Origin of the sequence: Photobacterium minamisatsumaniensis, from assembly GCF_050336695.1 — a bacterium.
Classification (GTDB): domain Bacteria; phylum Pseudomonadota; class Gammaproteobacteria; order Enterobacterales; family Vibrionaceae; genus Photobacterium; species Photobacterium minamisatsumaniensis.
Map to the genome: position 1 here is coordinate 57,672 of NZ_JAKJSI010000030.1, position 57,028 is coordinate 114,699.

Annotated in this window: 57 protein-coding genes and 1 riboswitch (1 of these 58 running past the window's edge); of the genes, 28 read left to right on the forward strand and 29 right to left on the reverse strand. The window is 41.2% G+C overall.

What is annotated here, in order from left to right:
• Together L4D78_RS16620 and L4D78_RS16625 are read left to right on the forward strand one after the other, a co-directional pair.
• Positions 1-1,359 carry the 3' portion of a thiamine pyrophosphate-binding protein gene (locus L4D78_RS16620; protein ID WP_428467972.1) on the forward strand. Its footprint begins 477 nt before the window's first position, so 1,359 of the gene's 1,836 nt are visible here — the last part of the coding sequence; its start codon lies off the left edge, out of view; it ends in the stop codon at positions 1,357-1,359.
• A 13-nt stretch (positions 1,360-1,372) separates the two neighbouring features.
• Positions 1,373-1,918 carry a carboxymuconolactone decarboxylase family protein gene (locus L4D78_RS16625; protein ID WP_428467973.1) on the forward strand — a complete coding sequence of 182 codons (546 nt, stop codon included), beginning with the start codon at positions 1,373-1,375 and terminating at the stop codon, positions 1,916-1,918.
• Positions 1,919-2,044: 126 nt separating this feature from the next.
• Here the strand turns inward: L4D78_RS16625 and L4D78_RS16630 are convergent, their stop codons facing one another.
• The 3 genes from L4D78_RS16630 to L4D78_RS16640 form a co-directional block, all read right to left on the reverse strand.
• Positions 2,045-2,296: a hypothetical protein gene (locus L4D78_RS16630; RefSeq protein WP_428467974.1), complete on the reverse strand. Its 252-nt coding sequence runs from the start codon at positions 2,294-2,296 to the stop codon at positions 2,045-2,047.
• Between the two features lie 117 nt (positions 2,297-2,413).
• Positions 2,414-3,850, reverse strand: coding sequence for an ArnT family glycosyltransferase (locus L4D78_RS16635; protein WP_428467975.1), 1,437 nt, complete (start codon positions 3,848-3,850; stop codon positions 2,414-2,416).
• Complete coding sequence (locus tag L4D78_RS16640) at positions 3,847-4,866, reverse strand: glycosyltransferase family 2 protein (protein WP_428467976.1); 1,020 nt, start codon at positions 4,864-4,866, stop codon at positions 3,847-3,849. Before L4D78_RS16640 ends, L4D78_RS16635 begins: the two co-directional genes overlap by 4 nt.
• 157 nt (positions 4,867-5,023) lie before the next feature.
• Between L4D78_RS16640 and L4D78_RS16645 the strand changes: the two genes are divergently transcribed.
• Entirely contained in the window at positions 5,024-5,704 is a 681-nt protein-coding gene (locus L4D78_RS16645; RefSeq protein ID WP_428467977.1) for a response regulator transcription factor, read from the forward strand.
• Positions 5,701-6,999, forward strand: coding sequence for a sensor histidine kinase (locus L4D78_RS16650; protein ID WP_428467978.1), 1,299 nt, complete (start codon positions 5,701-5,703; stop codon positions 6,997-6,999). Before L4D78_RS16645 ends, L4D78_RS16650 begins: the two co-directional genes overlap by 4 nt.
• On the opposite strand, the gene L4D78_RS16655 is transcribed toward L4D78_RS16650, so the two are convergent.
• Positions 6,950-7,408, reverse strand: a complete 459-nt coding sequence (locus tag L4D78_RS16655; RefSeq protein WP_428467979.1) for a GtrA family protein — start codon at positions 7,406-7,408, stop codon at positions 6,950-6,952. The two genes, L4D78_RS16650 and L4D78_RS16655, sit on opposite strands and share 50 nt — an antisense overlap.
• A 148-nt stretch (positions 7,409-7,556) precedes the next feature.
• Between L4D78_RS16655 and L4D78_RS16660 the strand changes: the two genes are divergently transcribed.
• A complete protein-coding gene (locus L4D78_RS16660; RefSeq protein ID WP_428467980.1) occupies positions 7,557-8,468 on the forward strand; it encodes a polyprenyl-phosphate transporter in 912 nt (303 codons plus the stop codon).
• Positions 8,469-8,570: 102 nt separating this feature from the next.
• On the opposite strand, the gene ansB is transcribed toward L4D78_RS16660, so the two are convergent.
• Positions 8,571-9,632: an L-asparaginase 2 gene (gene ansB, locus L4D78_RS16665; protein WP_428467981.1), complete on the reverse strand. Its 1,062-nt coding sequence runs from the start codon at positions 9,630-9,632 to the stop codon at positions 8,571-8,573.
• Positions 9,633-10,126: 494 nt separating this feature from the next.
• Here ansB and L4D78_RS16670 point away from each other — a divergent pair, with 494 nt between their 5' ends.
• The 3 genes from L4D78_RS16670 to L4D78_RS16680 all read left to right on the forward strand — a co-directional run bounded on the left by L4D78_RS16670 (position 10,127) and on the right by L4D78_RS16680 (position 11,440).
• On the forward strand, positions 10,127-10,414 hold the full coding sequence (locus L4D78_RS16670) for a hypothetical protein (protein ID WP_428467982.1): 288 nt from the start codon (positions 10,127-10,129) through the stop codon (positions 10,412-10,414).
• On the forward strand, positions 10,411-11,001 hold the full coding sequence (locus L4D78_RS16675) for an SCO family protein (protein ID WP_428467983.1): 591 nt from the start codon (positions 10,411-10,413) through the stop codon (positions 10,999-11,001). The genes L4D78_RS16670 and L4D78_RS16675 overlap by 4 nt, the downstream gene beginning before the upstream one ends.
• A 175-nt stretch (positions 11,002-11,176) precedes the next feature.
• Positions 11,177-11,440, forward strand: a complete 264-nt coding sequence (locus tag L4D78_RS16680) for an Lpp/OprI family alanine-zipper lipoprotein (protein WP_428467984.1) — start codon at positions 11,177-11,179, stop codon at positions 11,438-11,440.
• A gap of 53 nt (positions 11,441-11,493) precedes the next feature.
• Here L4D78_RS16680 and L4D78_RS16685 read toward each other — a convergent pair whose 3' ends face one another.
• Positions 11,494-12,162: a response regulator transcription factor gene (locus L4D78_RS16685; protein WP_428467985.1), complete on the reverse strand. Its 669-nt coding sequence runs from the start codon at positions 12,160-12,162 to the stop codon at positions 11,494-11,496.
• Between the two features lie 798 nt (positions 12,163-12,960).
• Between L4D78_RS16685 and codB the strand changes: the two genes are divergently transcribed.
• Both codB and L4D78_RS16695 read left to right on the forward strand, forming a co-directional pair.
• Positions 12,961-14,202: a cytosine permease gene (codB, locus tag L4D78_RS16690; protein ID WP_428467986.1), complete on the forward strand. Its 1,242-nt coding sequence runs from the start codon at positions 12,961-12,963 to the stop codon at positions 14,200-14,202.
• A 12-nt stretch (positions 14,203-14,214) separates the two neighbouring features.
• On the forward strand, positions 14,215-15,501 hold the full coding sequence (locus L4D78_RS16695) for a cytosine deaminase (protein WP_428467987.1): 1,287 nt from the start codon (positions 14,215-14,217) through the stop codon (positions 15,499-15,501).
• 64 nt (positions 15,502-15,565) lie between these two features.
• Here L4D78_RS16695 and L4D78_RS16700 read toward each other — a convergent pair whose 3' ends face one another.
• Both L4D78_RS16700 and L4D78_RS16705 read right to left on the reverse strand, forming a co-directional pair.
• Positions 15,566-16,783 carry a S1 family peptidase gene (locus L4D78_RS16700; protein WP_428467988.1) on the reverse strand — a complete coding sequence of 406 codons (1,218 nt, stop codon included), beginning with the start codon at positions 16,781-16,783 and terminating at the stop codon, positions 15,566-15,568.
• Between the two features lie 243 nt (positions 16,784-17,026).
• The gene (locus L4D78_RS16705) at positions 17,027-17,518 is read right to left on the reverse strand and encodes a hypothetical protein (RefSeq protein WP_428467989.1); all 492 of its coding nucleotides are present in this window, start codon (positions 17,516-17,518) and stop codon (positions 17,027-17,029) included.
• A gap of 254 nt (positions 17,519-17,772) precedes the next feature.
• Between L4D78_RS16705 and L4D78_RS16710 the strand changes: the two genes are divergently transcribed.
• The 6 genes from L4D78_RS16710 to tenA all read left to right on the forward strand — a co-directional run bounded on the left by L4D78_RS16710 (position 17,773) and on the right by tenA (position 22,854).
• On the forward strand, positions 17,773-18,345 hold the full coding sequence (locus L4D78_RS16710) for a PhnA domain-containing protein (RefSeq protein WP_428467990.1): 573 nt from the start codon (positions 17,773-17,775) through the stop codon (positions 18,343-18,345).
• A 190-nt stretch (positions 18,346-18,535) separates the two neighbouring features.
• Positions 18,536-18,631: riboswitch (TPP riboswitch) on the forward strand.
• Positions 18,632-18,701: 70 nt separating this feature from the next.
• Positions 18,702-19,535: a bifunctional hydroxymethylpyrimidine kinase/phosphomethylpyrimidine kinase gene (gene thiD / locus L4D78_RS16715; RefSeq protein ID WP_428467991.1), complete on the forward strand. Its 834-nt coding sequence runs from the start codon at positions 18,702-18,704 to the stop codon at positions 19,533-19,535.
• Positions 19,536-19,552: 17 nt separating this feature from the next.
• On the forward strand, positions 19,553-20,329 hold the full coding sequence (locus L4D78_RS16720) for an ABC transporter ATP-binding protein (protein WP_428467992.1): 777 nt from the start codon (positions 19,553-19,555) through the stop codon (positions 20,327-20,329).
• Positions 20,322-21,173, forward strand: coding sequence for an ABC transporter permease (locus L4D78_RS16725; RefSeq protein ID WP_428467993.1), 852 nt, complete (start codon positions 20,322-20,324; stop codon positions 21,171-21,173). Before L4D78_RS16720 ends, L4D78_RS16725 begins: the two co-directional genes overlap by 8 nt.
• Before the next feature lie 55 nt (positions 21,174-21,228).
• Complete coding sequence (locus L4D78_RS16730) at positions 21,229-22,170, forward strand: ABC transporter substrate-binding protein (protein ID WP_428467994.1); 942 nt, start codon at positions 21,229-21,231, stop codon at positions 22,168-22,170.
• A gap of 18 nt (positions 22,171-22,188) precedes the next feature.
• Positions 22,189-22,854, forward strand: coding sequence for a thiaminase II (tenA, locus tag L4D78_RS16735; RefSeq protein ID WP_428467995.1), 666 nt, complete (start codon positions 22,189-22,191; stop codon positions 22,852-22,854).
• A gap of 85 nt (positions 22,855-22,939) precedes the next feature.
• Here the strand turns inward: tenA and L4D78_RS16740 are convergent, their stop codons facing one another.
• The 5 genes from L4D78_RS16740 to L4D78_RS16760 all read right to left on the reverse strand — a co-directional run bounded on the left by L4D78_RS16740 (position 22,940) and on the right by L4D78_RS16760 (position 26,626).
• The gene (locus tag L4D78_RS16740; protein WP_428467996.1) at positions 22,940-23,587 is read right to left on the reverse strand and encodes a YdcF family protein; all 648 of its coding nucleotides are present in this window, start codon (positions 23,585-23,587) and stop codon (positions 22,940-22,942) included.
• Between the two features lie 79 nt (positions 23,588-23,666).
• On the reverse strand, positions 23,667-24,206 hold the full coding sequence (locus tag L4D78_RS16745) for a YaeQ family protein (RefSeq protein ID WP_428467997.1): 540 nt from the start codon (positions 24,204-24,206) through the stop codon (positions 23,667-23,669).
• A gap of 153 nt (positions 24,207-24,359) precedes the next feature.
• The gene (locus L4D78_RS16750) at positions 24,360-24,683 is read right to left on the reverse strand and encodes a GIY-YIG nuclease family protein (RefSeq protein ID WP_428467998.1); all 324 of its coding nucleotides are present in this window, start codon (positions 24,681-24,683) and stop codon (positions 24,360-24,362) included.
• Positions 24,684-24,766: 83 nt separating this feature from the next.
• A complete protein-coding gene (locus tag L4D78_RS16755; protein ID WP_428467999.1) occupies positions 24,767-25,426 on the reverse strand; it encodes a YceH family protein in 660 nt (219 codons plus the stop codon).
• A 261-nt stretch (positions 25,427-25,687) separates the two neighbouring features.
• Positions 25,688-26,626, reverse strand: a complete 939-nt coding sequence (locus L4D78_RS16760) for a GGDEF domain-containing response regulator (protein WP_428468027.1) — start codon at positions 26,624-26,626, stop codon at positions 25,688-25,690.
• Positions 26,627-26,964: 338 nt separating this feature from the next.
• Here L4D78_RS16760 and L4D78_RS16765 point away from each other — a divergent pair, with 338 nt between their 5' ends.
• Positions 26,965-27,417, forward strand: coding sequence for a DUF3069 domain-containing protein (locus L4D78_RS16765; RefSeq protein WP_428468000.1), 453 nt, complete (start codon positions 26,965-26,967; stop codon positions 27,415-27,417).
• A 260-nt stretch (positions 27,418-27,677) separates the two neighbouring features.
• Complete coding sequence (locus L4D78_RS16770) at positions 27,678-28,964, forward strand: winged helix-turn-helix domain-containing protein (protein WP_428468001.1); 1,287 nt, start codon at positions 27,678-27,680, stop codon at positions 28,962-28,964.
• Between the two features lie 93 nt (positions 28,965-29,057).
• Here L4D78_RS16770 and L4D78_RS16775 read toward each other — a convergent pair whose 3' ends face one another.
• The gene (locus tag L4D78_RS16775; protein WP_428468002.1) at positions 29,058-30,782 is read right to left on the reverse strand and encodes an amidohydrolase; all 1,725 of its coding nucleotides are present in this window, start codon (positions 30,780-30,782) and stop codon (positions 29,058-29,060) included.
• A gap of 502 nt (positions 30,783-31,284) precedes the next feature.
• Between L4D78_RS16775 and L4D78_RS16780 the strand changes: the two genes are divergently transcribed.
• Both L4D78_RS16780 and L4D78_RS16785 read left to right on the forward strand, forming a co-directional pair.
• Positions 31,285-33,660 carry a fatty acid cis/trans isomerase gene (locus tag L4D78_RS16780; RefSeq protein WP_428468003.1) on the forward strand — a complete coding sequence of 792 codons (2,376 nt, stop codon included), beginning with the start codon at positions 31,285-31,287 and terminating at the stop codon, positions 33,658-33,660.
• Between the two features lie 139 nt (positions 33,661-33,799).
• Positions 33,800-34,474, forward strand: a complete 675-nt coding sequence (locus L4D78_RS16785; RefSeq protein ID WP_428468004.1) for a cytochrome b/b6 domain-containing protein — start codon at positions 33,800-33,802, stop codon at positions 34,472-34,474.
• Between the two features lie 84 nt (positions 34,475-34,558).
• Here the strand turns inward: L4D78_RS16785 and L4D78_RS16790 are convergent, their stop codons facing one another.
• The gene (locus L4D78_RS16790; RefSeq protein ID WP_428468005.1) at positions 34,559-35,005 is read right to left on the reverse strand and encodes a c-type cytochrome; all 447 of its coding nucleotides are present in this window, start codon (positions 35,003-35,005) and stop codon (positions 34,559-34,561) included.
• 288 nt (positions 35,006-35,293) lie between these two features.
• Here L4D78_RS16790 and L4D78_RS16795 point away from each other — a divergent pair, with 288 nt between their 5' ends.
• The gene (locus L4D78_RS16795; protein WP_428468006.1) at positions 35,294-36,109 is read left to right on the forward strand and encodes a DUF2797 domain-containing protein; all 816 of its coding nucleotides are present in this window, start codon (positions 35,294-35,296) and stop codon (positions 36,107-36,109) included.
• 82 nt (positions 36,110-36,191) lie between these two features.
• Here the strand turns inward: L4D78_RS16795 and L4D78_RS16800 are convergent, their stop codons facing one another.
• The 4 genes from L4D78_RS16800 to L4D78_RS16815 all read right to left on the reverse strand — a co-directional run bounded on the left by L4D78_RS16800 (position 36,192) and on the right by L4D78_RS16815 (position 38,732).
• Positions 36,192-36,821 carry a putative ATP-dependent zinc protease gene (locus L4D78_RS16800; RefSeq protein WP_428468007.1) on the reverse strand — a complete coding sequence of 210 codons (630 nt, stop codon included), beginning with the start codon at positions 36,819-36,821 and terminating at the stop codon, positions 36,192-36,194.
• 108 nt (positions 36,822-36,929) lie between these two features.
• The gene (locus tag L4D78_RS16805) at positions 36,930-37,820 is read right to left on the reverse strand and encodes a phosphotransferase (protein ID WP_428468008.1); all 891 of its coding nucleotides are present in this window, start codon (positions 37,818-37,820) and stop codon (positions 36,930-36,932) included.
• Between the two features lie 241 nt (positions 37,821-38,061).
• On the reverse strand, positions 38,062-38,295 hold the full coding sequence (locus L4D78_RS16810; RefSeq protein ID WP_428468009.1) for a DUF3389 domain-containing protein: 234 nt from the start codon (positions 38,293-38,295) through the stop codon (positions 38,062-38,064).
• Positions 38,292-38,732 carry a hotdog fold thioesterase gene (locus tag L4D78_RS16815; RefSeq protein ID WP_428468010.1) on the reverse strand — a complete coding sequence of 147 codons (441 nt, stop codon included), beginning with the start codon at positions 38,730-38,732 and terminating at the stop codon, positions 38,292-38,294. The genes L4D78_RS16810 and L4D78_RS16815 overlap by 4 nt, the downstream gene beginning before the upstream one ends.
• Positions 38,733-38,814: 82 nt before the next feature.
• On the opposite strand from L4D78_RS16815, the gene L4D78_RS16820 reads away from it, so the two are divergent.
• Entirely contained in the window at positions 38,815-39,606 is a 792-nt protein-coding gene (locus L4D78_RS16820; protein ID WP_428468011.1) for a M48 family metallopeptidase, read from the forward strand.
• Between the two features lie 73 nt (positions 39,607-39,679).
• On the opposite strand, the gene nanQ is transcribed toward L4D78_RS16820, so the two are convergent.
• The 4 genes from nanQ to L4D78_RS16840 all read right to left on the reverse strand — a co-directional run bounded on the left by nanQ (position 39,680) and on the right by L4D78_RS16840 (position 43,350).
• A complete protein-coding gene (gene nanQ, locus L4D78_RS16825) occupies positions 39,680-40,147 on the reverse strand; it encodes an N-acetylneuraminate anomerase (RefSeq protein WP_428468012.1) in 468 nt (155 codons plus the stop codon).
• A gap of 77 nt (positions 40,148-40,224) precedes the next feature.
• Positions 40,225-41,718: a sodium:solute symporter family protein gene (locus L4D78_RS16830; protein ID WP_428468013.1), complete on the reverse strand. Its 1,494-nt coding sequence runs from the start codon at positions 41,716-41,718 to the stop codon at positions 40,225-40,227.
• Positions 41,719-41,761: 43 nt separating this feature from the next.
• A complete protein-coding gene (locus tag L4D78_RS16835) occupies positions 41,762-42,646 on the reverse strand; it encodes an N-acetylmannosamine kinase (RefSeq protein ID WP_428468014.1) in 885 nt (294 codons plus the stop codon).
• Complete coding sequence (locus tag L4D78_RS16840) at positions 42,643-43,350, reverse strand: N-acetylmannosamine-6-phosphate 2-epimerase (protein WP_428468015.1); 708 nt, start codon at positions 43,348-43,350, stop codon at positions 42,643-42,645. Before L4D78_RS16840 ends, L4D78_RS16835 begins: the two co-directional genes overlap by 4 nt.
• Before the next feature lie 368 nt (positions 43,351-43,718).
• Here L4D78_RS16840 and nagA point away from each other — a divergent pair, with 368 nt between their 5' ends.
• On the forward strand, positions 43,719-44,879 hold the full coding sequence (gene nagA / locus L4D78_RS16845) for an N-acetylglucosamine-6-phosphate deacetylase (RefSeq protein WP_428468016.1): 1,161 nt from the start codon (positions 43,719-43,721) through the stop codon (positions 44,877-44,879).
• An 80-nt stretch (positions 44,880-44,959) separates the two neighbouring features.
• On the opposite strand, the gene L4D78_RS16850 is transcribed toward nagA, so the two are convergent.
• A complete protein-coding gene (locus tag L4D78_RS16850) occupies positions 44,960-45,838 on the reverse strand; it encodes a MurR/RpiR family transcriptional regulator (protein WP_428458498.1) in 879 nt (292 codons plus the stop codon).
• Positions 45,839-46,130: 292 nt separating this feature from the next.
• Here L4D78_RS16850 and L4D78_RS16855 point away from each other — a divergent pair, with 292 nt between their 5' ends.
• Positions 46,131-47,027 carry a dihydrodipicolinate synthase family protein gene (locus tag L4D78_RS16855; RefSeq protein WP_428468017.1) on the forward strand — a complete coding sequence of 299 codons (897 nt, stop codon included), beginning with the start codon at positions 46,131-46,133 and terminating at the stop codon, positions 47,025-47,027.
• A 101-nt stretch (positions 47,028-47,128) separates the two neighbouring features.
• On the opposite strand, the gene L4D78_RS16860 is transcribed toward L4D78_RS16855, so the two are convergent.
• The 3 genes from L4D78_RS16860 to L4D78_RS16870 are packed head-to-tail and all read right to left on the reverse strand — an operon-like array spanning position 47,129 to position 51,112.
• A complete protein-coding gene (locus L4D78_RS16860) occupies positions 47,129-48,346 on the reverse strand; it encodes an MFS transporter (protein WP_428468018.1) in 1,218 nt (405 codons plus the stop codon).
• A gap of 2 nt (positions 48,347-48,348) precedes the next feature.
• On the reverse strand, positions 48,349-49,545 hold the full coding sequence (locus L4D78_RS16865) for a D-alanyl-D-alanine carboxypeptidase family protein (RefSeq protein ID WP_428468019.1): 1,197 nt from the start codon (positions 49,543-49,545) through the stop codon (positions 48,349-48,351).
• A 58-nt stretch (positions 49,546-49,603) separates the two neighbouring features.
• Positions 49,604-51,112, reverse strand: a complete 1,509-nt coding sequence (locus L4D78_RS16870) for a Mur ligase family protein (protein ID WP_428468020.1) — start codon at positions 51,110-51,112, stop codon at positions 49,604-49,606.
• Between the two features lie 185 nt (positions 51,113-51,297).
• On the opposite strand from L4D78_RS16870, the gene L4D78_RS16875 reads away from it, so the two are divergent.
• The 4 genes from L4D78_RS16875 to L4D78_RS16890 all read left to right on the forward strand — a co-directional run bounded on the left by L4D78_RS16875 (position 51,298) and on the right by L4D78_RS16890 (position 55,813).
• Positions 51,298-52,230, forward strand: coding sequence for a LysR substrate-binding domain-containing protein (locus L4D78_RS16875; RefSeq protein ID WP_428468021.1), 933 nt, complete (start codon positions 51,298-51,300; stop codon positions 52,228-52,230).
• A 14-nt stretch (positions 52,231-52,244) separates the two neighbouring features.
• On the forward strand, positions 52,245-53,171 hold the full coding sequence (locus tag L4D78_RS16880) for a LysR family transcriptional regulator (RefSeq protein ID WP_428468022.1): 927 nt from the start codon (positions 52,245-52,247) through the stop codon (positions 53,169-53,171).
• 155 nt (positions 53,172-53,326) lie between these two features.
• Positions 53,327-54,427, forward strand: coding sequence for an adenosine deaminase family protein (locus L4D78_RS16885; RefSeq protein WP_428468023.1), 1,101 nt, complete (start codon positions 53,327-53,329; stop codon positions 54,425-54,427).
• A gap of 54 nt (positions 54,428-54,481) precedes the next feature.
• Positions 54,482-55,813 (forward strand): NCS2 family permease, encoded by a 1,332-nt coding sequence (locus tag L4D78_RS16890; RefSeq protein ID WP_428468024.1) that lies wholly within the window; start codon positions 54,482-54,484, stop codon positions 55,811-55,813.
• 117 nt (positions 55,814-55,930) lie between these two features.
• On the opposite strand, the gene L4D78_RS16895 is transcribed toward L4D78_RS16890, so the two are convergent.
• Both L4D78_RS16895 and L4D78_RS16900 read right to left on the reverse strand, forming a co-directional pair.
• The gene (locus L4D78_RS16895) at positions 55,931-56,122 is read right to left on the reverse strand and encodes a YtxH domain-containing protein (protein WP_428468025.1); all 192 of its coding nucleotides are present in this window, start codon (positions 56,120-56,122) and stop codon (positions 55,931-55,933) included.
• Between the two features lie 192 nt (positions 56,123-56,314).
• Positions 56,315-56,776: a TetR/AcrR family transcriptional regulator gene (locus L4D78_RS16900; RefSeq protein ID WP_428458489.1), complete on the reverse strand. Its 462-nt coding sequence runs from the start codon at positions 56,774-56,776 to the stop codon at positions 56,315-56,317.
• Positions 56,777-57,028: the final 252 nt, after the last annotated feature.

Consider the following 57,028-nt stretch of genomic DNA (forward strand, 5'->3'; position numbering starts at 1 on the left):
CCCCATATGCTAGACACGGCATTTCGAAAAATGCTTGGTCGCGATCAACGCCCTGTTAGCCTGAGTTTTCCAAAACAAATTCAAACTGAAGAAATCAACGTTACTCCAGGTTTGCATAAGTGTATTCAATGCGAAAATATCAGCCCAAGAGCCATTGATATTCATGCCGCTCAACAACTCATCGAAGGGCTTCGCCAAACCTGCCAATCAAACAAAGCCAACGTATCAATACTGGTTGGAAGTGGGACTGTTCGATCTGAAGCCAGTGAAGCATTAATTAATTTCGCTGAAAAATACCATATTCCAGTTGCAACAACCTTAAAGGCTAAAGGTGCTTTCCCCGAAACTCACCCACTTTCTCTTGGGGTATTTGGGTATGCTGGTACCAACCATTCAACACTCGCACTACTGAATGGTGATCAAACAAACCCTAGTTGCCCTAATTACGGCGTAGAAGACAACCACCTATTAATCGTGCTTGGTTCAAGTTTGAATCAACGAAATACCATGCGCTGGGACGAACACTTAAAACCAGAAAATGGCATTTACCAAGCTGATGTAAACATTTCTACTTTTTCCAAGAACTACCCAATTGATGTCGCAATAAATAGCGATATTCGAACCTTGCTTGAATGGCTAATGGCTGACGAGCAAGCCGAACAGCTCCTCCCTATTTTAGAAACAAATAACATAAGGCAAAAATGGCTCAATAGCATTTCAGTAAAGCCAAGATACTATGATGAAGAAAATCGCCATAGCCCCGCCATTCCCATGCACCCCGCTCGTGTAATTAGTGAACTACAAAACATTGCACCTCAGCATACAATTATTATCGGGGATTCTGGAGCACATCGGGCATTTGCAGGCCATTACTGGCAAAGTAACGCTCCTCGCGAGTACCTCACTGCGACCGCACTGGCGCCTATGGGTTGGGCTATCCCCGCTGGTATCGGCGCGAAAGTCGCTGAACCTGAAAAAGCATGCGTTATTGTCACAGGTGACGGCTGCATGTTAATGAATGGTATTGAAATTCAATCGGCCGCTCGTAATAACATTCCTCTTATTGTTCTCGTCGTTAATAACAGCGCCTTAGGAAATGTCTATTTACGTGCAAAAACACCAATCGCCAAAGAATTAACCTCATTAAATACGCATAACTGGGCTGATTTTTCCAAGTCACTTGGCGGTGATGGTGTTGTTGTAGAAAACCCAGATGATCTTGCAGCGGCGTTTGATCGCGCTTTTTCAGCTAAGGGACCTTTTGTAATAGACGCACGTTGTGATCCGCATTTCCCGACACCAATTAACCCTTGGCGGGCAGAAAACGAACATCCTAATTGGGCAGAAGATCAATCTTAAACAGGACGATATTATGGCAGCGTTACCACTCATAGAGCGGGAAGATCTCGATCAACAAGGTAAAGACATTTACGATACCTTACTCGGTCCCAGAGATGGCTTATCCGGCATGTATAGAACATTAATGAATCACCCTTTACTTGCACAACATATAGGGCAGCTTGGTACATATGTTCGCTATGAAAGTGAATTGTCTGGCGACATTCGAGAGCTTGGCATTTTAGCTACAGCACGCGCACTCGGTGCACCGTTCGTTTGGGAAAAACACCTAGCACCAGCAGAGCGAGCCGGTTTACCACAAGATGTTATTGAACAAGTGCTTTCGGGAGACATTGCAACGGCAAAGATGAAGCCAGCTTATCTCTATACTTGGCAAATTGCAGAAGATGTGGTCCACCAGCGTAGCCTCTCAACAAAAACACAAGAGGCAATGATTGATGAAATTGGAGTAAAAGGCTTGCTCGATTTAGTGATGGCTTGCGGGATGTATCGCATGATATCGACCGTTGTATTTTCATTTGATGTGCCGCTGCCTGAAGGTGGCACACCACCTTTCTAAAATAAAATGCAGCGCCCTCCAATTAAAACAGGGGGCAATTAAAGCAGGAGCTAATTAAAAGCAGGGTGTGAGCAATCACACCCTGTTTTTAATTATATAAAGGGACTGTTTTTCAGAAGCAGCCAGCTAATGTGCAAGTTCACCACTCGATAATACCGATAAACTATCAGGCGTAAACTTTTGAAAGCTTATTGCTGATTTTTTCGGAGGATAGATAAACTTTGTCACTTTCACGATATATTTAGCAATAATATTGCCTGCCGTATCTTTTTCATCGTACCAAAAGGTATCAATATCGATCTTCTTTCCTATATCCCACTTCATGTCAGTTCGAATAAACTTGTGCTCTTGCGGTATACCTAGTAGCTCCCTATACATGGCGATGCTCCAATTATTAATAAATTTTATGCAGCCATATTCACATAGTTTTCAAATGGTCTTTGTTCGGCGTGTCACAGTTCAAAAATCAACCACAAACGAAGGTCACAAAATTGTTTAGCCGCTATTTTGGCATAAAACCAATTGTCGACGCTTTGATTCAGCTCGAAGCTCACAGCGATTTTTATCCCACAAAAAACCTTTTGGCAGCCTACTTTTCTCTATTACATAAAATGTTGTTTTAGTTTGATTTTTCAACACTTCAGCCAAAGGCATCGCATTAAATTCAGCTTCACCTTCTGAATAGAATTGCGCGGAAAAAGGTCTTTTTTGAATATAAACAAGTTCACTGTTTTCTTTTTCAACTTGCTGTTGCCATTCGGCCAGCAGACCCTTTTCAGCTTCTTTTCCTGTAAGGTTGAATTGCAGTAGCAAGGCAACAATGAAAAGAAGCACAGGTGTAATTAAGCCAATTTTGAATACCTTTTCAGGCAAACGATGCTGGGAATGATAACCTGCAATCAAAAGCCCAAGCGCAGGCAGTCCTGGCATTACATAACTAGGTAGGATATTCCCCGCCATGGTAAACAAGATCATAGGTGAAAGCATCCAGCACCATAGATATCCCATGTAACCACCACTTGTCTGAATTCCCTCTTCCCCCTTTTTGAAGAAACGGCCAACCTGATACATAAGTACAGGTGCCCACGGCAAAGCAGCTAAGAACCAAAAAATCCAGATCATGCCACGCACTTCGTCGTGCGCACTTCCATATAAATCACCTTCCCACCCGCTTACAACAAAGCGTTTAATGTGTTCACCGATGATAAAGTAATTTAAGAAGCCTGGAGTCTTCCATTCAGCAAGTAAGTACCACGGTAGGCTAATAGCAATAAATAGCGCAATTCCACCTTTCCATGGCAAACAGGTTAATGTACGTTTCCAACGCTGCTCTTGTGATAACCAAGCGACTAAACTAATTCCGACTAAAACCAAGGTTAAAGGGCCTTTTGCAAGCATACCTATCGATAAACCAACAAAGAATAAGTAGCCCCAAATAGCAGATTTTTTCTGCCAACTTAGCCAGAAACTAACCATGCTAAGGGTTACGCCAAGTGTCAGCGCTGTATCTGTCATTACTGCACCGGATATGACAATGAATGCTGTCGTCGACGCAACAATAGCCGTTGCCAACCAAGCTTCTTGCTTGGTTCGCTCTTTGGCTGCTAAAACCCAAGTCAGCGCTAAAACGATGCAGCCAACAAGCAAATGTGGCAGACGGGCTGCAAATTCATTCACGCCCAAAAGCTCAAAACCAGCAGCACTAAGCCATGTAAATAACGGCGGCTTGCCCCAAAAAGGGACATTGTAATCAAACATCGGAGTGATCCAATCCCCCGTTTCAAACATAAGCCTTGCCATTTCACCATACCGAGCTTCTGTCGTATCCATCAATGGATATAGCCCTAGGGTAATCAGTCGTACGATAATCGAACCGAAAACCAGAATCATGGCGTATTGCGTCAGCGTTAACGCTTGTTTATTCTTATTCACGCTTGTACTTCCTCATTCATTTTTTGTTCTGCTTTTAGGTTATCTTCCATTACGACAAAAAGTGGGCGTTGCTTTGCCTCTATAAATAGCCGACCTACGTATTCCCCCATCAGTCCGATAGATAACAGTTGCATTCCCCCTAATAGAAGCATCACCAAAATAGTTGAAGGGTAACCAGCAACCGGATCGCCCCATATTAATGTTTTCATGAAAACTACGACGGCAAGCACTAAAGCAGACAATGAGGTAAGTAACCCAGCGCCTGTTGCTAGCCTTAATGGGCGAGTACTAAACGATGTAATACCTTCAAACGCAAGGTGACATAGTTTGGTGTAATTCCATTTTGTTTCACCTGCAATACGAGGGTCGCGATCAAAAAGTAATGTTGTTCGGCGAAAGCCTGGCCACGCCAATAAACCTTTCATAAACCGCGTACGCTCAGGCAATTTAATTATTTCATTTACAACACGGCGATCTATTAACCTAAAGTCACCCACATTTTCAGGAATAGGCATTTCACTTAGTTGATTTATCACCTTGTAAAAAAGCGATGCAGTAATACGTTTAAACCAACTTTCTCCGTGACGTTGCTTTCTTTTCATATCAACAACATCAAAGCCAGCTTTCCATTGTATGACCATTTCAGGAATCAGCTCGGGTGGGTCTTGCAGATCAGCATCTAGTAAGATGACAGCATCACCTGTTGCGACTTGCAACCCTGCGCTCATTGCTGCTTCTTTACCAAAATTTCGACTTAATCGAAGGCTTCTAATCTGGTGAAATGAACTAGAAAATTGCTGTACCATTGACCAAGAGTTATCACTGCTTCCGTCATCGACATAAACAATTTCACAAGGCTGTGCCAATTTATCCAAAGCACGACATAAACGCTCATGACAAATCTCTAATACCGCTTTTTCGTTATACATCGGGACGATAACAGAAATTAGTGGCGTATCTCGATATCCGCTAGATTGTCGATCTCTATGTTGGGACAATAAAGTAATAGATGACATGCTAAACCTCGAACATAATTAAAGTGCTTGAGATCTATGCTATTCCTGCTGGTGTCATAAAAAGGTCATTGACATTTTTTTCACGTTAAACTGTGTCATTATAGTGAGGTCACTTGAGTATTAGCTTTTACTACACCTCTCTCTGGTAGGTACCATCATGAAACTGTTATTGGTTGAAGATCATCAAGATATTGCTGGCGTTATTTTCGACTTTTTTGAATTAAAAGGGTACACCCTCGACTATGCCAGTAATGGACAGCACGGGCTGGAGCTAGGCAGTAATAATCATTATGATTTGATCATTCTTGATATTATGCTGCCAAAACTTGATGGCTACATTGTTTGCAAAAAGTTACGCGAACAAGGTGTCGATACACCCATACTAATGCTAACTGCACGCGATACTCGAGAAGACACACTTAAGGGCTTCGACCAAGGTGCAGACGATTACCTTGTAAAGCCTTTTGACCTTGAAATACTTGAAGCAAGAATAAAGGCGCTTACTCGTCGTCACTGTGGTGTTACAGCTGTAGATAGCCTCCAGTTTGAAGAGTTAAACCTCGACCTAAGTCAGCATATTGTTGAACGAAATGGTTGTAGTTTTTCTCTTAATCCAACCCTTTTTACAATATTAAAACTGCTCATGCTTCGAGCCCCTAAAGTGGTAACAAAAGAAGAACTTATTTCCGCATTGTGGGGAGAAGATGAACCGGAAGGCAATGTACTACGCAGCCATATATATCAGCTTAGATACCAAATTGATAAGCCGTTTAAACATGGCTATATTAAAACCGTTCCGAAGGTCGGCTACCAATTAATCGGTGAGGAGGAACAGTGAAAAAAAGGCTTCTAAAAGTAAAGAGTGCAAAACAGCTAACCTTTACCTATTTTGCTATTGTCGCTTTTTCAATCATCACTATTCACGTGTCATTGCTTGAATCGACCCTTGAAGATTTCGAACAGATTAATGCCAATAATCGGTTAACCCATACTAAAGGCATAGCCCCATCACTCTTTGAAAATAATGATTTAACGGATATGGCTATCCCGCCCTTCAGTCACGCCTACCTTGGCATTGAAAATATTCCTGACACTATTTCGATACCCAATTCGTTACAAAACGATGAAGCAGTGGAATTCTATAACACCGAAAAAGACTCAACAGATTACTTTATTATGAAAAGTAATCTGGAGATAAGAGGAAAAAGCGAAGACGTCTATTTCGTTTATTTTGATGATCTCTACGAGCTAAGTGAAGAGCAGGTTTTCGATAATGAAGTAAAACAGCTCGTAATATCTCTCATCCTAATATTAATTAGCTTCGTAGTTGTATTACGCATTTCAGACCGTCTTACTCACCCTCTAGCACAACTGGCAAATGATCTCGATAATCGTTCACCGACAGATCTATCCCCTATTGCACTACCGAGCGGCATTGTGTCAAAAGAACTCGTACAGTTAGTGGATAGCTTCAACTTATATGCCGAACGTATTCAAGAATTACTCGACCGTGAGCGTTCATTTAACCGTTATGCAAGCCATGAACTTCGCACACCGCTAATGGTTATTAAAGGGGCAATATCATTACTCGGGCAATCAAATGAACCTGCATTTGTAGAGAAACAACGCCAACGCCTACTGCAATCAAGCAATGAGATGAACGATTTCGTCACAACGTTACTTTCACTAACGCGTGAAGAAAACACCCACAATCTAACCCCGCGACAAATAGAGCTCAGTGAATTAGAAACCATTGTCGCTGCACACTCCTCGTTACTAAAAGGAAAAGATGTAGTGTGGAATGTGGTAATTAATGAAGCTACTTTTATCAAAGCCCCTGAAAACACATTTAAAATTCTAATTGGTAATCTGATAAAAAATGCCTTTGCCTGTACGGAGCAAGGACAAGTGATCATTCAAGTATCGAATAAAGCCATCGAAGTCATTGATACTGGGATTGGTCTTGGCTCTAAGCCTCGTGGCGTTGAAGGTTTTGGCTTAGGTTTGCTAATCGCCAGTGATATATGCAGAAAATATCACTGGAGCCTAAGCCATCATACAAATGAATTTGGTGGCTGCACTGCTATGATTTCACTGCACCCAGCTGAAAAACCCAGCGTTCAGACAACGTAAAATTCACTAACATACCGCATAACACCCCTGGCACCATCGCCACATAGGGCCACAATACTTCCCATTGTGGCCCTATGCTCAAATAAGCGCTAATCCATTTCGGGTTTATTGTCGATATTAATAGATAATAAATTCCATAATTTGGTACAAACCCAATAACAGAAGAAAACAAGAAGCGTGACCACTGTTCAAACGGTTGACAAGGTGAGGCATGTTTAAAGGTAAAGCTGCGATTTAGCCACCAATTCGATGAAGCAGCTACCCAAAATGCAATCCCCCTTGCGGCTTCAAATGTCATTACTGCAGACAAATAAAATACTGCTGTCGCATCAATCAGAAAACCACAACCACCAACTAGTGCAAATTTTAAAAAGTGTTGATACTTCAATCTTATAACTCGTAATTTCATACCAAATACCATTTTAGATGTTAACAGGTAGAAAAAATGTCAAGTCAATAACGAGCATCTGTAGATAAATATCAGAAAGTACTTTTTTTTCACATCAAGCGAGTATAATGAGCGCGTTTATATTTTTAATTACTGACAATGGAAAAGCATGAGCAAAGTTTTTACTTTCCTGAAAGGGATGGCAATGGGAGCAGCCGATGTCGTTCCTGGTGTTTCGGGCGGCACTATCGCCTTTATAACGGGTATTTACGATACATTACTTGAAAGCATTCGCAGGGTGAATCCAAGTCTAATTGGCATTTGGCGTAAAGATGGTTATAAAGCTGCATTTAATCATATTAATGGTACATTTCTAGTCCTGCTGTTTGCCGGTATTCTTACTAGCATTTTTACCTTCGCCAGAGTGATAACATGGATGCTTCACACCCATCCTATTCCGTTATGGTCATTCTTCTTTGGTTTGATTGTTATATCCGTTATTCATATGTTTAAACAAGTTGAAAACTGGAAGATAACACGAGGAATAGCCATTATCGCTGGAGCGGCTTTTGCCTATGGTATTACGGTTTTACACCCTCTAACCCTTGATCCAACTTATCTCAACATCATGCTTGCTGGCTCAATTGCTATTTGTGCCATGATCTTACCGGGTATTTCAGGCAGCTTCATTTTGCTACTACTGGGCATGTATGGCCCTATTTTGTCTGCGGCAAAATCATTCGATATCATCACGCTAGGCCTTTTTGCTACAGGTTGCTTAGTGGGTTTACTGACATTCTCTCATGTACTTTCATGGGTACTAAGAAATTACCGTGACATTGCATTAACCTTTCTTACGGGGCTAATGATCGGTACTTTAAGTAAAATATGGCCATGGAAAGAGACACTAACATGGCGTATAAATTCAAGTGGTGAACAGATACCGCTAATCGAACAAAACCTATCACCGATAAACTTTGAACAAGTTACAGGTCAGCCTGCACTTCTTGGCTATGCCGTTATTGCAATGTGTTTTGGTATAGTGATCGTTTGGGGACTAGAAAAAGTCGCCGATAAGTAACTGATCATTAAAAAACCGCCTACTTTTTTTAAAAATTAGGCGGTTTTTTTATTACTATGACAAAGTACAACTTTCGTTGGAATGCCGTAGTATGTGCATCAATTAGTTATATTGAAACAACTTCTGTACTTCTTTATAGTCTTGCGTTTGTGTCAGTGAAAGCATCAATAAAATACGCGCTTTTTGTGGATTCAAGCTACCTGATGCAACAAAACCGTACTTATCATCATCAACTTCGGCATCCAAAGTTGTTGAACCTGTTGGAGTACGTGCACTTCGGACAACCATCACACCATCTTCACTTGCTTTAGCAAGTTCATCGAAAACTGTATGGAACATGTTACCATTGCCAACTCCCGCACTCACAATGCCATCATATTCAGCATTTACAAACGCTTTAACCGGAAGTTCAGATGCATTTGAGTAATTATAAACAATGCCGACTTTTGGTAGTTGTTCTAACTCTGATACATCAAATGTTGACTCAACGGCCTGCTTACGTGTGGCGCTTTTCTGGAAATTTACATCACTATTATGGATATAACCAACAGGGCCTACATTTGGTGCTTGGAATGTATTTACCGCTGTTGTACTTGTTTTTGTTACATCTCTCGCACCAAAGACAGTGTCATTCATAGCAACAAGGACTCCACGGCCTGCTGAATCTTCATCGGCAGCTGTCACTACGGCGTTATAAAGGTTCATAGGTCCATCAGCACTCATCGCCGTTGATGGACGCATCGCGCCAACAAGTACGACAGGCTTATCGCTATTAACTGTTAAATCAAGAAAATATGCGGTTTCTTCCATAGTATCAGTACCATGTGTTATAACCACACCATCAACATCGTCTTTGGCAAGCAATTCATTAACGCGCTTCGATAACGTTAACCAAACGTCATCATTCATATCTTGCGAGCCGATACTTACAACTTGCTCACCACTTATGTCAGCAACCTTTGTCATTTCAGGTACGGCATAAATCAAGGAATCTACACCAACCTTACCTGATGTATAGCTAGAGTCTGTCGCCGACTGACCAGAGCCAGCAATGGTACCGCCTGTTGCAAGAATTTTTATATTTGGTAAGTCAGCAGCCATGCTTAAACCGCTAAAAGAAACCCCTGCTACGAACAAACCAATAGTTATAAGATTATTCTTCATTATTATTACCTGATAGTTATTTATATTATATTTCAATGACCGAGCAGAAGTATCGCTATTAGCAGGTAACACTTTCGAGGTATAGATCACTATTCTGTCATTACAAAGTGTGACCTATTAGCCATAAACCTGAAACTCAATAAATAATTTAACTGGAAACAATCATAAGCAGCCAAATCACTACCATTTAATTACAATATTAACAATGTGCTACATGGCGCCAATGTGATTAACTCGTAGCTTAATCACAAAAATAGGAGCAAAAACCCGAGGCATAACTAAGAGAATGATAAAGTTAGTAAAAAGCTCAAAGGTAGACCCAAGTTTTGTCAGTCATATCAAAAAATAAGGCCATCGGATATTCAACCCTTTCTGCCGTAGTCATCAGTGCATTTCTACTTTATGAGAATAAAGTAGAGTCTTCACTACTTTCTAAGGGGGACTTTTGTGAACTTAGCACCCTTGCCTGTGAACAGAAGGGAGCTTCTGTAATCTTGAGCGAAGATGTTATCCGACCAATGCGTACCGCCGAGATAACGGTAAATTGGCCTGAGCTCCCAGAAAATACTAATGAATTATTATTATCTTTAGAAGGGGAGGAAATGATGATGGGCGTGTATAAACTAGTATTGACGCAAAGCTCTCAAGCCCATCAATATAAAGGTGAGTTGATGCTGCCTTTTTGTACCAGCAACGAGATGACATGGCAAGGTACGATAAGTAGTAATACCTTAGATGATCAGTCGACACCGATAAATATTTCAATAAGGATGATAAAGTGAAATATCAATGGATAATTCTTGCAATGGCACTGGCCGCTGGCCTTATTACCAGTCTCGTTGTTGAAAAGCGTAACGATACAGTATCAGCCCCCCAATACCCACTGAACATTCTTGAAAGTGGTAAAGAGGCTGTTGACCTATATTCACAAGAAGATTCAAGAATCAGAGTCATCTATTTTGGTTATACACACTGCCCGGATGTCTGCCCTACTTCACTGGCCGTATTATCTGCAGCGCTTCAGCAACTCGAAAATAATCAACTTGAGCAACTATGGCCTATTTTTATTACGCTTGACCCTGAACGTGATACGCCTGAAAAAAGTGAACAATACGCAAAATATTTTCATAAAAGCATTGTCGGTATGACAGGTACCTCAGATCAAACAAAAGCATTAGCCGAAAAATATGGTGTGCTCTATATGAGAACAGAACTCGAAGACTCTGCGCTAGAATATGCCGTCGACCATAGTTCTTATTTCTACTTCCTTACTCCTGATGGTACTTTGGTTGATAAAGTTCAGCACACACTTAACCCAAATATTTTAGTTGAAGCTATTAACCAAATACTAAAAGTGGAGAACTCATAAGGTTGTAGCGCTTATAAATAGGCTGTTATTACCATTTTTCTCATTTTTGAGAGGAGATTTTTTAAAGAAAACTGGTGTTCAAGCAGCAATTTGCACAACTTATGCCATACTAATTCTGCCGATTGAAAATTTTAACACTCGGTCTGTAGTGGCAAACAAAGGAGAATAAAGAAAAATGAACCGTTCATTATCAATCCTTACCGGTATTATTCTGAGTGCAACGTTAATTGGTTGTTCAAGCTCAGACGAAGTTGATCAAATGCAGCAACTCACTAACAAAGTCGATATGCTCTCTGATCAGGTAGGTGCTTTACAAAGTCAGCAAGATCAAATGGCTGGCGCAGTTAATGATTCACGCGCCGCATCTGATGCAGCATACCAAGAAGCGATGCGTGCCAACCAGCGTATTGACAACATCGCTAGCTCTTATAGTAAGTAACTATTTAAAGTTAGCAAAGCTACAATAAAAGTGACGCGAATAGCGTCACTTTTTTATATCGACCCAACAGCTTCTAAAAAACTATATCCTCGACCTCTTACTGTTTTGATATGTTGCTTTGATAAACCTGACTGCACCATTTTCCGTCGAATATTACTAATATGCATATCTAAATTACGATCAAATGGGCTTAGGTCTTTTTTTAAAACTTTTTTTTGTAATTCCGCTTTCGATACAACAATACCGTTATGGGTAATTAAATAATCAAGTAACTCTGACTCTGTACCTGTTAAGGGTAACCGTTGTAGTTGCTCGGTAACAACTGAAGTAGCTCGGTGTGTGCCTAACCGCTGACGTTCTAAACCGACCCTTCTAAGTATCGAGGTGATACGAGCTAATAGTTCAGGAACTCGAAAAGGTTTTGCTACATAATGATCAGCGCCTGCTTGTAACCCATCTAACATTGAAGATTCATCGGCTAATGCCGTTAACATTAGAATTGGTGTCGCGAATCGTTGGCAAATACGTCTAGCGACTTGCATTCCATCCAAGTTAGGCAACATAACATCAAGTAATACAAGATCGGTGGCATTTTCTTGTATATATTTTAGACCCGACTCACCACAGTGTGCACAATGAACCTCATACCCCTCTTCAACTAGCACTTCTTCTAGTAGCTCACAGAGCATTACATCATCATCAATAACCAATATTTTAGACACTCGCCGATCCATAAATAATAACCATTCTCAATCTAAATGGATTATCAATTCTTCTTAACATTTGTTCAAGTAAAATATCGCTAGTAACAATAAACTGAGTCCGAATTGTGCATTAATTTCTTGTATTTAGACAAAATTGAACTAGGTCAACCACAGTGAATTTACACCCTTTTTCATCGCTCAAACTATTGACTTTACTGTAGCCAGCATGAATATTAGCCCGCCATCATTTCCCACAGAGTTACTCACAGCTTTTGTGGATAACCAAGTTATCCACAAGGAAGGTAGACACCCTTACTGTGCAAAAAAACATCAACCCAAAATAAAACCCACCAACCACCATTAAAAGTGACAAGTAAAGGCTTTAAATATAGGAACTCGAACAATAAAACCACCCAAACAGGAAAAAATGCAACTTTAATCTCATGAAAAGTATTCATCCCCCCATATTCAAGTCAGGAAACCCTGACAAAAAAAGACAACCGTTTGCTTTTTATATGCAAAGCAGTAAATAAAACATCGACATATATAAAAGACGGGCTTACGTAAAAGTAGTTAAAAAGCTTGTAATTATAGCACAATCCCAACTTATGAAATCGATTTTATACGAATAATCCCATCAAAATACAAAAAATATAATACTTTTAAATCAATAYCTTAAAATAAAATAAAAAGAAAAAAACCTCACAAGCCAAACAATCAATTGACACCAACAATAAATCCAATAGAATACGCGCCGTTTGCCCATATAACGGCAGCGTAACTTACTATTATAATGATGTAGCTTGAGGTGTATAAATGGCTGGTGATAATAACTACAGTCTTGGCGCAGTGCCGCAATCGGCACGTAAAGGCGTGTTGTCCCTAACCATGGTGATGTTAGGGTTAACCTTTTTTTCTGCCAGTATGTGGACAGGTGGAACATTAGGAACAGGACTCTCCTATGATGATTTCATACTCGCAGTTCTTATTGGTAATCTCATTCTCGGCATTTATACTTCCCTTCTTGGTTACATCGGCTCTTCTACTGGCCTCTCTACTCACCTTCTTGCTCGTTTCTCTTTTGGTTCTAAAGGCTCTTGGCTTCCCTCTACGCTTCTTGGTGGTACACAAGTCGGTTGGTTCGGCGTGGGTGTTGCCATGTTTGCAATTCCAGTTCACAAAGCGACAGGCATTGATACCAACATTCTAATTATTGTTTCTGGCTTGCTGATGACGGCTACCGTTTATTTTGGTATTTCAGCTCTCATGGTACTTTCAGCAATTGCTGTTCCAGCAATTGCGCTTCTCGGTGGTTATTCGGTAACTGAAGCTGTCAGCAGCGTTGGCGGTATTGATGGCCTTAAAGCCATCACTCCAGAAAACCCAATTGAATTTTCAACAGCACTAGCGCTTGTTGTCGGCTCTTTTGTTTCAGCAGGCACACTAACTGCCGACTTCGTCCGGTTTGGTAAAAAGCCAATGGGCGCAGTGGCAGTCACAATGATCGCATTCTTCATTGGTAATTCACTCATGTTTATTTTCGGTGCAGCTGGCGCAGCCGCAACAGGTCAATCCGATATTTCTGAAGTTATGATTGCACAAGGGTTACTTATCCCTGCCATTATCGTTTTGGGTTTGAACATTTGGACAACCAACGATAATGCGCTTTATGCATCAGGTTTGGGTTTCTCAAACGTGACGGGCCTTTCGAGCAAATACCTTTCTATGGTAAATGGCCTCATTGGTACACTTTGCGCACTTTGGCTATACAACAACTTTGTTGGTTGGTTAACCTTCCTTTCGGCAGCAATTCCACCAATTGGCGGCATCATCATTGCAGATTTCTTTAAAAACCGTCATCGTTATAAAGATTTTGCAAACGCAGAATTCAAATCGGTTAATTGGGCAGCCATCATTGGTGTAGCCATCGGTGTTGCGGCAGGTCACTTCTTACCAGGTGTGGTTCCTCTTAATGCAGTCATGGGTGGTGCAATCAGCTACCTTATTCTTAATCCATTATTAAACGGCGCAGCCAAGACATCGCCTTCAAACGCATAAGGATTTTTCACGATGCATACCTCAAACATGCTCATCCAAAATGTTACTCTTCGCGGCAAGGACGGCCTGCATCAAATCCTCATTGAGGATGGACTGTTTAAAACAGTTTCAACCATGGATGAAACGATCAATCACACTGCGACTATAATTGATGGCGAAGGTGGTATGGCTATCGCACCATTTTGCGAACCTCATATCCACCTTGATACAACGCAAACAGCAGGCGAGCCAAGCTGGAATATTTCCGGAACCCTATTTGAGGGTATTGAGCGCTGGGCTGAACGAAAATCACTGCTGTCGGTTGAAGATGTAAAATCTCGTGCTAAACAAACACTGAAATGGCAAATTGCCAATGGTGTACAACACGTTCGTACGCACGTTGATGTTTCAGACCCTACCCTTATTGCTTTAAAAGCAATGCTTGAAGTAAAAGAAGAAATGAAACAATGGGTAGATATCCAAATTGTTGCATTTCCACAAGAAGGTATTCTTTCTTACCCTAACGGTAAAGAGCTACTTGAAGAAGCTGTTCAACTAGGTGCTGATGTTATTGGTGCGATTCCACACTTTGAGTTTACAAGAGAGTACGGCGTAGAATCGCTGCACTACGTTTTCGAATTAGCGCGTAAGTATGATCGCCTTATCGATGTGCACTGTGACGAAATTGATGATGAACAATCGCGCTTTGTTGAAACCCTTGCTGCGCTTGCTCATAAATTTGATATGGGTGACAAGGTAACGGCGAGTCACACGACTGCAATGCACTCTTACAACGGTGCTTATGCTTCACGTCTTTTCCGTTTGCTGAAAATGTCTGGTATTAGCTTTGTTGCTAACCCGCTGGTAAACATCCACCTGCAGGGCCGTTTTGATGATTACCCTAAACGCCGTGGTGTAACTCGCGTTAAAGAGATGTTGGCATCTGATATTAATGTTTGTTTTGGCCATGATGATGTGTTTGACCCTTGGTACCCATTAGGTACGGCGAACATGATGCAAGTTCTTCATATGGGGTTACATGTTTGCCAAGTTATGGGTTATGACCAAATCAATGATTCGCTTGATCTGATCAGCACTAATTCAGCACATACACTGAACATTCAGAGCCGTTATGGCATTGAAGCTGGTAAGCCTGGTAACTTGATTATTTTGCCTGCCGAGAATGGATTTGATGCAGTACGACGCCAAGTACCCGTACGTTACTCTGTACGTCAAGGCAACATCATTGCCCAAACACAGCCAGCAGTAACGCAAATCGAACTTGATAACGGTAAAGAAGACGTCACTTTTCGTCGTTAGTTGTTAAGTTAATAAGAAGGGAGACCTAAGTTTCCCTCTAACAGTGAGCCTGCTTATTTTTAATTTATAATAAGCAGGCTTTTTTATGCCTTCTACGAACGAAAGCCATAAGTAGTAACGGTAAACAGACTACCCATGCCACAACTCCTCCGCCTGACTGAAGACTACAGTTGGTTGGGCTAATACCACTTACGCCATCAATGCAATCTTCAGAGTTAACAGCATCCTCTTTTGCGTCTCCGTACAAACCGTTATCAATAAAGTCAGGGTTTGTGACAGGATGCTTGGGAGTCGAACTCACCGTTGATTCTATCCAATCGAAATATGTACCAACTCGAGTATAAAACCCTGGGCGAGATATCGAGCCACATACCGGGGAGCCGACAGGACCACCACTAACGATGCCGATTTGCCGCCAAACACCACTGGCATCTTGTGCCCGCAACGGGCCTCCACTATCACCTTTACAAGAATCAGGGCCGAACCCTTGAGGGCTACCGTCTGCATCAAATAAGATTTCAGGTGGCAAAGCACAGATTTTAGTTCGGTTTAGTGGGCTATCTAAAATATAGTGTTGTTGATTACCTGACTCCAATCGCTCAAAACACTCTGTCATTGGAAGGAATGACAACTCGGCTTCCATCAAGGCTTCTGCAATACCTGAACCGTCAGAGCTGGTTGATCCCCAGCCTGATACTTTTGTATTCTTTGGCCGACTATTTTCAGACCACTCACGATTAAGGCGTGTTTCAATTGAAGAAGCAATTTCAGCGGTTGAAAGTGCGATGGGTGTAATGCTTGATTGTGGAAAACTACGACCCACTCGTAAAAGTGCCAAATCACTATCCAACGCCGTCGCAATAACATCTTGGGTTACGGAGCCATCAGCCGCAGTTGTAATTTTTACTACAGGGTTTGGGGTATAATCGGGGTGAACAACAACATGCGAAATGGCATAGAGTGCCGCAGGATCTTCAATAGTGCTGCTTGTTGTACCCACCATGACGCTCAGCATACTAGGCGGTAACACCGAAAAACTATCCCCATCAAGTTGATGAACTACGCAGTGTGCTGCTGTCAGCACCCAGTTTTTATTAATAACACTACCGCCACATAGATGTGCAGTATCATTGGGTGTAAAACGCAGGGAAGCCATCCAGCTTTGGGCATCTTCGGGGTCAACAGGTGTGCCTCCAACGACATAGCCCGTAACATCAGCAGCATTGGCAATAGGTGTTGATATAGCAGCCACCAGCGCTAAAGATAATAATGGTATCCTCATGGTAACTAATTCCGTTTAGTCAAATTCGTTAAACGGCTACTCTACCAATACATCAAATTTCAAATTAAAGATTACATCTAACTTGCGAGTTAGATGTCGATATGGGGTGAAAGAACTTATTATTGCAATAAAGCCTGAGAGGCAGGGGAAATATTTGAGTAGAAACATAAAAAAAAGAAAAGCCATATAACGTGGCYTTTCTTCGACTCTAGTAGAAAGCTGTAACTATAAATTTAAACTCAACTATAAACCTATCGTCGAACAACTTACATCTTCATCAATATTAAAATCAGAGTATGCATCGCCAAGTAATTCAGCTGCAAGTTTCGGGTAAAAACCATTTTTATAAGCATCGTCAACATCCCCCATACTTATCGTATAGAGTTTCAGGCCGATATTTTCTATTTCATCTGGAACACAGACACTGTCTCCACCATCACTGAAACACACATCACCAGAGGTATCTATAACACCACAGCTGGTATCATCGAAACTAACACCCAAAGCATTTAATTTACTGTCGAGAGCTGTTTCAGTGCCTCCCGGAAAGTCATCGGGCAAAGTTATACCATAGTCATTTTCAAGATCTTCAACACTTCTGTATCCATCGACACTTTCAACTTCAGCGCTGACTACAGCAAATACTTCTACCTTACCTGTCAGTGTATTTGTTACATCATCTTCATCGCATCCCATAAGAGCTAGCGCTGTCAGTAAAATAATTCCTTTTTTCATAACCGTCCCTATTAATAACCATTACTTTGGAGTCAAACACTTACAGTTTAGCCACAAAACAACGCAACACCCACACCAAAAAGTCACATTTTTAACATTGGTTAATTCACCCGTTCGTTTTTTACCCTTTATTTTGCAATTTCCTGTGATCTTAACCGTGATTCCTTCCCTTCTATTTATTTGCTGTCATAATAATAAACAGAACAGTTACCTGTATGGTATACACCCACCATTACACATCTACGGACACCCTTATGAGTATTGAAAATATTGTTAAACAGCGTTCTGGCGAGAAATGTGAACTTTGTGCATCTGCTGACAACCTAAGCGTTTATGAAGTACCAGCCTCTCCCGATACAACCGCTGGTAGTTGTGTAATGGTATGTGGTACTTGCCGTACAGAGATTGAAGATGCAGAAACACTTGATCAGAACCACTGGCGTTGCCTTAACGACAGTATGTGGAGCCAAGAACCTGCAGTTCAAATTATGGCTTACCGTATGCTAAAGCGCCTTTCGGCTGAAACATGGGCTCAAGATCTTCTCGATATGATGTACATGGAAGAAGATATGGTTGAGTGGGCTGAAAAAGGGATAGCTCTTGCTGAACTTGAAGCGATTAAAACGCTAGATGTTAACGGTACAGCCCTACAATCTGGTGATAACGTTACTATCATCAAAGATCTTCCAGTTAAAGGCTCAAGCCTCGTTGTTAAGCAAGGCACAGCGGTTCGCGGTATCCGTTTAACTGAAAATCCACTGCATGTAACAGGTAAAGCAGCAGGTACTAACATGGTTATTATTGCTGCTTACTGTAAAAAAATGTAATTAGCCTTAGCCATCTAACATTAATCTTTCCGATATTTGAAATTTGGCTAACGTAGGAACGGGCGGCATTTATGCTGCCCGTTTTTTATTCTACCTGTAGCTAAATACGCTACATGGCAGACAATAATGTTAATCTTATTTGCTCATTGTTTCTAAACGTGGTTACAATAACGCGTTATATCAATTAATGTTTCGTTAGTCGGGGAGCTTAGGCTGAGACCACTTTGTGGGACCCGTTGAACCTGATCCATTTAGCAATGGCGTAGGGAACTAGCACACGTGTCTCATCACTACTCTGTATTCAGAGTCCAATATTGACACCTGCTACCCTCCGCTTTATTCATTTAGGGGTAGTTATGGGCAACGCCAAACCATCAAAAACACCAATCACATTAACTATTGCTGGCTCTGACAGCGGTGGTGGTGCTGGTATTCAAGCTGACATTAAAGCGATTTCAGCAACAGGCGGTTATGCCTGCTCTGTTATTACTGCTTTAACTGCACAAAACACCCAAGGCGTCACCGGTATCTTAGGTATTGACCCTGCGTTTGTAGAGCAGCAGCTTGATACCGTATTTTCTGATTTAGACGTTAAATCAGTCAAAATCGGCATGTTAAGCGACGCAAATATTATACGTACGGTTGCCAATAAACTTCGTCAATATCAGCCAAAGCACCTTGTTATCGACCCTGTAATGGTCGCGACGAGTGGTGACCTTCTGCTCGAGCAAGAAGCAATAAAAACCCTCAAAACAGAGTTACTTCCACTTGCCGACGTTATAACGCCGAACCTGCCTGAAGCCGCTGCTTTACTTGGCACTGCGCTTCCAGAGAGTGAGCAAGACATGTCTGCAATGATTGACGGCCTGCGTAGTATCGGGGCTAAATCAACATTGCTAAAAGGCGGTCACCTTGAACAAGATGAAAATAGTACTGACCTACTCATCTTAAGCAACGATGTAATTAGGATGTCTACACCACGTATTAATACGCGTAATACACATGGCACAGGCTGTACTCTTTCAGCGGCTACCGCATCATTCCTAGCCCAAGAATACTCACTTGTTGATTCAGTTAAACACGCGAAATCATACATTACACAAGCTATTACACACGCTGACGAGCTAGAAATCGGTTCAGGCCACGGCCCTGTTCACCATTTCTTTGCTGGTCATTTCAAGCCTGAATAAATAAAACAGTGATGACGATGCCTGAACCTGTAATCAATACAACAGGACTCGCTAGCAATATCGGAGTTGCCTTAAAAAAGGCAACCCTCCGTTATAACGATGCTGCCGAGCCATTATTTTCTGCACTCAGCTTAGAGCTGCCTGCTGGTAAATGGACTTGCCTACTTGGAAAAAGTGGGTGTGGTAAAACAACCTTACTTCGTCACCTTGCTGGGTTGCTTGAAGATAAAGTGGAATGGCAAGGTGAACTCACGACATCTAATAACACTCCCCTATTAGGTAATGTGGCTTACATGGCGCAACAAGATTTACTTTTGCCATGGCTCAACGTCATTGATAATGTTTGCTTAAGTACCCGCTTTGGCGATAAACACCCTGCAGATATGTCTCGCGCAACAGCATTGCTTGAAGCTGTAGGGCTAAAAGATTACGCAAAAGCGACCCCAGATCAACTCTCTGGCGGTATGCGTCAGCGTGTAGCACTTGCACGTACACTTATGCAAGATAAGCCACTGGTGTTAATGGATGAACCATTTTCAGCCCTTGATGCTGTAACACGCTATAAGCTGCAAACACTCTCTGCTGAGTTATTACAAGACAGAACTGTTTTATTAATCACTCATGATCCACAAGAAGCACTTCGCCTTGGCCATCACATTCATATTATGTCTGGAAGTCCTGCCTCACTCGTACCATTAGGTGTTCCAAGCACGTTACCTCCACGCCAGTTTACCGCTGAACTCGCTAGCCACCAGCAGACGATTATCAACCAATTGGAGCGTGATTATGGGTAATCAATCAACACAGAATATCCAAGCTGATTCAACGGTAGCATCTCCATTGTTAACGCAGCAGCAACACACGGCAAATACAGGCTTAAAGGAAGTAAACCATTGGTATCAGCACCTCTTACGCATAACGGTGAGCGTATGTGTGATTTTTGGTTTATGGCATGCCATCGTTATTCTTTTTGAATTACCCCCTTTTATATTACCCGGTCCTGTTGCCGTATTAACGAAACTGGTTGAGCGATTTGATATCCTTTGGCAACACACATTAGTAACCGGTACTGAAGTAATCTTAGGTTTATTCTTAGGGCTATTTTTAGGGCTGTTCTTTGCGTTACAGATGTTGCTTTTTGCCCCGCTTCGCCGCTGGTTGCTACCCATATTGATCACCAGCCAAGCAATACCTGTCTTTGCTATTGCTCCAATACTCATGCTATGGCTAGGTTATGGCATGGCGTCCAAAATTGTCATGGCAGCAATGATCATTTTCTTCCCCGTCACAACGTGTTGCTACGACGGTTTACGTAATACTCCTACTGGCTACCTCGATTTGGCCAAAACCATGGGAGCCACACGCTGGCAATTATTATGGCGTATACGCTTACCAGCCGCTTTACCTGCTTTGGCTTCCGGTATTCGCGTTGCTGTCGTCGTCGCCCCTATCGGTGCGGTTGTTGGTGAATGGGTTGGCTCGAGTGAAGGCTTGGGTTATCTGATGTTACAAGCTAACGCGCGCATGTTTGTTGACGAAATGTTTGCCGCATTATTCATTTTGGCTTTCTTTTCTATCAGTTTGTATTTTGCTGCTGATTTAATACTAAGGAAGGCCATACCGTGGCAAGACAAATAACATGACAAAAATAGTAAATAAAAACACAACATTGCTTAATCAAAAGGAATAATGAATGAAGACCCCAATAATTCGCGTTATTACCGCACTCGGTTTGACCGTTGCCTCATTTAACGTAGCAGCTGAAAAAGTAACGCTAATGCTCGACTGGTTTGTGAATCCAAACCATGGCCCAATCATTATTGCCCAACAAAACGGGTTATTTGCCGATCAAGGGTTAGAGATTGAAATTCAAGAGCCAGCTGACCCAAGCGTGCCAGACAAACTGGTGGCTGCAGGCAAAATCGATCTGGCGGTTTCTTACCAAAGCACGCTCATTTCGAGTACCGCAGCAAAGTTACCTGTTGTTCGTTCAGCAACACTTATTGCAGGGCCTTTAAACGCACTAACAGTACTGAATAAGTCTGGCATCAAGAGCCTAAAAGATTTAGAAGGTAAGAATATTGGCGTCGCCATTGGCGGAAGTGAAGATGCAACCATCGGTACAATGCTTCGTTCTGAAGGCGTATCAATGGACAGCGTGAAAATCATTAATGTTGGTTGGGCATTATCATCATCACTAGCATCCGGTAAAGTCGATGCTATCTGGGGAGGGTTACGTAACTTTGAGCTTAATCAGCTTGCTATCGAAGGCTACGAATCAACGGCGTTCTACCCTGAAGAACACGGTGTGCCACCATATGATGAGCTAATCTTCGTTGCGAATAAAAACAAGCACGATATTGAAATGATTAAAAAATTCAATAGCGCAATTGAAAAAGCAACGGTTTATATCATCAACCATCCTGAAAAAGCTTGGAATGAGTTTGTTGCTTACTCACCCGATACATTGAATAACGAACTTAATCGCCGAGCATGGGCTGATACTTTAACGCGTTTTGCCCTACGCCCTGCTGCCGTTGATCTTCAGCGATACGACGACTACGCCGTATTCATGAAAGAACATGACATTATCCGTAGCTTGCCATCAGCAAAAGACTACGTTCTAACTTTCTAATTATTCATAAGGCTTACCATGAACTATCAAGACTTAATTGCGCATTGCCAACAAGATTGGACAGAATACACCGAACATGATTTTGTTAATCAACTGGCAAAAGGCGAACTGAATAAGCACGCTTATTTCCACTATCTTAAGCAAGATTTTCTTTTCCTTAAACACTATGCACGTGCTTATGCTCTGGCTATTTTCAAATCAACAACACTTGAAGAAATGCGTGAACCACTACCCGGTTTGAACGCCCTGCTTGAATCAGAGATGAACCACCATATTGAATATTGTCAAACGTGGGGAATATCTGCTGAAGAAATGGAAGCGGAACCAGAAGACTTTGGTACCGTAAGTTACACACGTTACGTACTTGATACCGGCATGGCGGGTGATCGCGCTGATTTGTTTGCCGCACTGGCACCTTGTGCTATTGGGTACGCAGTAATTGGTCAACGTCTAGGTACATGGTCTGAAACTAAACTTGAAGGTAACCCTTACAATAGTTGGGTTGAGCTATACAGCGGTGAAGATTTTCAAACTGGCGTTGAAGAAACCATTCGTCGACTAGACGCCATGCTGGAAGAGATCCCACTTGAAAGTAAACGTGGTAAGCGTTTATGTGAAATCTTTAGAACAGCAACACGCATGGAAGTCGCTTTCTGGCAACAAGGGATGGACGCGGCACAGTAATCATACCTAAAACCTACCAATCGGTTTTTTAATGGCTTGCACTTCGGTGCAAGCCTTTTTTTATCCGGTAGTTAAAGCGAGTAGACTAGCGACTTATCAGGTGCTCTTTAAAGCCATGGTGAACTAGCTGATCGAAGGCTTGCCATACATCTTCAGGAATATCCTGTTCAATTGAAAAACCCTGCTCTGGATAGACATGAATTCGCTCAAGGTCACCAAGCATGACGTTAATAACATCGCTGTATGTCAGTGACTCGTTGGGGTAATTATCAAAACTGATTTGAGGCGAAGTCACCCTAATCTCCTTACCCGGCCACTGACGCATAAACGTTGCGTATGTACGTCTTTCCATAAACGGCTTTTGGACAAGAATCAATGACTGTGGGTCAAGCCCCTTTTCTTCAAGTAAGGCTCGGGTAAATTGTACATTTTCACCCGTATTGGTTGATTGAGGTTCTATTAAAATGCTTGATTCTGGTACCCCCATATCAACAGCAACCGTAGCAAACGCTTCAGCTTCAGAGCATGCAAAAAGATCTTCTGTTAATGCTCCCACACCGCCAGAAAAAACAATAAAAGGAGCATACCCTTCTAAATACAATTGCGCAGCACGCTCTGCAACGCGTATATCGTTACTGCAAAGCACAAAGAGACAATCACTCTTTTCCAAATTATGGTTTAAATGATGATAGTCCCAAACTTTTGTTGCCAAACTATGTATCTTTAAATGCATGTAATGCTCCTAATTAATGATTAAGTATCCTTACTTAACATGACAAAGAGAGGTGACCACTTAATGACGATCACTCGTACTAACGCAGCCACCAATCTGGCGTGATCGTACAACTACTCTCACCAGCGCTTAGCCAGCCTTGCTCACCTTCAATCGTTAACTGAAGCTGCATAGTACGCTCAACCAGCGCTTCTAGCTCAGAAAGCGTTTGGTCGTTAAAAAATACCACTGAAATATTGCCAAACTGTGAAAGCTTGGCTTGATTCTGCTTCCACCATACTGGTGCTGCATTATCACCATAAACAACAAGAACAGCTTTCTTTGACTTGTGCGCTGCTTTTTTAATGCGTTTCTCGTCAGGCAAGCCAAGATCAATCCAAAGTTCAATTTCGTCGCTTAAACTTTTGATCCACAAATCAGGCTCATCAACATCACAAAGGCCTTTCGTAAATTGAAGGTCTTCGTCTGCATAAAATCCCCATGCAATCAAACGTAGCATTAACCGCTGTAGAGTCTCTGACGGGTGACATGCTAGGGTATGTGACTTATCAATATAAACATGGCGATCTAAGTCCGCGACGTTAAATTGAGCCTTATAGATAGTGGCTTTAAGTGCCATAGTTTTAATTCCTGAAACGTTATCCCAACAGGGGATGCTTTAATGACTCGCAGTGTAATCTGAACCTAATCATTCTTCAATTTCTATTTATTTTTCAAAGTAATAAATTACACCTAAACACAAGCGTCAATCAAAGCGGTATTTATCGTTGCATCAACACTCTAATAGCGTAAAGACAGGGAGCTCACCGATTACAATCTGTTCTTTTTGCTTTTTGGATAGTCGTTTTATTCGGTACTCTAACTGCATTGCTACACGTTTCGAACCGACCTCTGATGACCAAGCAATGGTTAATGGACCCTTTCCTCTTAAGTACTTGGCACCTTTCATTGTCCCTTGGTGTTCTTTAAAACGCCTCTCTACATCCGTTGTAACGCCACAATAAAGATGATTTGATGCTGTTCTAATTAAATAGACCGACCAAACAGGCTCGACTTTCACCCCTTCGGTCGGATTTACATTTTGTTCTTGATCCATTTCTACCCATTCAAAAAAGCCCAGCTTTGCTGGGCTTAATTATAAAATATTGTTAGTGCAACACAGCCTTATAATATATTGAATTACGAAGTCAACGAGTCAAGCATTGCTTTTAATTCAGCCATCTCTTGTTGTAATTCTGCAACTTGGCTTTCAAGCTGTTCAATGCGTTCTGATGTTGGTGAGCTTGGTACGGCAGCAGGCGCTGACTTTAAGGCCTCAAGATCTATTTCACCACTAAATAGATGCATGTACCGACAATCACGTTTACCCGATTCTTTTGGCAACTTAACAATATAGGCACCTTTAGGGTGATCAACTAAACCATCTAGTACAGACTCGACTTCTTTAACATCGCTAAAGCTACATAAGCGATTTGTTCGAGTACGAATTTCACCCGCACTTTGTGGACCACGCAGTAGCATTACGCAAAGTGCTGCTTTTTCTTGCGCTGTGAATTGAAAAGTACTGAATTCAGTGTTGCAAAAGCGGTGCTGATATTTAGCAACACGGCTACCAAAGCCAGCAGTGACTTCTTGTATATAATGTTTCGACTTTAACGCTTCAATGGTGTCTTGTACTGTTGAATCATCAAGCGACATAACCGGATCACGGTTGCTTTTTTGATTACAGGCGGTTGTTAATGCATTTAATGTTAATGGGTATTGATCAGGTGTGGTTACCTCTTTCTCTAATAGACAACCAATCACTCTAGCTTCTGATTGTGAAAAGCAAATATCCATGATCTTCCCTCACCCTTTATTCTAATACGTCGTAAAGGTAATGCATCAGTTAAAACTTCTAACGCAATTTACCTTACTAAAAATACAATGGCTAAAACGCCTAATGGGAGATTAGCATGCCTTGCTATAACAACAAGCACCAAAAAAATCATTTGGCTGTAAAACAACCAAATGATTCATCTGAAGATATTTTTTGCTGGTAAGTTCAAATTATTGAATCGCAGAAACGATTTAAATTTAACCTTTCTCGTGATATTAACGCTAGGTAAACTCAGCAGCAACAAAGCGATTTCGTCCCTGCTCTTTAGCCTTGTACAGCACCTTATCAACTATTTCATACATGTTTTCATGCGTTTCAAGACCAGTCGGCATCCATGACACCATCCCTTGACTCACCGTCACAATATCTGACGTTGTTGACTTTGAATGCGGAATTTCAAGTTTTTGAATGCAAGCCTTTAACCTTTCACACTCTCTTACTGCTTTAGTTTTATCGCAATTACTGATCAAGACAACGAACTCTTCGCCACCATACCTTGCTGCCAGCTCTCCAGCTCGACTAAAGTTCTTCTTCAACTCAGCAGACACCGCCTGTAAACAGCGATCCCCCTCAAGGTGTCCATAATGGTCATTAAATGGCTTAAAATGGTCAACATCTATCATTATCATTGTAAGCGAAAAGCTATTACGGCCATGCCAGGATATGAATTCTTCCAGCTTCTGATCGAGATACCTTCTATTTGCAAGTTTCGTTAAGCCATCTTCATTAACCTGTTGTGACAGCAAATCATTCGCTTCTTCTAACTTTTCGCTGGCTTGTTTTAACTGGTGACGCATATCAGCAATGCGTTGCATCGCTTTTAACTTCGAGGCTAAAACAATTTTATTAACGGGTTTAACAAGGTAATCGTCTCCCCCCATATCAATAGCCTTTGCTATCATCTCGGGTTCATCATGACCACTCAAGAAAATGATTGGCACCCACTCTGAATGTTTAATTCGAAGTTGTTCTGCCACTTCCGTTCCACTCATGTCGGGCATACTGACATCAAGCAGTACTAAATCTGGGTCAAATAACGGATATTTTTCAATTGCCTCTATCCCTGAACCAACAGCCTCAACAATGTGGCCCAATCTTTGTAATCGCATTGCAAGTTGCATTCGCTCAAGATGGACATCATCAACTAGTAAGATCCGCATTGCTTCCATGAAAGTATCCTGTTGATATCAAAAATATTCCTTCTTTAATTTATAGCACAGCTCACCAATTAACCTAACTCTGTTCCTCATTGATAGGCAGTTCTAAGTAACGAACGTGATTTTGCTTGCAAAAAAAACATCTAAACCTCGAAATCCAACACTTTCATAAGAAAAAAATACAATTAAAAAAACAAATATGCCTATATATTTATTAACTAGGATAGATTGTGAGCAATCAAATACTAAACTTTGACTGGTCGATGGTACTGATAGTTGACTTTTCATCACAGGGCTTTAGGATTCCATTCTGTAAACAATTCATGCTGTAGGAATTAGCGATGTCTGATATCGAAAACAAAGAAGAGCAAATCATTGAAGAACTAGAATTCACACTTGAAGATTGCTCACCAGAGCTACGTCAAGTTGTTGCGTTTGAAGAAGTGCCAGAAGAACTTCTAGACATGCTGATCAATGTTTATAAAGCATCTGAACCAACTTCCCATGAAGCATGGAATCAATTGCCTGCAAGTGCACAGAATGTACTTGATAACTTCGAACAGTTTCATGCACTAGTTGCACTTAGCCAAAGCTATTCTGGTATAGATTTCCTTGGTGAAATGCAAGAAAGTGAAAAACCATCTGATATGACTGACGATGAGTTCACTGAGTACAAAGCTGTTACGCTTGATAAAGTACTACACAACTGTGTTAAAGACATGTGTAAGCAACTGAAGAAAGCTCGCCGTAACCCACCAATGAAGCGTGAGTTTATGGAAATCTTCAAGAAGTAATCTACTTCCTTGAATATAAATAGCTCTAGGGAGGTCCACCTCCCTTTTTTATCACATAGCCCCGACCATCCAGCGCTTTTCAACAAGAAGTCTAATGAGACGACTGAATCTATTTCTCATTTTTCATGATAAAATAACGCAAAATAATGAATGATTATTAATCGCTTTTCCTCTTACCAGTACAAAGTATTCACAATGAGAATGCATGAGCTGGTAATGCATAGCTAGGAATTATTGGTAATGGCGATTTTGAGGTGTCGATGTCTGAGAAGCTAAAATATAAATTTATAAACGGTGTGTACTTTATTCCTTGCCTAGGCGTAATAAAGTCAGATTCTTCTACCCAGAAGCTGAACCTCTCAGAACAATATATTCTTCAATATCTTATTGATAACGCAAGTCAGCCAGCGTCTAAAAGTGACTTGCTTCAAGCAGGTTGGCCTGAACGCGTAGTATCTGAAGCATCACTGTTTCAAGCCATTCGAGGCTTACGCGTTAAACTACAAGAAATAAACAAAGGCGATGTGATTGAAACGCTGCCGCGTGTTGGTTATCAGATCACACAATTTAGCTCAGAAGCGTTTTCTGATAAACCTCCATTTACGTTAGCTTTAATCAAACAACATTATATTCCACACCTTATAATTGGTCTGATTGGTTTAACCACGCTCATACTCATTGGCTTATCTTGGCACTACGGTTATAAGTACCCAAGGCAAGCAGAATATCAAATACGAATAACAGAAACGCCGAAAAACACAGTGACATTAATTGGCTCAAATAAAGCTGATTTAGATGATTTAACGGACAAACTATTTAACATTTACAAACTGAGAGAAGAAAACCCAGCACGTAAGCCGATAGAAAATTTAAAGATCTTTGCGTATAAAGGTAATAATCATTACTCATTATCGTGGTGTAAAGTAAACGACAGTCAACAATGTAAGCCTTATACAGATCACTCCTATCTAATCAGTCACGATGACTGGGAAAAATTCGAGCTGTTTACAATCAATGGATTAGATAAAACGCGTACCGATCCAATCGTCCAAACTGATTTAGCGCGTGACCCTACATCTCAGGTATATTTGAAGTTCATTGATGACTCCGGTATTGACTCACAAGTTGTTTACCAATACATATCTAAAGATGAAAATAACGACTTAACATATTCATATCTTACGTTTATCTCAGAAAAAGAAACTGAATACCATTATGCCCTTTCGATAAGCTCAGCCATTGTAACCATTGTGGAAAATGCATCACCTTTTCTTGCGACCGCAGAATTAAAACCAGAGATGTACCATTGGACGTACCAAAACAATGACGTGATCACTGAAAGTAAATCTACATCCTTACAGGTTGAAGAACGTGTACAAAACAAATTTAAATCAAAAACTATTTCTTATAGCTACCTACTTTACCAACAGCCATACCTTGACCTAGTTCTTAACGATGAAGTAGGCATATTTTGGGTACATAACAGTGAAAGAGATACCAAGAAGTTTAACTATAAACGCTACTCGGTTGATCAAGAGTTACGCTAAATACATACCAAGTAAAAAATGGCACAAGCGCCACGTTTAAAGTATTGATAAAAGTTAGGCCGGTTACTACTAACCGGCCTACGTGATTTAGCGTTATTTTTTATACACACTTTTCCCTTGTTTAAATGTCTCTAGCACCTGAATAGAATTGATTTCTTCGGGCTTTATTGTAAGTGGATTGCCAGACAGAATAACCATATCTGCAATCTTGCCTCTTTCCAGAGAACCTTTTCGCTGTTCTTCATGATATTGATAAGCCGCATTCCGCGTTATTGAAGCCAGCGACTCGTAGGCTGTTGCTTTTTGCTCTTCTCCTAATGTTTCTCCACTGCGTGTTACCCTATTGACCGTGTTGTACATAAGGCGGATCATATCGGGGTCAACAACTGGAGAGTCATTATGAGTCGTATATTGAATTCCATAATTAGATGCAGAACGAGTAGGACTAATGCGCTCGGCTCGCTCTACACCAAAGACTTCATCTCGATGCCAATCCCCCCAAAAGAAAGTATGCGCAGAAAAGAATGAAGGTATCATATGGTAATCAAGCATTCGTTCGAGTTGGTCGTCTCTTGTTGTTTGTGAGTGGATAGATACCGGTCTTATTAAGCTCATGTCCTGCGTTTCATTAACAATTTCATCCAAGGCATCTAGGTACATATCCACTGCCGCATCCCCATTTGTATGGACAATAAACTGCGTACCACTCTTAAGGTAAGCACTCAATTTTTGCTCAAGGAAATCTGTCGTAAGAGTAGGATATCCAACATAGCTGGTTGCTTCGCCAGCAGGCGGATTAAGGTACGGCTGAGTCATATATGCAGTTTTGCCCTGCGGAGAACCATCAAGGATAATTTTAACCCCGCCAACTCGGAAATTATTATGGTATTCATCGCTGATATCATAATTACCCAATTTAAGCATAGTCAGTACATCCCAAGTGGGATAAGCCACTACATCAAGATACAAGACGTTATCATTCGCTAGGGTTTCATATAACTTTATTGATTCTGCGCTCGCAGCACCATCTTGTACTGTCGTGATACCAAAACTTGCGTAATACTGTTGTGCATCAGAAAACAACTGAATTGTTGACGGCATGTCTTGAGGTGCTGAGGTAAAACCTACCATAGCGAGATACATTGCCGTTTCTTCTAAAACACCATTAGGCTCATTGCCCCCCTCAATCCGTACAATTTTACCACCGTCAGGATCAGGCGTGTTTTCGTCTATCTCAAGAACTTGTAACGCTTTACTATTAATAACAGCTAAATGACCAGAGACATGCATAATGACAATGGGCACCTCAGTGCTTATCTGATCTAGGTCGAAACGTGTTGGATGAGTTCTTTCAGCAAGCAGTGAATCATCGTACCCCATACCTGTTACCCATTGCTCAGGAGCAAGCTCTCTATCCTGCCAAAATAATTGCATTTCTTTAACCAGTTCAGAGATTGAATCACTGTTCCCTATTGGGGATGGGGCTAGGTTTGCATGGTTAATACTTTGAGCGACCATCGACATGTGGCCATGGGCATCAATAAACCCGGGAACTAAACTGGCACTCTCTAAATTTATTTTTACGGTTGAAGCCGATGTATAACGCTTTAGTTCTTCTTCCGTACCAACGGCGATGATTTCCCCACCCTTAATAGCAATAGCGCTCTCGATCCGTTGCTCATCATCCATCGTTATTATGTTACCGTTATAAAAAATAGTATCAGCAGTTTCCGTATTACTACTTCCCCTATTAAAATTACACGCTGTGATTATTACCATCGATGATAATAGTAACGCTGCCTTTAACCTGTTTTTCATACCGATCTCCTTTCAGTGCAAAATAAAACAATATGGCGTTAAGCAGGCTAAAAACATTATTTCCCTTCGCGTAGTACCAGTTGCTATTTTTTATGAGCCATAAGTGCACTGAAAGAAGGAATGATACAGAGCGATTGTGGTAGGGCTTTCTATCGCACATAACTGATGGTTTAGAACGGCACTTACTTCTACGCCCTACAATGCTCTAAACCTGCTGAAATAATTGGCTGTTTTTAAAAAAGTAATTATAAAATAACGCGACTATCCAATTAAATTTTAACGCCTCTTCAACAGTCGATGAATTGGCATAAATACTTTTCGTATCCATAAACAACTGCACCAACTCAGCAAGGTGCAACTAAGTGAGTAACAGTTAAAGTCATCTGAATTTTTGTCGCCAATCTTTACCAATTGTGATATTTCTTTTCCAGATGTAAATCAACACACGTACTTTTACAATATAATCATAACTATACGCATCCGAATATTGAAAATAATTACTATGAGTAAAGTCACTAACAGCAAGCAAATCATATTAATCTTATTTACGCTGCTTTTTTCAGGCTGTGCCGTTTATGCGGGCTTAAACTTTGACCAACTATACGGCAAAGCGGCCCCTCAAGATCGAATGCAACCTGCATCATCGCTGCAGGCAAAGACCTATCTGACTGAAGTAAAGCCCGTTATAGATAACCGCTGCGTTGTTTGTCACGCCTGCTACGATGCCCCTTGCCAGCTAAAGATGTCTTCAGCAGAAGGCATTGACCGAGGAGCAAATAGCGAGAAAGTTTATCAAGGCACACGCTTGCTCGCAGCTAATACTACTCGTATGTTTATTGATGCTCAGTCAACCTCTGAATGGCGAGAAAAAGGCTTCAAGGCAGTATTAAATGAACGAGAGCAATCCCCCCAAGCCAATACTCAAGCGGGGGTTATGGCAAGAATGCTGCAACTTAAAAAAGCTCACCCCCTTCCCACTCAAACCATTCTAGATAGTAACGAATGGGATTTTTCACTCGATAGAGATCAACAGTGCCCAACTATCGAAAAAATGGCGACCTATGAACAAAATTACCCTAAATGGGGAATGCCTTACGGCCTCCCTGAGATAGACGCACAAGAAAATCAAATTTTAATGGATTGGTTGGCTTCAGGCTCCCCGATGGCAACAGTTCTCCCACCGAACAGCCGCGAACAAACTAAAGTGGCAGAATGGGAAGAGTTCTTAAACGGCAATAGTCTAAAAGAGCAGCTAGTCAGTCGATATATCTACGAACACCTTTTTGTATCACACTTATATTTTTATGGTGAAAGTGCCCCAACTTTTTTCAATCTCGTTCGTTCTCGAACTGCCCCAGGGCAACCAATCGATCTTATCGCGACAAGAAGACCATTTGATGACCCCAAAACGCATCGCGTCTATTATCGTTTTCAACAAGTAAAAGAGACGATTGTCGATAAAACACATATGCCGTATGCGCTCAACGATGAGAAGATGACTCGTTACAGAACACTCTTTATGAAGGCTGAGTATACCGTTTCTACCCTTCCATCTTACGAACCTAAAGTGGCCGCCAACCCTTTAATTGCATTCAACCAATTACCGGTTGATGGGCGCTACCGTTTCATGATCGATAATGCTCAAAATACCATTATGGGTTTTATTAAAGGCCCTGTATGCCGAGGACAGCTTGCTCTAAACGTTATCAACGATCGGTTTTGGGTATTTTTTGTTGACCCAGCAATGGCAAACACACCGAGTGTAAATGAGTTTTATGCTTCTCAAGCTCACAACCTTCGTCTTCCGGCAGAAAAAGAAAGTAACACGTTACCGATATCTAACTGGGTTAGCTATGCCAAACAACAAGGACGCTTTCTGCGCGCCAAAAACGATTTTCTTGACGAACGATTTATAAACGGCGAGCACTTAACAACGGATTTAATCTGGGACGGTGACGGGTATAATAACAATGCTAGCTTGACGGTATTTCGGCATTTTGACAGTGCAACGGTAACCAAAGGGCTTGTTGGCACTCCCCCAAAAACAGCTTGGATATTAGATTACTCACTATTAGAGCGAATTCACTATCTATTGGTTGCTGGCTTTGATGTTTATGGTAATTTTGGCCATCAATTAGTCACCCGCATGTACATGGACTTCTTGCGCATGGAAGGTGAATCAAATTTCCTTTCATTACTTCCTGAAAATGTGCGGAGAGAAGAACTTGCTAATTGGTATCAAGGTTCCAATCAACACCTCAGTGCATTTCTACAAGGTGATATTAACCAGTTTGATCAGCCGTCAGGCATTACGTTCAAAACCCCAAACCCAAAAGGTGAGCTATTAGCATTATTAAAAACTAAATTAGAAAACGTTAATCCAACTCGGTATTCATACCAAGAAGCAAAGTTGCAACCCCAAAGTATCCGGGCTTTACAATCGATAGATAGAATTCATGGTAAGCCGGCATCACTGTTACCAGAGATCACCATGATAATGATTGACCCCATTGATCAAAATACAGAATCACAGCTGTTCACATTAGTCAGAAATAGTGCACATAAAAATATTTCGAGCCTATTTGATGAAGAGTCAAATAGGCTACATGCGCTTGATGACGTTACATTGGCTAGAGGTATTCTAGGAAGTTACCCAGGTGCATTTTGGCATGTAAAAGAGTCGCAACTTTCACAGCTAGCAATTCAGTTAAGCTATGTCGAATCAGAAGCGGACTATCGTGAGTTGCTTGATCAATATGCGGTACGCAGAACAAGCAAAGATTTCTGGTCGTTCAGCGACAAACTCAACCAACTGTATCGAGATAGCTTTCCAATCGAAGCAGGGGTACTGGATTACAACCGACTTCAAAACCGCTAGCATACCCCCCCTCTACGTCGAATCGGCAGCAGGGGGGCTCAATTGTAAATGTTTGAAAATTAACAGACCTAAATGTAGCGCAGCTGTATACACCCTGTAAAATGGCATTATTCATGTGGTTATTTAACAGGGAAAAAATATGCAAACGTCAGTTCAGTCTATTCCCGTTTGGGACAGTTTTATTCGTGGTTATCATTGGCTTCAGGCTCTCTGTATTGGTGGCTTGTGGTACACAGGTACAGAAGGCTTAATGGATTGGCATTTTGCTATTGCCTATTTCCTTTTGGCATTATTACTCACTCGTTTTATTTGGGGGGTAATTGGTAGCGAAACAGCTCAGTTTACTCATTTCGTACGTTCGCCTCGTGCCACAATTCGATACTTGTCTTCCATACACTCAGAAAAAAAACCATCTCATGTAGGTCATAACCCTGCAGGTGGATATATGGTTATTGCTTTTATGGTGTTAATTGCCACGCAACTGACAACAGGGCTATTTGCTAACGACGATATTATTTCTGAAGGCCCGTTTGCTATGTACGTCAGCGGAGAGATCAGTAGTCTGCTAACCGAGATTCACGCAATCAACTTCAATGTTATGCTTGGTGCTATTGGGCTACATTTAGCGGCAATCATTATCTACTTATTGAAGAAGGATAATTTGATTTTACCTATGCTACACGGCAAAAAACAAATCACTGAAGCAAACAAGCCTAAGCTCTCGAATAGTTTAATTGCATGGGGGGTATTTGTAGTACTTGGTACACTCATTTACCAACGTTTCGCTAAAGACGTTGTGATCTATCTATTTTAGGGTATTTGATATACCGCAGGTACTGGCAATATTTTAAGCCCAATGTCATTAATGGCACTGGGCTTAGCTTTCTTAACGACTCAATTAACGATATTTATAATCGCTATGACAAGCCTTACAGTTCTTTGCCGCCTCGCCAAAAGCACGCTTCGTTGCTCGCTCATCACCTTCAAGCGACACTTTCGCTAGGTTCGCCATATCACCTTGAAACTTGTTTAACTTAGCGGTGAAACCGTCCCAATCAGACCAAATTTCAGGCTTAGCTTTTGTATCACCTTTGTCTGAACCTTCTACCGCAAAAGCTTCTTCAGGCATAAGTGTTAACTGAGAGATAAATGTCGCACGCTGACTAAACTGATCTTGGTCCCAGTCTTTTCGACCTTTAACCATTTCTGCCAAATCACCGAAGTTAGCAGCAATCATGGTAAATGCTGACTGACGGTATTCAATTGCATCWGATGGTTTTTCAAATGGGCTGGCTGAAATGCTAGTAGCGGTTAACACTAGTCCTGCTAAAAGTATTTTTTTCATTGACTCACTTCCCTATTATTATTGATATTACTGCTTGATAATGAAGGTGTAATTTWGCTAATTATTAACACACACCTCGTATCCTTCATCATTGGTGCATATACTGCGTAAATGATACCAAGATGCAAACCCCTGTAAACAACAAGCTCTTTACACTTACAAAGATTTACAATAACCGCACAAAACAATAACGATTGGTTAGATGTTGCTCACAAGAACACGAAACAGCAGCGATAAAAGTTACTGGCTGGTATTATCAATAGATACAACATAATAAAGAGCAAAGTCATGCACGGTACACTTAGTAAAATGAAGTCGTCACTCGGCGATCAAGTAGAATACTCACTTCCTGTTGGTGATGAGCAGCTATCATTGAATCCACTGATAGGTAAATCACTCAAGTTAACTCACACTGGAAATATTTTCTGTAGCTCATGTGGTAAGAAAACCAAAAAAAGCTACTCGCAAGGCCATTGCTTTCCATGTATGAAAAAGCTGGCAAGTTGCGATATGTGTATCATGAAGCCAGAAACCTGCCACTATGCACAAGGCACATGTCGTGAGCCTGAGTGGGGTGAAGCTAACTGTATGGTGCCTCACTATGTATACCTATCAAACACTTCAGGATTGAAAGTTGGTATTACCCGCCATACTCAGCTGCCAACTCGTTGGATAGATCAAGGGGCAACACAAGCTTTAGCGATCCTAAAAGTAAAAACACGTCAGATCTCGGGCCTAGCTGAAGTTGCATTGGCTGAAATGGTCGCTGATAAAACAAATTGGCGTGCAATGCTTAAGGGTGACAATGAGCCATTACCATTAAAAGAAGAAGCTGAACGCTTATTACCAAATATTGAAAACAAGTTGAATGAATTGCTTGAATTGTATGGCGAGGATGCAGTAGAAAAACTTCATGAAGAAGTCGTCGATATTAAGTACCCTGTCGAGCAGTATCCAACCAAAATCAGCTCTCATAATTTCGATAAAGAACCTGTTGTTCAAGGGACTTTACTCGGCATAAAGGGACAATACTTAATATTTGATACTGGTGTAATCAACATTCGAAAATTCACCAGTTATGAAGTGACGGTAGAAACGCCTTAAATTTAAAATAGTTTGATCAAAAAACGGCTGTAGGCAGCCGTTTTTTATAACATCAAGATTAAAAAATTACATTCATGTCATATTATTTCGGCGCTTTAGGTTGAACGTATTTCCGTTGGCCGTCGACCACAGCAACGTCTTTGATAAAATTGCCACCTAAAATAATGCCCTTTCCAACCGTTAACGAAAATTCCGTTAGTTCATTTAACTCACCAAGCTTTGCACGTAACTTCACTACCGCTTGGCGTGTATCATTGGTCTTATTCCTTAGCCAACGCTCAACTGGTAGCTCAATGGCATCACCACCAGCGTTAAATTTCACCCAATCTCTGCCATCACGCTCAAATGCTTGAATTTGGCTAACACCAATAGTTGAAATCTTTTTACCTGAATCGACACGAGCACGTACATATTGGTTAGCGGGCGATAACCAAATCCACTCTTCTGATCCAAGAATTAATTTACCATCATCAGTCTTGGTCACAACAGGCTTTATCGGTTCAACAGGTTTAATCTCAGGCTTCGGCTCTGGAATAATTTCAGGCGTCTTGTCCGGAGTTACAGGCACTTCAGGCTCGATAACAACAGGAGGGGTAATAGGATCAGTTGTTCCACCTATTTCTTTCTCAGGGATTGTATCTGTTACTTCTGACGTTTGTTGCGCACAACCAGAGAGTAATAAAAACATAAAAAGTGGGGCTATTTTTTTCATTATTCTACTTATCCCTCGTACATCCATATAATTCAATATATACCAAATATTTAGTATAAACCCTAGTAAGCTAGAATAAGTCATATAGCTAACTTTTCAAACCACTACTTATTGATAATAACAACGATTAAATTTGTCGACTTTATCTTGAAGCCAAGCTTCATCATACCACCCCATATTTCGGCTATGCTTTGCGTCATCCCACAAACTAAAAAACCAACGCCGAACAGTAAACTCATCATCTATTGGGTGTTGCTGCGTATACTCTTCCACTAAATTCAATTCAGGACGAACATCATACAAGTGAAATAGATCCATTTCACGGTGCTTAAAACCGACATCACAAGGGTCTAGAATGGCTGACACTTTATAGGTTTTAGGATCAAATAACACATTTCCGAGATGACAATCGTCGTGTACGAGAGAGCTTTGTGGTGACATAGAAGTCAGTATTCGATTTTTCATCTCCCACAACTGAAGATAGCTTTCTTTTAACTCCGGAGAAAAAGGCGAACCATCACTCATTACATAGCGATAAACAGGTGCCATCCATTGTTCGAACGCATGGGTAAAGTGTGGTTCAAATTCACCATGATCATTCTCAAATCCCTCTGGTGAACTTACATCGTGCAAAGACAACAGAATATCAATATAACTATGGCTAAATGTCTGTATCGCTTCTTTATTAGTAGGAAGCTGATGCGCTGATACACCATCAACCCACTCCAGCACTAAATAGCTATAGCCTTGCTCACGCCCAAAAAAAAGCACCTCAGGTACTTTACATGACACAGCCTCTCTTAATCGCCCTAGCCCTTCAACTTCTTTTCTTAATCGACCAATTTCACGGGAAAATTTTACAACAACACGCCCTTTTTCTGACGCTAAAAAAACAACCCAACCATAAAACGTTTCTTGAATTTCACATAAATCAGGAGCCTGCCGAAACAATGTTCTATAGGCTAATTCAGCTATATGCTTTAGCTGAGGTTTATTCATTGACAATCCTTATTACCATTGTTGAGCTGACAACTATCCCTTTGAGGAATACCCCTCAAGGTCATGAATTTATTATGTTTATTTATAACACTAGCATGCTACACAAAAACATTAAGTGCCAGTAAAACAGGTCAAAATGGTCAATAATGAGCTAATGATCCCACTAAATATTGGATTGATATTGGATTAATATGGGAGAGGAAAAAGCCCCTAACGCATTAGAGGGCTATATTTGAAAACGTTATTGAATAGCGATTCCCAACGATTGAGCGATTTGTTCAAGTTGCTGTGTGTTATCAAGTTTAACGGACCAARTCACACCACTGCCCATTGCAGTAATGACATTGGCACCTTTACCCATCAGCGTAACATCATCGACCATCGCCTGCAGCATGACACGAGCATTACCATTTAATCTTACGACTAGCTCATATTGGTTTGCGATAACTCGACCTTCAGAAAAGGTAATATTCATTGTAAGCTCTCTTTCTTCTTATGTGTCATCACCGCCATGGTTAAACGGCTGGTACACACTAATCGTTCTCTCTCATCGACAATTTCGATTTGCCAAACCTGCGTTGTTGCACCGATATGGATCGGAGATGTCGTGCCTTTTACTAGGCCACTGCGCATACCTCGTATGTGGTTGGCATTAATATCCAAGCCAACACAGTACTTACCTTCATCAACGCATAAGTTTGCCGCTATAGAACCCAACGTTTCCGCCAATACAACAGATGCGCCGCCGTGCAGCATACCCAACGGCTGATGAGTGCGCGAGTCAACAGGCATGACAGCAGATAAGCTACCGCCATCAAAAGAGACATACTCGATGCCTAAGTGCTCAACCAGCGTATTGGTTGAAGTTTGATTCAACGACTCTAACGTGAAGTTTTTTTTCCAGATTGTCATTACACTATCCGTACATTCATATTTTTAATGATGATACACAATATGCTATCGTGATTTTAGGATTGAATGAAAGGAATCATCAATGAATTTTAAACAGCACCTTTTTGTAACCAGTATAATCACTACATCGCTTTTTCTTACTGCATGTAGCAGTTCACCAACAGGACGCCAGCAAGTTCTGCTATTTTCAGAGCAAGACATGTCTCAGCTCGGCGCACAATCTTTTGATGATTTGAAAAAACAAGAAAAAATCTATACTGACCCAAGTACAAACCAATATGTGCAATGTGTTACGGACGCTTTAACAGCACGCGTGGGCAGCAGCCAAACGGCTGGTCAATGGGAGGTGGTGGTTTTTGATAGTGAACAAGTCAATGCCTTTGCCCTACCCGGTGGGAAAATTGGCGTATATACAGGATTACTCGATATCGCTGTAAACCAAGATCAACTGGCTACAGTAATTGGTCATGAGATCGCCCACGTTCTTGCTCATCACAGCAACGAGCGACTATCACGTAGTCAACTTGCCAACATCGGTATGCAAGTTTCCAGTATGGCCATTAATGGTACTGAATATCATGATGCTGCAATGGCTGGATTAGGACTTGGCGTTCAATATGGCGTACTGATGCCTTATGGGCGAGCACAAGAATCAGAATCAGATATTATTGGCCTCCAGATTATGGCAGAAGCCGGCTTCAACCCAAATGAAAGTGTGAGTCTATGGAAAAGCATGGCGAAAGCATCAGGGGGAAACCAGCCACCAGAACTGTTATCTACTCACCCATCACATGATACCCGTATTGATGATTTACGAGCAGAGATAGCACGATTACCTAAAACGTCAACTGCGAAACCAAATTGTCGTTTATGATAATGTATTTTTAATCCTCTCAACTAAAGGCCAACGATGAAGAGTTGGCCTTTAGTTCTAACATTAAAGTACTTTAAATTAAGCTTTTATGCAGTTTTAAAACCGCCTTCTTTATTTTCACACCGCCTGAAATATAACAGCCCGGCTTATGTGGTTCTTCCGGAAAGAAAATCGCTAACATTTTTGGCTCGAGTTCGATTGATGCTTGAGCATTAATATCTGAAACTAAATAATAATCGTCACCTTCATCATACTCTTTACTGATAGGGTTTTTCTCTGACGGTAAACCAAACTCAATTCTTTCTTCACCGCGAATTAACAGTTGAATATCTAAATACTCTTTATGTACTTCAGCCTGCTTATCGGCACTATTACCCGTTTCAAACTCCATAACATTGATAAAAACTTTATCGCCATTAACAGTGTGCTTGCCTAGCTCTAATTCATTTAAGTCGAGACCTTTAAGATGATTTAAGCTTTCAACAATCGCTGTTGGTAAATATGAAAATGTTTCCAGTTTATCTAAGTGCGCTAATATCATTTGAATTTATCCTATACAAAAAAGAAGGCTTAAGTAACGTGACTTAAGCCTTCTAGGGGGATTTTAACTAAATCTGATTACTGTTGACGCTGAATAGTTAGAGAAGCAATTTCTTCTTTACTATGGCTATTTTTAAACAATGGAGCAGTTAAGTAACCAACAATCACTACAACTAATGTGCCGATAACACCATAGAAGAAGAAGTTAAGGTCTGTCGCTGAACGAACAACTAGGATTGAGGTTACAGCGGCAATAACACCAACAAGAGCACTGTTGGCATTAGCACGTCGTACAAAGACACCAAGCATGAACAAACCAGTCATTGGTCCACCCATCAAACCGATTAAGCTATTGAATGCATCCCAAAGCTCACTTTCGTTCGCCATGATTAAGTAAGTAGAGGCAATCACACCAAAGATACCTGCACAAACTGTTACCATTCGACCTGCTTTCAAGCAATCTACTGGTGTCTTCTTTTTACCGAAGCGGGCGTAGATATCTGACGTAAAGCAAGCAGAGATACTGTTCAAGCTACTTGAAATACTAGACTGTGAAGCTGCAAAAATAGCGGCAATAATTAATCCTGCAATACCTGCTGGCATTTGAGAAATAACAAAGAAAGGTAAGATACCACCGGTGTTAAAGTTCTCTGGTAGTAGTTGTGGGTTTTGCGTGTAATAAGCATACAAAGCAGCGCCAACAGCAAAGAAGAATACAGGGATAATTGCAACTAGCTTAGCGTTTGTAACCAGTGCCTTTTTCGTTTCTTCAACAGAGTCTGTAACAATGTAACGCTGTACAACATCCTGACTAGCAGTGAATTGCTGTAAGCTCGCAAATAAGAAGCCAATCATTAACACTGGAATGGTACTCTCAGACCAACTCCAAGCAAATTTATCAGCAGGGAAATATTTGTCTGCTTCAGCTGACATACTGAATATTTCGGTAATACCGCCATCAACGTTAAAGCAAATCATTACGAAGATCACAACTGCAGCTAATGACAGCATGATACCTTGAATAACATCAGTCCAGATCACGCCTTCAATACCACCAAGGAAGGTGTAAACAATACACAGTACGCCAATCAAGAACACGATCGTTAACGGGCTAATATCAATAAATGGCATTAACGCTAGCGCTGTTAAATAAGTGATAATCGCAATACGACCAATATGAAACAGCATAAACGAAATACTGGCAAACAATCGCATTTTAACATCAAATCGCTTTTCTAAATATTCATAAGCGGATGTTAAATTTAACTTACGGAAAAATGGAATATAATAAATAAAGACAAACGGTAATATAATGATGGCAATATATTGGCCAATCAGAAATGTCCAATCTTCCGTGTATGCTTTTGCCGGAATAGACATAAATGTAATCGAGCTTAAGGTCGTAGCAAAGACACTAATACCAGCAGCCCACCCAGGGATCCGTCCTCCAGCTTTAAAATAATCGTCCGCAGATTTCTGTCGTTTCGCAAAGTAAACACCAACAAGCATAATCGCTGTCAGATAAACAATTAAAACAACATAGTTAAGACTTCCAAATGCATGCATTTCCATGCGTAGCTCCTCTAAGTGTAGGGTGAGGTAAAATAAATTTTGATTATGATTTCAAAGCGGTGTTTTCAGCCCACTTTGACACGCCGATAAGTCCTGCATCGGCCCCTGTAACTGCCGCGATCACATCGGGCTGATAAATACTTGGTTGTTCTTCAAGATACTGTCTAACTAATCCAAGGTAGCCTTTAGCTAGCCCAACACTTCCACCTAGGGCAACAGTGTCTAAATCAAGGCTGATCGTAAGATCAGCTATCAAATTAGCGATAACTTTTGCCGACTGGCGAATAATGAGCTCAGCATTGGAGTCACCAGATAAATATTTCTGGTATACAATTTCTCCTGATATTCCTGTTCCGAAAAATGCTTCACCTTGGCGAGCAATGGCTGTACCAGATGCAATGCTTTCCACGCAGCCAGTTCTTCCGCATCCACAAACAGGGCCATTCGGGTCAGCAAGCATGTGGCCAGCATGGCCAGCGATCCCTCGTGAACCTACCATCAATTCACCGTTTAAAACTAAACCTGCTCCAACCCCTGTCGAAACAGTAATAAAGGCCATGTTATTTACAGGTTGTGTTAACGCGTGATATTCCGCCCATGCGGCAGCTTGAGCATCATTGATAACAATGGTTTCTAGCCCTGTAATTTCCTGAATTACCGCTTGAAGAGGAAACGCATTCAATCCACCTAAGTTCGCTGGATTCAATGCATTCAATACGCCATTATCAATAATGCCAGTAGAAGCTACAGCAACGATATCAGCCTGCTTTACTAATGGGGTTAGCAGTAAGCTTAACGCCTTGGTTAGCTCATTCGGCGATTTTGCTGATGGTGTTGCTATTTGCTCTCGTTGAAGAACAACATTGTTACTAATCAAAGCTGCGGCTATCTTTGTTCCGCCTAAGTCAACAGCTAGGAAAGTATTCATGCAATTGCCTTTGCTTTGTTATTTCGCCCTTGTTCCACTTCTGTGTGGAACCACTGACAAATGTGCTCTACTCGCGTTATAGCAGATCCGACTGTTACACAAAATGCTCCAGCTTCAATTGCCATACGAGCAAGTTCGGGTGAGTTATAACGCCCCTCCGCCATTACATTACAGCCTGCTTTCGATAGTTGCTCAACTAACACATAGTCTGGCTCAAGAGGTACTGGTCCTCCAGTGTAACCGGATAAGGTTGAACCAATAATTTCAACACCAAGCTCTCTACAGTAAAGCCCTTCTTCAAGCGTTGAACAATCTGCCATTGCTACACAACCAAGCTGGTGTATTTTATTGACCAACGCTTCTACTGTTTCTGGTCTAACACGGTTAGTTGCGTCAATCGCAATGATATCTGCGCCAGCATCCTTAAGTGCTTGAACATCATCTAAGTAAGGAGTGATACGTACATCTGTTCCCTCAAGATCACGCTTTACGATGCCAATGATTGGAACTGATACTTTCCCTCTGACCGCTTTAAGATTAGCAATACCCTCGATACGTAAACCGGCAGCTCCACCCTCAACCGCTGCTTGTGCCATCGCACTCACAATTTCAGGCGAGTCCATCGGACCATTATCAACAGGCTGACAAGAGGCAACAAAGCCTTGTTGTAATGCATTAATACATTTTTCTGCAATGCCATTCATATATAGCGTTACTCCACAAATCTCATTACTACGAAGTTGGGCTCCAAATTAACATCATGGAGTTTTACTTCAACACTAACGATCAAGAAAAGAGATCAACGCCACACTTTTTTCTATAACTTACTTAAACCGCCTCAATTCGGCGATTAATATGTACTTATCTTCCATTTACAAACAGAAGTTAAACTCCACAACTTGAATAAAATGAGACTTAACCTATCGTTTTCGAGCTTGTAATGAAGTGTAATTGACTATAATCTTCACTCATAGAAGTTTGACTCCACCCAGGATTACTAACAGCACCAGTAAAGAAGCCTCGCATTACAAACAACTTCGCCTGTTCAGAAATTCATCACATGGAAAGAAACATGCCTATTACTACCACCGAAAACAATGAGTTTGCCCTAACAAACATTAGTGTATTTGACGGCTCTTCTACGTTACAGAATCAAGCAGTTATTATTTGTGGTGATACGATAGAAAGTGTCATACCAATGAATGAGATCACACAATTACCTAAAAGACAGATCAACTGTGAAGGCTTATTGGCCACCGCAGGTTTCATTGATGTTCAGCTAAATGGCTGTGGCGGTGTTCTTTTCAATACCGATATTAGTAAAGCCACTTTAGACACCATTAATAAAACTAACCTAGCCCATGGAACAACCCAATACTTGCCCACCCTAATTACGAGTTCGGCAAACGACATGGATGAGGCTATCGCTTTAATCGATTCGATCCCCTCAATTGAATCAGAAGGTATTTTAGGGCTTCACCTTGAAGGGCCATTTATCAGCTATGAGAAAAAAGGGGCGCATAACGCCGACTTTATCAGAGTGCTCGATTTAGAAGCGGCAAAAGCACTAGCAAAATTTAGCCATATAATAAAAGTCGTAACACTTGCTCCAGAACGCACAAGCCAAGATGCACTCAACTGCCTTATTGAATCTGGCATTACGGTTTCTATGGGTCATACCAACGCCACTTATCAGCAGCTTGTTGAAAAGCAAGGTATTACAATGGCTACACATCTCTACAATGCAATGACACCACTGAGCTCGAGAGAAACAGGTGCTGTAGGGTATATATTCGAAAAACAACCCGCGGCAGGTATCATCGTTGATGGTATACACGCTTCATATGCTTCGGTTCGAATAGCCAAAAATGTTCTTAAAGAGAAGCTTTTCTTAGTAACAGATGCTGTTACTCCTGCTGGCACGAATATGAAAATGTATGATATGGCAGGTACAGAGGCATTTGTTACACAAGGAAAGTGTCATTATAAAGATGGAACAATTGCAGGTGCTGCCCTCACGATGATTGATGGCGTAAATAACCTAATAGACCATGTCGGCATTTCAAAAGAAGAAGCTCTGCGAATGGCGAGTTTATACCCTGCGCAAGCACTAGGCATTAATGACAGCTACGGTGTTATTCAATCAGGATACAAAGCCAATCTGACCCTATTAACCACCGAGAATAAAGTTCACAGTGTTTATCAGATGGGGCAACAGTTCATTGCTGACTAACGTTAACCCCTTTTTTACCATTTAAAAAGTGACGCTTTTTAGCGTCACTTTTTTAGATAATATTTAAATAAACATTATTCTTAGTTTTCAAGAGCTTGGGTTGTTTTAAGCTTCTGTGCTTGCGCACCTGACACATCATCTTTTACCAGCAGGGTATAAATGAGATCGATAACAAATAACTGAGTTATCTTTGTTCCGATGGAGTCACCTTGCAGCTGTCCCTGCCGGTTACCATTGACTAATACCCAATCAGAGTACTGGCTGATTGTTGAACGAGGGTTATGCGTTAATGCAACAGTCTTTGCGCCCGCTTCTTTCGCTAACTGCAACGCTTTACTTGTTTCTACAGAATTACCAGAATGGCTAATTCCTATCGCTAAATCCCCTTCCTTGAGCAGCGATGCTTTCATATACATAAAGTGATTATTTGTTAAAGCATCAACATTGTATCCAATACGCATGAATTTATTTTTAGCGTCTTCTGCTGTAATACCAGATGAACCAACGCCAAAAAAGTACACTGCATTTGACTTACGTATCTGTTCTGCCACTTGCTCAAGCGCTTCAAAGCTTAATAAGTTAAGCGTTTCAGTCAAAACGTTGTTCAGCGTATTCTGCAACTTCTGCCCAATGAGTTCAGCATTATCATCGGCGGTAACATCGGTGTCTAAAATCGACTTTTCGCTTTGATTTTGATTCGATAGCTCAATGGCTAACTCCATTTTGAAGTCTTGAAAGCCTTTGAAGCCAAGGGTACGACAGAAACGGATTATCGTTGCTTCTCCCGCATTAACCGCCTGAGACAACTCTGCGATGGATAACTTGGTAACATCTGCTGGCTTTTTTAATACAAATTCGGAGATACGCCTCGCAGATGGAGTAAAGCTGTCATGCAGGCTTCCCATCATATCAAGAACTTTTCCAGCTTTAACTGGATCTGGAGTATGTTTCGAGGCCATCGTTACACCTTCGCAATGGTAATTTATGTAAACTGTTGATTATCTTCCCACGAGAATAACGCTTTGTGAAGTGATACTCCACAACACGCTAACAAATTATTACCTATTCTAACTAATGAAGCTCCTACTGGCAGAATAAATGAAGTTTGTAAGCTATGTCACATTTTTGGATAACGACGATAAAATTAAGCTATCTCTGATTGCCACATGAAGCTTTACTCCATAGAATAAACTCAAACTCCAGAATCACTCTGAATTATGAAGTTTAACTTCAACTAGCAGGTATTACTTTATGGAAAAGCTAACAGGCCTTATCGCTGCCCCACACACACCTTTCACTACCGAAGGTACAGTTAACCTACCTGTCATTGATCAGATTGCTGAGCATTTGATCAACGACGGCGTCAATGGCGTATATATTTGTGGCACAACAGGCGAAGGCATTCACTGCTCTGTTGAAGAAAGAAAAGCTATCGCAGAGCGCTGGGTTACCGCTTCACAAGGTAAACTGAAAATCACGGTTCACACTGGCGCGCTGAGTATTGTTGATACTTTAGAGCTGACCCGCCACGCTGAAACACTTGATATCTTCGCTACATCAGCAATTGGTCCGTGTTTCTTCAAACCAGGTTCTGTTGATGATCTTGTTGAATATTGTGCTCAAGTTGCAGCAGCTGCACCATCTAAAGGTTTCTACTACTACCACTCAGGTATGTCTGGCGTTAATCTAGACATGGAGCAATTTTTAATCAAGGCTGAAAACCGTATTCCTAACTTATACGGCCTAAAGTTTAACAGTGGTGACTTATATGAATACCAACGCTGTCTACGTGCTTGCGATGGTAAATTCGATATCCCTTTCGGTGTTGATGAATTCCTACCAGGTGCACTAGCTGTTGGTGCTATTGGTGCTGTAGGCAGTACTTATAACTACGCCGCTCCGCTATTCCATAAAGTTATTAACGACTTTAACGCTGGCGCTATGGATGCTGTTTATAAAGATATGGACAGTGTTATTGCATTAATACGTGTATTGGTAGAATTTGGTGGTGTTGCAGCAGGTAAAGCAGCAATGGCACTGCATAACATTGATGCTGGTGATCCTCGTCTGCCTCTAACACCGCTAACAGATGAGCAGAAAGCGATTGTGGTTGAGAAAATGACACAAGCTGGTTTTATTAACCTTTAATAGTGTCTAAATACCACTAAAGCTTGGTATAAAACCATAATCTCTAAAACGGCAGCGAAGTAAATTCTCTGCCGTTTTTACATCACAATATTAGGTCCTTGTTAATTAACCTCTCCCGACTTAGGGAAATACCGCACAACGAGTAGAAAACTTATCGCACTCAACATCCCCATTAATACATAAGACGTTGATAATCCAAGTACCGTACTACTCCACCCAGCCAGTAGGTATGTAAAGAACCACCATAAATGTGAAAGTGAAAAGTTAGCGGCAAAAAATGCAGCTGAATCGTGCTCTTCACATGAACGTGTAATTAATACACCTGCCAGTGTTTGTATACAGGCCATACTCATACCAAGAATAAAGCAAGAAATGCTAAAACCTACCCAGGTTGGCAAAGAACTCGTAAATAGTAATGAAAAGGCGATACCTGCAGTGCCCGTGATAATAAATGTTCGTATCTGATATTTACCAATCAATGTTGGTATTTTAAGTGCCGCAGTCATCGACCCAAATCCTACAATGGCCATCGCTAACGCGGTTTGTTTATCACCACCAGCAAGCACTTCATTGATATACACAACGGTATTAACTATCACCATGGCACTCGCACTTGATACTGCAATATAAGCCATCCAAAGCGCCCGTAAACGAGGTACTTGCAAATATGACTGTATCCCATATTTCAAGTTATTCCATGCGCCACGACCATGTTTTACGGGTCGTAATATCGGAAAAACACAACAAATGATAAAAACAGCAGACACAATAAAAGTAAGTGCATTAAGAAAAAACAAATGACGAAAACCCAAGACTAAGAGTAAAGACGCAGCAAGCAATGGGCTAATAATTTGCTCCAAATCATAGGCGAGTCGGCTGTACGAAAGCGCTTTTACGTATTGGTCTTTATCAGGTAGTACTTGTGGCAACGTTGATTGAAACAAAGGGGTAAAACCTGCAGAGCATGCATTTATAAGAAAGACCAGTGTATAAATTTGCCAGTTCTGGGTAACAAAAGGAAAACAAAGAACCAGACCTGCCCGGACTATGTCTAGCCCAAACATTAATTGTTTTCGTGGCAATTGATGTGCAATCGCACCAAAAACAGGGGCTAAGCCTACATAAGCAATCATTTTTATCGCAAAAGCGATACCTAATACAGCGCTCGCATTTTCTTCAGCAAGATCCCACGCCAACAATGCCAATGTAATCGAGCTAATTCCCGTTCCAGCCAAAGAAATAACTTGTGCACTAAGCAGTTTGATATACGTTTTATTCTTCCACATCGATGACGATGCAGTTAATGTTTCTGTCGCCATACTTACCGCCCAACAAAATCAAAAAAGCTCATAAGTAATGATTTAATTTTTAACGTTATACTATCAAGCAGACGGTTATACCAACTCCCAGGCTCAACTGTATTCGTCGCAACTAGCGGCGCTTCCTTTATCACTTTATTATCGACTGTCCATATTATTGTGCCAATTTCATCCCCCTGCGTAACTGGTGCGATAAAAGCATCGGGTAATTGGAATTCCGTTTGTAGCCCGCCTTGTGAACGTCTCGGTAATGTTAAGTACACATCACTACCAACGCTATAACTAATTTCATTTTCCTGACCCATCCAAATTTTGTCGGTTCCAAGTATGTCCCCCTTCAGGGCAACAGGTTTGGTGTCATAAAATCTAAATCCATAGTTGAGTAGCTTACGCGTCTCGGACTCTCTGGCTTGCTGATCCCCCGCTCCCATAACGACAGAGATCAATCGCATTCGTCCGTCAGTCGCTGATGTCGTTAAACTGTACCCTGCTTCAGGTGTATACCCTGTTTTCGCGCCATCAACATCTAATGATCGGTCCCACAACAATTTATTCCGGTTATATTGAGTAATCTCGTTCCAAGTAAAGCTCTTCTCTTTATAAATAGCATAGATTTCAGGTGTATCTTGGATCAGTCGCTTCAGTAAAATGGCCATATCTCTTGGTGATGTTGAAATACCGTCACCATCTAAACCATGCGCATTAATGTAACGTGTATTATCCATCCCTATCGTTTGGGCCCAGCTATTCATTAAACTAACGAACCCCTCCTCTGTACCCGCAATATGCTCTGCCATAGCAACAGAAGCATCATTCCCTGATTGCACCATGATCCCTCTGGCCAAATCGGCTACACGTATTGTGTCACCCGGCTGAATAAACATTTTCGACGATTCTGGAAAGTTCACTGACCATGCGTTTTCACTAACAACCACTTCATCTTCAAGTGTTAAACGACCATTATTAATTTCCTGACCGATAATATATGCCGTCATCATTTTTGCTAAGCTAGCAGGTGCCATTGGTTGATCTATATTCTCAGAAGCCAGAATATCACCCGAATTATAATCCATGAGTACATAACCTTTCGCTGCCACTTCTGGAACATCCGGAACAAAACGTGCCCACCCCGTAATTGGAACAAGTACAATGGTGACACCGATAAAAATGCGCTTAATATTTTTTRTTATTAGTTTCACTGTTAGCTCTCTTTGTTATTACCTACTTCTCTTTTTATTAAAAATAAATAAATTGTTTTTATAAGCGCTGCTCCACAGCAGATTCAACATCCTGCTTGGTGGCTAACATTAACGCCGCGTAATCACCAATATACTGAACATATTCATTTTTATTTCCACTGACATATTGGTGCTTTTCATCCCCTTTACCACAAAGGAGTAATACATCTCCTTTCTTCAAATAAGAAACTGCAGCCTTTATACATAAACCACGGTCCTCAATAACGGTGGCATTTTTACCTGACACTTGACTTGTCAATTCACTAAATATGGAAGTTTGGCAAAAACCTAATGGATTATCAGTTGTAAAGAAAACGTGCTCAGAGTGCTTGCTACACAGGTTACCAATCGCTGCAGCATCACTAAGGCGATCACCTGTTACACCTAACACGGTATAGACTTTTCCAAAGCTTTGGCTACGTACATTGTTGAATAAGTTCGACAAACTGTCGTAATTATGTGCATAGTCAATAATGGCCATTGCTTGATTAGGCAAGCGATAGACTTCGCTCCGACCAGGGGCTGGCTGTAATTTAGTCAACCTTGAAACTGCTGATTCAACAGGTACATCAAGTGCAACCATCATGGCAAGCATTGCCATTGTATTTTCAATATTGAACATAAACGGAAGATTTGTTTTTACCGCATAGTCCTGCTTTTTAAATGTAACGGTGTATTCACTACCTTCACAACTTGCTTTTAAATGACTGGCATAGAGATCTGCATTGGGGTTTTTAAGGCTGAACGTGATGACATTGGCACGAGAACGACATCGCTCAATCATTGTTGGTGCTAGTGCATCATCAAGATTAATGACTGCAGCTCCATAAGGCTTTAAACGATCAATTAATCTGAGTTTAGTCTGTATGTAATCTTCTCGGCTCTTATGATAATCCAGGTGGTCAGTACCAATATTAGTAATAAGTACTGCTTCAAAATCGATAATGCTCACTCGATCTTGTGATAATGCATGACTGCTTACTTCCATGACATGGCTGGTTATCTTTTGCTTCTGCATTGCATTAAATAGCGTTAGCAAGGTAATGGCGTCAGGCGTTGTATTATCAAGTGGATAGAAGTGCTCACCGAAATAGCTGCCCAATGTACCGGTATAAGCCGAGTCACTATCTTGATTCAGTAAACGCTGTAGGCAATAAGATACTGTCGTTTTACCATTTGTGCCTGTAACACCAATATGTTTAATTCGATCTTGGGGGTAATTAAAATATTGGTTAATTAGGTTAATGCTGCTGGCATGGCTAGAGGTAACAATACATGGCACATTAAGATCAAGGTGCCGGTTCGCGATAACGGCTATCGCTCCCTGCTTAACAGCATCTGTCGCCGAACGATGACTATCCCAAGTTAGCCCCTGACGACAAACAAAGACATCACCTGGGTTGATTTTTTGGCTATGTGTTTTAAAAGCGGCTATTGCCAGAGCTTGTAACTGCTCAAGTGGCGACATTTTAACACTGTTATCTTCTGTGTTGTGACTATTAGGCACTGTGGTGTTACATGTGTTCATATCATCGTTCTATCGCTAAAGTCGGTAACACGGTAGAAGTGTTAGCCAGCATGTTAAGTGAATAACGATTGTAGAAAATATGATTAAATCAGTGAAATCGAATAAATCAATACAAGTTATAAGTGGTTTTGATACCCTTGTGGTTACTGACCCATTCAAATGTATTTATTCACAGGCTAAATGAGATGGATAAAATTAACTGGAAAGGCGTAGACCTCAATTTGCTTCTGACTTTTGAGGCAATGATGATTTGTAGAAGTGTTTCTAGTGCCTCTGAACGACTACACTTAGGCCAACCTGCAACAAGCTATAACTTAAAGCGATTACGTACTCTACTTGGGGATCCTCTTTTCGAACGCCAAGGTAACCTCATGGTGCCAACAAGCCGTGCTATCGAGCTTGAGCCAAAAATAAACGTCGTCTTAAGCATTATTCGAAATGAGATACTGCAGCCACCTATCTTTGAACCGTCAGCATTTCAAGATAAGTTTACTATCGGGCTAACAGATTATGCCGAACAAGTCTTTGGTCCAGATATTTTTGACCTCCTCATTAAAGAAGCGCCTCTGTGTCAAATTTTGTTTCAGGCCATCGACTCGGGAAACTGCGAGCAAGCGTTAGAAAGTGGATCTATCGATATAGCCATTGGGGTATTTAAAACACAATCAGAACACTTAAGCCGAACCTTTCTCTACCGTGAAAGCCATGTGTGTCTATTTGATAATCAAAAGCTTAATGTTTCACTACCCATCAGTTTAGATGCGTATCTTGCAACGCCACAGCTGGTTATTAGTGCAAACCAAGCGCTTTCAAGTCCCGTTGATATCACCCTCGCTGATATGAACAAACAACGTCGCGTTGTTCTTGGCTCTACGCGTTTTTTAACGTTACGTCACATGATTACTGGGCGGCGATTATTGTGTGTGATGGCAGAGATGCTTGGACGTTCTGAATTATTTGGTGACACGGTTACAACCTGCATACCTCCAATTCCTATACCAGACTTTGATATTGACATGCTAAGTCGAAAACGGGATCGGCAACACCCCAAAACGCAATGGTTAATGAGCCAAGTACAAAACGTTATTCAAACAAAAGTAACCGCACTGCGTAAGTAAGGGAGACAAAATAAATGAACCTAGATACCAAATGGCTAGAAGATTTCTTAATGCTTGCGGAACTGCAGCACTTTTCGCGTGCAGCTGAAGCTCGCCATATCACACAACCTGCATTTGGTCGTCATATTCGGGCACTGGAAAAGGCAATTGGTCAAACGCTTATCGACCGCTCAACGACACCGATAAGTCTAACGCCTGCAGGCAGGCAATTCAGAAATGTTGCAAGAAACATTGTCTCACAAATGGAAGAAGGGCTTAAATTACTTAACGGAATTGAACAGCCTCTTATCAACCCTATACGCATTGCGTCGCCTCATTCATTGTCGTCTCCGACGTTACTTAACCTCATTGAACACAGTGAAATTGAACATGATCTGACTTTTTCAGTTGATATATTACGGGTCGATTTTGCCGTTAGTTCCCTTACCGAAGGCAACTGTGATTTCTTCCTTGGCTTTGAAATTTTATCGCTGCTTCAGCCGCCGTTTCAAAACTTATGTATCGGCCATGGAAACTTCTTACTTGTTTCAGCAACCGATGATGACGGTAATCCTTTATTTGATCCGCGAACAAGCCAAACCCCCATTATTCGATATAGTGCAGAATCCTATAGCGCACGTCTTATAGAGCAATACCAACCCAAACTAGCTCAACTCAATACCTTTCCTGTCTTTGAGTCTTCTATGTGTCAATTACACAAAGAAATGGCTTTGCGGGCAAAAGGCGTCGCATGGCTACCAGATACGCAAATACAACAAGAACTTAACGATAAGTCACTCGTAGCTATTGCACCGCACATATACCGATTACCCTACCAAATTCGGCTCTACCGAAATTCTGCACCACTAAGAAAAGATGCAGAAGCCTTATGGTCCGCACTTAACAATCAAGTAAAATCTGGTTGGCAAATCAATTATCCTTGGCAGCCAGACAGCCTTTAAACTTGCATTAGCCATTTCTTTTTGGCACTAAAACACCTCGCTGGTGCCAATTCGGCACTAACGTATCAATATTTGCATTTCACTTATAACTGAGAGAGGTAGATACTCACCACAAGGCAAACGTTTGCGCAAATTGTTGCGTCAGAGGGAAAACAGTGACTTCTACACCAATAACTCTTGATCAGTTTTATCATCAATTTCCTAAGGCTGATCTGCACTATCACCTTCTTGGCGGTGTTCGCCTTGAAACAATGCTGCATTTTGCTAGCAAGTACAATATTCCGTTATCTGAGACTGAGGCAAAGTGCTATTACCGTGCCCATCAGCATGAAACGGGGATCGTGAAAGGCGGTATTGAAGCGCTCACCTTCTTATATGAATTGATGCGTGAACCTGAAGATTACTACCGAGTATTAGTCGAAGTCGCCGAGGATGCTCACGCTTGCGGTGTACGTTATATCGAGACATTCTGGAACCCAAGTGACACGGACCTTTCATATCGTGATGCAACAATCGCACTGACTGAAGCAATAGATCAAGTTGAACGTGATATGGGGATAATCATCCGATTGATCCCCTCTATAAATCGAGAAAAAGCCCCCGAAATAGCCGTTGAAATGGTTGAGGACATGATTGCCTTCCCTCACCCTTATGTACTTGGCATAGGCATTGATTACAAAGAACATAATGCGCCTGTTGAAAATTTCTGGAAAGCCTACCGACTCGCGAGTGACAATAACTTAAAGCTCACAGCCCATTGTTCAGAATTCGGTCTACATTGGCGCAATGTAGAAACAGGCCTTGAGCTTATCAATGTTGACCGCATCGATCATGGCTACACCATCATCGATAATCCAGAGCTGACTAAGAAGTATGCAGCTCAAGGTGTACCTTTTACCGTTATTCCTTCTAATACGTATTACTTCACGCAATGGCCTGAACGGAAAGAGTGGTCACAACATCACCCAATACGTGCAATGGCAAAAGCTGGTCTAAATATTATTCCTTGTACTGATGACTGGCACATTCATAATACCACCAGCGCAAATTGCTACAGGGTCATGGTTGAAGATTTTGGTTTTGATCTAGACAGTTTACGTCAAATGATGGTGAACAGCATACATGCCAGCTGGATGCCTGAATCCATTAAACAGCAATGGCTAGATTCGTGGGGAGTAGCATTTGACAACTTGCGATCTTCTTTAGTTGAAGAACCAAGTATCGAGGCTGAACAACTCATTCAGTATCGCCGCTAACTCGCACTTTAAATGAATAAAGTCGCAAGACATAAAACATACAGAGGGATCCCGATGGAAACTGTTGCTAACAAACCCGGCTTTAGTATTGCTCGATGGTTTGATTTTAAAGGTAATAATACTAACTTAAGAACCGAAATTATTGCGGGTCTAACAACATTTGCCACCATGGCTTACATGATTGCTGTTGTGCCCGGCATGCTGAGTAAAGGGGGGATACCATTTAGCAGTGCGCTAACGGTGACGGTTTTAATGACAGTCGTCACAACGATTGCCATGGCTTTGTATACCAACCGCCCTTTTGTTTTAGGCCCTGGTCTAGGTAGCGTCGCTATCTTCTCCTTTACGTTGCTTGGCAATGATGTTCCCCTGAGTATCGCTGCAGGCATAGTATTTATAAGTGGCGTCTTATTTATGCTAGTTTCTTTCCTTGGTGTAAGAGACTTCGTAGTTCGTATTATTCCACACAGTGTAAAAGTTTCTGTTGGTGTAGGCATTGGCTTATTCATCGCATTACTAGGCTTTAAACAAGCTGGTATTGTCATTGCCGACCCACGTAAAAACGTGCTTATTTTTGGAGACTTAGCATCTATTGATGTAGTCACCGCTATTGTTGGCTTTTTCATGGTACTTTTCTTTACTGCACGAAAAGTACAAGGCGGTATTATTATTGCCGTTATTATCACCACTATTTTAAGTATCCCTCTCGGTATTACCTCTGTTCCCGAAAACTTTTTCAGCATGCCTGGTAGCATGGATGGAATGATGTTTGAGCTGGATGTTATCGGTGCGCTTAGCCCTGTCTACCTGCCCTTTTTACTCGCCTTTTTTATTCCTGATTTCTTCTCAACCCTCGGCGCAATGTTAGGTTTAGGTGCTCAAGCAGGCTATCTTGATAAAAACGGTAATTTACCCGGTATAGAGAAGAATTTTCATGTCGATTCAACGGCAACAACCGTCGGTGCACTATTTTCATGCCCGGTATTAACAACGTATGTTGAAAGTTCAGCAGGTGTTGAGTCTGGCGGACGAACAGGTTTTACTGCCCTCGTTACAGCAGCCTGCTTTTGCCTAACGTTATTCTTAGCGCCGCTCGCAGGCATGATCCCTACGGCGGCCACTGCCCCCGTACTAATGTATATCGGGATTGTGATGATGAGTTCAATGAAGAAAATTAATTACGATGATATTACCGAGTACTTACCAGCATTCGTCTGTGTCGTAATGAGCGTGTTCAGTTTTAATGCTGGTAATGGTATTGCCGCTGCTATGTTGGTATATGCCTTCCTAAAACTAGCAACAGGTCGTTATAAAGAAGATCACTGGTCAGTCTATGTCATCGCTTCGTCAATGATTTACTATTTTTATATTATTTCATCGCATTAATTACTAAATCCTGATTTCAGATAATGCATTTTAAATGCACCTAAAGCACCTGGCCGTACAAACAAAAAAGCCAGCACGATAATACGTGCTGGCTTTAAATATAAAGCACTTTACCCGCTACTCTTTCAGTTCTTTTAATTTGTTATTTAAGTCGCTGACAGTATCTGACGCTTTGTCGCTCATATCTTCATACGCATCTTGTACTTCTTCGAGTGAGCGTGAATTAGTTAGATCTTCAATCTGATCTTTATACGTTACACCCACATAGATACCAAATCCAACTAATGCGATAACAATATATTTAAGCATGTAATTCTCTTTTTATATTACGAACAACAATGACATTATATACATAAGAATTATAACAATGCACAACAAGCAAAATAATACTCGTCATTGTATTGTTAAACTTAGCTAAATGGTGATATTTTACGCAATTTGATGGGACCAATCACATCAAAGCAGCCTCTAAGGCTGCTTTACGGTGTTTGACTGAGAGAACTAACGAACGAGGCTAATAAGTGATTTACCCAATAACCATTCAAGTTCTTTTACACTATCCATACCAAAACGTTCAGTACACATACTAAATAAACGCTCAATACCACGCTTAGAAAACTCGTTGGTTACTTCGGCTGCCGCAATATGGTGGAAGAGCAAACGTAATGTTGCACGAAATTTTTCGTCATCTAAAGCAGCAACCCAGCTTGCACTGAATCCATCAATTCCGTTATCTAGATCTAACTTTTCAACAAATAATCGGAAAATTCGGCCATCTAATGCATTCGCAAAATCTTGTTTTTTGGGAAAGTGATGACTAATACCGGTACGAGAAATTCCCGTTTGTTTACTTAACGTTGTATATGACATTTTGTCATAACCTAGCGTCAAAATTTGATCAACAACAGCATCCATGATCGTTTGAATTGTGATTTCAGTATCTTCTTTACTACGCTTCGGCATAAGGGGTTGACTCTATCGTTCTCTTCAATCGACAAAAAACCAACGCAAACTTTTTTGCGTAAGGCATCATTTTAACCTTTAAATAACAGTATCATGCGACGTGTATCGCATTAAACTAGTCATAATATCAAATCAGTATTACAGAATAATATTCTGATTACTAGCTATTCGTAGCACCATTTCCTCACGAAAAAGCCGTTTTACGAAAACACCTGTAGCTAGCTTAAAATTATCATAACTATAATAGAAACA

What these genes read in the sequence shown, in the direction of transcription:
- L4D78_RS16625 (WP_428467973.1), top strand. Translation starts at nt 1,373, where the DNA reads ATGGCAGCGTTACCACTCATAGAGCGGGAAGATCTCGATCAACAAGGT.
- L4D78_RS16630 (WP_428467974.1), bottom strand. Translation starts at nt 2,296, where the DNA reads ATGTATAGGGAGCTACTAGGTATACCGCAAGAGCACAAGTTTATTCGA.
- L4D78_RS16640 (WP_428467976.1), bottom strand. Translation starts at nt 4,866, where the DNA reads ATGTCATCTATTACTTTATTGTCCCAACATAGAGATCGACAATCTAGC.
- L4D78_RS16645 (WP_428467977.1), top strand. Translation starts at nt 5,024, where the DNA reads ATGAAACTGTTATTGGTTGAAGATCATCAAGATATTGCTGGCGTTATT.
- L4D78_RS16655 (WP_428467979.1), bottom strand. Translation starts at nt 7,408, where the DNA reads ATGAAATTACGAGTTATAAGATTGAAGTATCAACACTTTTTAAAATTT.
- L4D78_RS16660 (WP_428467980.1), top strand. Translation starts at nt 7,557, where the DNA reads ATGAGCAAAGTTTTTACTTTCCTGAAAGGGATGGCAATGGGAGCAGCC.
- ansB (WP_428467981.1), bottom strand. Translation starts at nt 9,632, where the DNA reads ATGAAGAATAATCTTATAACTATTGGTTTGTTCGTAGCAGGGGTTTCT.
- L4D78_RS16680 (WP_428467984.1), top strand. Translation starts at nt 11,177, where the DNA reads ATGAACCGTTCATTATCAATCCTTACCGGTATTATTCTGAGTGCAACG.
- codB (WP_428467986.1), top strand. Translation starts at nt 12,961, where the DNA reads ATGGCTGGTGATAATAACTACAGTCTTGGCGCAGTGCCGCAATCGGCA.
- L4D78_RS16695 (WP_428467987.1), top strand. Translation starts at nt 14,215, where the DNA reads ATGCATACCTCAAACATGCTCATCCAAAATGTTACTCTTCGCGGCAAG.
- L4D78_RS16700 (WP_428467988.1), bottom strand. Translation starts at nt 16,783, where the DNA reads ATGAGGATACCATTATTATCTTTAGCGCTGGTGGCTGCTATATCAACA.
- L4D78_RS16705 (WP_428467989.1), bottom strand. Translation starts at nt 17,518, where the DNA reads ATGAAAAAAGGAATTATTTTACTGACAGCGCTAGCTCTTATGGGATGC.
- L4D78_RS16710 (WP_428467990.1), top strand. Translation starts at nt 17,773, where the DNA reads ATGAGTATTGAAAATATTGTTAAACAGCGTTCTGGCGAGAAATGTGAA.
- thiD (WP_428467991.1), top strand. Translation starts at nt 18,702, where the DNA reads ATGGGCAACGCCAAACCATCAAAAACACCAATCACATTAACTATTGCT.
- L4D78_RS16720 (WP_428467992.1), top strand. Translation starts at nt 19,553, where the DNA reads ATGCCTGAACCTGTAATCAATACAACAGGACTCGCTAGCAATATCGGA.
- L4D78_RS16725 (WP_428467993.1), top strand. Translation starts at nt 20,322, where the DNA reads ATGGGTAATCAATCAACACAGAATATCCAAGCTGATTCAACGGTAGCA.
- L4D78_RS16730 (WP_428467994.1), top strand. Translation starts at nt 21,229, where the DNA reads ATGAAGACCCCAATAATTCGCGTTATTACCGCACTCGGTTTGACCGTT.
- tenA (WP_428467995.1), top strand. Translation starts at nt 22,189, where the DNA reads ATGAACTATCAAGACTTAATTGCGCATTGCCAACAAGATTGGACAGAA.
- L4D78_RS16740 (WP_428467996.1), bottom strand. Translation starts at nt 23,587, where the DNA reads ATGCATTTAAAGATACATAGTTTGGCAACAAAAGTTTGGGACTATCAT.
- L4D78_RS16745 (WP_428467997.1), bottom strand. Translation starts at nt 24,206, where the DNA reads ATGGCACTTAAAGCCACTATCTATAAGGCTCAATTTAACGTCGCGGAC.
- L4D78_RS16750 (WP_428467998.1), bottom strand. Translation starts at nt 24,683, where the DNA reads ATGGATCAAGAACAAAATGTAAATCCGACCGAAGGGGTGAAAGTCGAG.
- L4D78_RS16755 (WP_428467999.1), bottom strand. Translation starts at nt 25,426, where the DNA reads ATGGATATTTGCTTTTCACAATCAGAAGCTAGAGTGATTGGTTGTCTA.
- L4D78_RS16760 (WP_428468027.1), bottom strand. Translation starts at nt 26,626, where the DNA reads ATGCGGATCTTACTAGTTGATGATGTCCATCTTGAGCGAATGCAACTT.
- L4D78_RS16765 (WP_428468000.1), top strand. Translation starts at nt 26,965, where the DNA reads ATGTCTGATATCGAAAACAAAGAAGAGCAAATCATTGAAGAACTAGAA.
- L4D78_RS16770 (WP_428468001.1), top strand. Translation starts at nt 27,678, where the DNA reads ATGTCTGAGAAGCTAAAATATAAATTTATAAACGGTGTGTACTTTATT.
- L4D78_RS16775 (WP_428468002.1), bottom strand. Translation starts at nt 30,782, where the DNA reads ATGAAAAACAGGTTAAAGGCAGCGTTACTATTATCATCGATGGTAATA.
- L4D78_RS16780 (WP_428468003.1), top strand. Translation starts at nt 31,285, where the DNA reads ATGAGTAAAGTCACTAACAGCAAGCAAATCATATTAATCTTATTTACG.
- L4D78_RS16785 (WP_428468004.1), top strand. Translation starts at nt 33,800, where the DNA reads ATGCAAACGTCAGTTCAGTCTATTCCCGTTTGGGACAGTTTTATTCGT.
- L4D78_RS16795 (WP_428468006.1), top strand. Translation starts at nt 35,294, where the DNA reads ATGCACGGTACACTTAGTAAAATGAAGTCGTCACTCGGCGATCAAGTA.
- L4D78_RS16800 (WP_428468007.1), bottom strand. Translation starts at nt 36,821, where the DNA reads ATGAAAAAAATAGCCCCACTTTTTATGTTTTTATTACTCTCTGGTTGT.
- L4D78_RS16805 (WP_428468008.1), bottom strand. Translation starts at nt 37,820, where the DNA reads ATGAATAAACCTCAGCTAAAGCATATAGCTGAATTAGCCTATAGAACA.
- L4D78_RS16815 (WP_428468010.1), bottom strand. Translation starts at nt 38,732, where the DNA reads ATGACAATCTGGAAAAAAAACTTCACGTTAGAGTCGTTGAATCAAACT.
- L4D78_RS16820 (WP_428468011.1), top strand. Translation starts at nt 38,815, where the DNA reads ATGAATTTTAAACAGCACCTTTTTGTAACCAGTATAATCACTACATCG.
- nanQ (WP_428468012.1), bottom strand. Translation starts at nt 40,147, where the DNA reads ATGATATTAGCGCACTTAGATAAACTGGAAACATTTTCATATTTACCA.
- L4D78_RS16830 (WP_428468013.1), bottom strand. Translation starts at nt 41,718, where the DNA reads ATGGAAATGCATGCATTTGGAAGTCTTAACTATGTTGTTTTAATTGTT.
- L4D78_RS16835 (WP_428468014.1), bottom strand. Translation starts at nt 42,646, where the DNA reads ATGAATACTTTCCTAGCTGTTGACTTAGGCGGAACAAAGATAGCCGCA.
- L4D78_RS16840 (WP_428468015.1), bottom strand. Translation starts at nt 43,350, where the DNA reads ATGAATGGCATTGCAGAAAAATGTATTAATGCATTACAACAAGGCTTT.
- nagA (WP_428468016.1), top strand. Translation starts at nt 43,719, where the DNA reads ATGCCTATTACTACCACCGAAAACAATGAGTTTGCCCTAACAAACATT.
- L4D78_RS16850 (WP_428458498.1), bottom strand. Translation starts at nt 45,838, where the DNA reads ATGGCCTCGAAACATACTCCAGATCCAGTTAAAGCTGGAAAAGTTCTT.
- L4D78_RS16855 (WP_428468017.1), top strand. Translation starts at nt 46,131, where the DNA reads ATGGAAAAGCTAACAGGCCTTATCGCTGCCCCACACACACCTTTCACT.
- L4D78_RS16860 (WP_428468018.1), bottom strand. Translation starts at nt 48,346, where the DNA reads ATGGCGACAGAAACATTAACTGCATCGTCATCGATGTGGAAGAATAAA.
- L4D78_RS16870 (WP_428468020.1), bottom strand. Translation starts at nt 51,112, where the DNA reads ATGAACACATGTAACACCACAGTGCCTAATAGTCACAACACAGAAGAT.
- L4D78_RS16875 (WP_428468021.1), top strand. Translation starts at nt 51,298, where the DNA reads ATGGATAAAATTAACTGGAAAGGCGTAGACCTCAATTTGCTTCTGACT.
- L4D78_RS16880 (WP_428468022.1), top strand. Translation starts at nt 52,245, where the DNA reads ATGAACCTAGATACCAAATGGCTAGAAGATTTCTTAATGCTTGCGGAA.
- L4D78_RS16890 (WP_428468024.1), top strand. Translation starts at nt 54,482, where the DNA reads ATGGAAACTGTTGCTAACAAACCCGGCTTTAGTATTGCTCGATGGTTT.
- L4D78_RS16895 (WP_428468025.1), bottom strand. Translation starts at nt 56,122, where the DNA reads ATGCTTAAATATATTGTTATCGCATTAGTTGGATTTGGTATCTATGTG.
- L4D78_RS16900 (WP_428458489.1), bottom strand. Translation starts at nt 56,776, where the DNA reads ATGCCGAAGCGTAGTAAAGAAGATACTGAAATCACAATTCAAACGATC.